The sequence below is a fragment of the Glutamicibacter sp. NPDC087661 genome (assembly GCF_044743275.1).
In the GTDB taxonomy this organism is placed as follows: domain Bacteria; phylum Actinomycetota; class Actinomycetes; order Actinomycetales; family Micrococcaceae; genus Glutamicibacter.
The window spans coordinates 113,616-167,423 of record NZ_JBIUWE010000007.1 but is presented as its reverse complement, the minus strand read 5'-3'; the positions used below and the strand labels follow the sequence as shown (position 1 = coordinate 167,423).

The following is a 53,808-nucleotide window of genomic DNA, read 5'->3' as shown; positions in this document are numbered from 1 at the left end:
TCCCGCCTACGGATTCAGCTAATGAGTCTAGAATTTTTTGCATATCCTAAGCATAAGTTAGACCCCTCACCAGTAGGGCAAGGGGTCTAAGGGTTACGCGGCTGTGCCCGGTAAGGCGGTTGGCCACGGGTCGTTAGTAGGCCATGAAACAGTTCCATATAACGTAACGCCTGCGGTGTTTGATAGAAGATCAATGCGCCCGTTGGAGTAAACCAGAAGTCTAGCTGACGTGCTTGCGGTACCGTAGAACGGGTTGAAATGCATGGAATTAGACGGCGGTCTAAACCCTAGCGGTGCGGCGTTGTATTTGATGTATTCAGTGCTAGAAGTGGTTCCGTAGACATTAAGAGTCACCGTGTTACCTGTCCTAGCAAGCGTCACGTTTCCACCTCCTGTGCCCCCATCCCAAAGTGCTGTGATGTTTCTGGATGTGAATGCCTTTTCGGTCTGGGCATCTGCAACCATCATCTGATACGGAGACAACACAACCAACTCGCCTGAATCGCGCTTGCTTACGATGTAGTCCAGTACCTCTAGGAACTGTGCTCGTGTGAGGTATCCGGCTGTGTCCAATAGGCTTGGGTGCATCATGAGCTGATTGCCGGTTCTGTTGGTGATCGCGTTATCGATTTCCAGCTTGATGCGTGCCACGGTCTGGGCTTCAATCGTGAAGTGTGCCATTCCTTGGCGAATTCTGCCGTCTAGTGGTCTGCGTGCTGTTCCAGAGAATGCACCTGTAGACACTGCGTGATTGGTCAGAATCAAGTCACCTGCAAGGGTGGAGTAGAACGCCTCTGGATTTGAGCCGCCACCGAAACCGCCTTGGCCGGTGCCACCTGTTCCCGGTACTGCATACCCCCAGATTTCCTTGTTGGGTAGAAGTGCCTGGAGTTCGGTCTTGCCTGTCACGATTTGGTCAGTCAGTCCGGAAACTGTGGACTGATCCTGATGCTGATTTGCTCCGTGGTTCCAAACCTCGCAACCTACCCATGAATCGACCATTGCGGCGGTTACCCCGGCATTCTCGCCAGCGTTGAAGTTCCTAGCGGAGAGTGCCAGCGAGTAGGGGATATTCCTTGCTTCTAAGCTGGGGCGCATTCGGTTATTGAATGCTGACAGGCCGTGGTCAAATCGTAGAGCGATTGCGCCACGTCCGTTGGTGTTCACGGTGCCTATTGCGTCGCGGAATTCTTGGACTCGCAACGTGTTCGCTACGCCAGCGACTCCGGATGAACCGACGGTCTCATTGTCCAGACGTTTCCAGCCAACCCAGTTGGTGTGGGTGGAGTTGCCCGTGTGGTTTTCGTAGATTCCGTTCGCTGAGCCTGAATAGCCGTAGTAGGTGATCGTGCTGTGTCCGAATGCTGTTCGAACCATTCTTACGATGAACGGGCCGTCTCCGATGCCGGTAGGCCTGTTGGTGATCGTTGCCGCTGTGGTGGTTAGTCGGCAATAGTGCCAGCCGGTAGGCAGAGTTAATAGGTCTGCGTTGGAGGCAATGGCCTTAGGCTCTACGGCTCCCTCTAAGAGGTTGCCGATCCATGTCGCGGTTTGTGTTGCGTTGGTGGTAATTGCGTTGTCGCCCTGTGAAATGAAGTCACTTCCAGCAGGGGTAGACATGCCCAGTTGGGCAGGAGTTTTAGCCATTATGCTTGGTTCCATTCTCGGGTTTCTGAATCCCACGGATGAACGGCTGAATCCCACGCCTTAGCAGGAACTGAGGTTCCGGTGTAGCCAATGGCTTGCGCGATAGGTACTAGTGAGAGTTCTAGACTCCATTCATCGGGGGTAATGTTTTCTCGGATGCCCTCGGCAAAGTGGATGCCTCCGAGGGCGGTTGCCCAGTCTCCAGATAGGAAAATTGGGTCTCCAGCTTCCAGCGCCAAGAGTTGGGCGGCTTGCTGTTTGTGGTAATCGCTGTTTGAACCGATCAGGTAGAGCAAATCGATCTTGATTTTCGGAATGCGAAATTCTCGGTTATTGCTCTCGTAGACCTGTGCGTAAGCTTCCCGGTACGGCTGATTGTCCGTATTGGTGACCTTGATATATGACCAGTCGCGTTCCACGGTCTCGCGTAGTTCACCGTTTGGATTGGTGGTTTCGGCGGTACGTGTAGACACGAGGTTGTTCTCGTTGGTGACCTTGAATTGGACTATTGCGCCCGGTCTTTCGTTGGGCTGTTCATAGTCAGCCGGTGAGATTGCTTCTGAGCGAATGAGCGGGATAGCTGAGCTAAGCCTGTTCATTGCCATGGTGTAGCGGTATTCATGACCCATGACTTGCGTTCTGCCGTCGCGGGTTTCACGCATGAGCACGCCAAGATCAGCGGCATATTTTCCGATTCCATCCTTGAATAGCTGGGGGCTGTCCGTGGTGGCAATGTTCGGCAAATTGCCGTGACTGGTCAGTGTGATTCCTCGTAGCGGTTCATCGGCATGTGCCAGACCTTGGATCACGGTGTGCAAATACTGACCGGCTGTTGGTGTGTAATGCACTGGGCTGTAATTCATCTGAGCGATCCAGCTCGCGGCACTGTAGGTTGTGCTGGAGCGCGTGCCACGGTCATTGATTGCCGTGGTGCCCACTCGGCCTGTGTATCGGGTTTCGATGTCCGCGCCTGTGGCACTGCCACCTAGATGCGTGGCCAGCAGACTTGCTGGGGATTCACGGAGTCCAAAGCGGATGTTATGGCCACTGACCTTGGCCAGACGTTGCCCGGTGAGGGTCAGTTCCATGACACTTGGATTGGATCCTGTTGCGCGTCCATCGGTGCCACGGAAAATGGAGACTGATTCAATCTCATCTTCATAGATTCCACCTGTCGGTTCTGAGTACATATAGAACTTGAGCTGGTCTGCAGTGATTGGTGCTAGCGTTCTGCGGAGTCTGCCCGGTGTGTAGTCGGTTAACGCCATTCCTTAGGCACCTCCTGTCAGTGCATCGTGTTCTGTTAGTAGTCGTTTGATTTCGCGTGCTGTGCCTACTCGGTCAGTGACTACGCCTGAGAATTCGATAGTCACGTTCGTGTTGTGGATTTCGGTTCTGTTGCTTCCACTGGTCAGTGCTCCGAGTGCGAAACCTCCACCAGTAACGCCTGTGCCAAAATCGCCAGCAGGTAACAGGCTCATGGTTCCGGTGAAGTCCGAGCCAGTCATGCCACCGCCAAAGACTGAAGACATCCAGCCGGGCATTTCGAATGAGAAGAGATCTCGTACCCAGCTAATGGCTCCCTGTACTGCGCCAGAGATGTTGTTAATCAGTCCGATCACGCCGTTAATCGCGCCCTCGGCTACGGAACGCATGAAGTTGAATCCGGATTCAAAGAGTGAACGCGCTCCAGAGATCACGCTGTCTACGGTGCTCTTGACAGTTTCGATAGTTGATCGAACTACGGCGATTGCGGCGGCTATCAGCGTTTGAACGGCGGTTGTGAATCCGACCCATGCACCACGGATACCGGCTACCATTCCGGTGAAGAATGAACTGACTTTCTGCCATGCGGCCACGATGAACGCGGTAGCTACGGCGATAGCGGTTTGCACGAATGAAGTCATTGCCGCCCAGATTGTCTGGAAGAACTGCGTCTGCGTAGCGAGATAGATAATTCCTGCTACCAGTGCCAGCACTGCAATGATGACTAGTGTCATCGGGTTAGCGGCCATGACTGCGTTAAACCCGGCTTGAATTGCTGTACTTGCTGTTAGCCCTGCTCGATAGGCTGTCATTGCTGTGGTGACTGCAAGCTGTGTTCCCTTGACGAGAATCATCACTGCGTTGTAAGCGGTCATGACTGCGCGGATAGCTGAGATTGCGGCCATGGCTCCTAGTACTGCTGAGGCCAGCGTCATGAATAGAGTGCTGTTCTGTCCGATCCAGATTGCCAGTTGCGAGACGATGCCCAGCACGACACTGATAATCGGTGCCAGTGAGCCAAAGAGACTGACAACTGAGCTGATGAGCGGAGTCAATCCTGAGAGGCCAGGGGCTAGACCAGAAACGACGGCGGCTGAAAGTTCGGCGGCTGTGGTCATCACTTGGGCGATGACTGGAGCCAGTGCTACGAATAGATCACCGAGTGGAGCTAGTACGGTTCCGAGGGTTCCCATTGCTGTATGTGCGCCCTCAAAGACGGTGGTTAGTGCGCCTTGGAATGGCTCGGCGTTCATCACATCGGCTACTCGTTGTAGACCTGATGCCAGTTCAGCGATGCCAGCGCCTCCAGCGGATTGTGCGGCGGTGCCGATTGCGGAGAGGATGCCACCTAAGCCCAGCAGAATGCCGCCTAGGTTTTGCAATGCTGTGATGCCTTGCTCAGTCCAGCGCTTCAGTGATCCATCTTCAGCGGCTTGCTGTGCCCATGCTCCAAAGCGTGTGGATAGGTCGGTGAATGCCTGCGCCAGTGGTGCCAGATATTCCAGCCCGGTTCCGCCAACTGCCTTGAGGCCGTCAACTAGTGGCTGTAGCCCTTGAGATGCGATGTCGATTGACTCGGCGGTCTTCTCGAAGAGGTTTTGTAGTGATGTGTTGCTAGCGGCTTTCTCGATGGAGGCGGCTAGTTCGCCTGTCCACTTGCCTAGGGAATCTCCGACCTTTGACAGTCCGGATTCCAATGCGGGAAGTGTGCTTGTGATAAGACTTCGTATTGGCTTTTCTGCTGATGCCCAGAACGCCGTAGATATTGAATCTTGGAGAGAACCAAACTTATTGGCCAGATCTCCTAGTACCTTGGGTGCGTCTTTCAGTGCGGCGACCATGGCCACAAGACCAACTGCGAACGCCCCAACTATTCCGGGTAAAGCGAGCGCCGCTCCCGCAACTGCACTGAGTGAAGCTGTGAGAGCGGCGACGTTAGAAGCTGATGCCGTCGCCATTGCGCCCAGAGTTGTTAGGGCTGTTGTGGTTGCGGCTATACGCGAAGTCTTACCTACGGCTTTATTGAACTTTGAAATCGTGCTCTCGGCTTGCTTCATTCCTGTTCTGAAGCGCTTGGAGTCCGAGACGATGCGAACGCTGAGGATCGCGGTTTTGTTCGCCATTAGGTGACCTTACTTTTTGTTGGATTGCTTGATTTCCTCTTGAAGCAAATGGAGATATCCGGCAAAGATGGGCGGCGGTAGGTCTGCCAAGTCTTGGAACGGAATGCCCGTTTTATACGACAGACCGATCACCGCCTGAGTCTCGTTAGTCAGATTCTGAAACTGGAAACTCGGCTTCTGCTTCGTCCTCTACCGGTTCGATAGCTTCGATCTTCTCCAGGAATTTATCGACCTCGATTCCCTGTACCTTGCCGGTACGGATCATGGCCGCGTAGGTGACGATGCCCATGAAGAGGAATTCTGATTCCTCGCGCTTTGGGAAGTTCTTGCGTGCGCGTAGTACGTCGTACTTCACTAGGTCGGAATAGTTGATGGAGATTTCCTGAGCCTCTGCGTCTGCGAGGGTTACTACTAATTTCATGGTCTGCGTGGAAGACATGTTTTAGATTCCTTTTACTTTTGATAGTTCTTTGTTGAGTTTTGACCAGTACAGGTTCACCCATGTGTGTTCGGTGAGCTGTGCGGCCTCGTTGATAAAGTGCGTTGCTTCGCGGTTATGCGCTGGCCAGCCGTAGTTGGCTACGCCGCCATAGGGGAGTCGTTTGCTACCTGCTCGGACTACGCCAGCGCGTGTAGTTGCGTAGGGTCTGATGGAGCGCTTGAGCTTGCCACTATCGACGGGAGCGAGTGGCTTGGATGCGTCTGCGACGATTCCAGCGGCTTCACGATTCAGTGCCTTGAGGTTTTTCATATTGCCCCCGGCTTGATTGAATGTTCGGCGTAGCCTCGCGCCCCCGGCGATGTAGAGCTGAGCCATGATTACGGAGTGATAGCGCTGATTGTTGGTTCGCCAACTAGGGAGAATTCAACTTCAGAGGTGCTAGTAGCTCCAGCCTCGCCACCGAGTGAAGCGGCTTCTACGTTCAGGGAGCCGTTGATCTGCTTGCCCTTGGAGTTGTTCGGGGTAAAGGTGAACGGCTGAACGGTGCCGCGATTTTCGAAGAGGTATTCCCATACGGAGGTGGTCTCTCCGAGGTCGGTTAGGAATGTCACCGAAAGTGTCCATGATTCCGTTCGGTCACCATTTACTGACTCGCCAGATAGAACGCGGATACTATCGCCTCGGTCAATTTCTGGGGCTAGCTCTACTTCGGTAACCTGAGATGCAAGCTGGATGATATCGGTTGAAGCGCCGATAGTTAGGGTGCCAGCTCCTAGGGTTTGTGCATTTACTGCCATGTTGTTAATCCTTTGAAACGTTAAGATTTAGGGTGATTGCCAGACCCGGTAACGGGATACTTCCGGCACTTCCGAGGGGAAACGAGATTGGTTCGGCCTCGGGGATTGGGAACGCTGTAGATAGCTGTTCCAAGAGATCTTGAAGATGATTCAGTGCGTCCAGCGAATTGTTGCCGGGAGCCAGCAGATAGACATCCACTTCTGCGGAGTAGTCCTCTGAGCCTGAAAGACGGTCAAAGCGTAGGACTCCAGGAACTAGAAGAGCACAGGGAGCCATAGCCTTTTCAGCGTCGATATAGCAGGGGATTCCTGCGGCCTCGATCTGCGTCTGAACCTCGGCCAGTGCGTCGCCGTATTTCATCCGATCACCGGCTTGAGGTGGTCTCCGAGATTCAGAGCACGGGAGATATCAGCATCGAAGCGTGACACGTAAACGGTGTCGTTACCAAGTGAAACAATCCCGTCTGGAGAGTTCTTACGGCGATAGAGCTTGTTAGCGAGAAGCAAGGCTCCGTAAGTGGTGTTCGGTTGCCAAGCGCCGAATTCATCTTTATCGACGCTTGGCAACTGATCCACATAGTGGTTTACGAAATCCACGACAAGGGTCAAATCCTCGTCATCGGTCAAGATTCTTAGATCAGCCCAGCTAATAACTTGGGCTGTCGTAAGCATGATTAGGCCGCTGGCTCTACTGGAGCTGGGGCTACTGCATCGGTTACGCCTGAGAACTTCAGGATTGAACCGGCATCGGTGATCTTGGTTGCGTTGAACTTGATCAGGGAGATGTCTACGCCACCGCGTGGAAGATCCACGGCCTTGTAACGGAATTCTTTTGACTCGCGGTAATCGATCGCGCGAACGTCACCGATAACAACGGTGCCAGCAGGTAGATCGACATCGGAGGCAATGACGATACCTGAAGCGGTAACGCGCTGGCCTGAAATGTCTACGGTGCTCTGACCTGATAACCAGTAAGGTGCGTCTGCGGTCTTGAGATTAACGATCTTGCTGTAAAGCTCTGGGGATAGAAGCACGAAATCCATGCGGCCACCAAGACCATTAAGGGTTTCTGCGGCCTTGCTGACTACGTCGATAACGTTGGTAGCTCCACCAGTCACGGCGGTAGCTCCAGCGACTACAGCGGCCTTTAGCTCATCCTCGGTCTGCTCGACGTAGGAATCTACAGCCTGTTCGTAGAGATCTGCGATTACATCGGCGTCACCGAATTCGATAAGCTCCATGCCGATGTCTACGGCGACGGCCTTAGCCTTGGAATTCCAATATTCGCGGGAAGTGGTGAACTTGCCTGTTGGTAGTTCTACCTTGTTACCAGCCCAGTCCGTGACCGCGAAAGTGCGATTCTTGCGGGTGCCAGTGAGCACTAGGGAAGTCAGGCTCTTTACGCCAACCTTGTTGACGAATGGGCGTTCAGTCTTTCGGTTCTCGAAAAGTTCGCCCACTTCCTGATCCTTGATGTAGACCTTGCCAGCGTCATCGGTTGCAAGCTGATCGGCTAGTGCGGCCTGTAGGGAAGTACCATTGCGCATTGCGTCAAAAGTTAGCTGTCCAAGTTCGGCCTTGTCTGAATGAGCGGCGGTTAGTGGTGCGCCCTGCTCTACTAGTGGAGTTTCGTTTTCCATTTGTTTTGAATCCTGTTCTGATGCGCCGAAATCCTCGGCAATAAGTTGTGCGTTTTCGAAAGCGGGTCTGACCACTAAGCCAGCTCCTGTAATGCGACCGGCGATAATCTGACCGGCCTTAATGATTGGCTCGTCAATCTCGATTGAGATTCCAGTGCGTAGACCCTCGCGAGCTTCTAGAAGTGCGTCGTTGCCTCGGGATGTTTCCGAGAGTCGGACTGTGGCAAAGATGCCGTTTTCGTCATCCGTGAGGGCGGTGAATTTGCCTACGGGTTTCTTGTAGTCGTGCTCTAGATTGAGCTGTAGCGATTCCAGATTTTCTGGGAAGTCCAAAGCGCCATGTGATGCCTTGACCTTGCCAAGATTGGTGAAACCGTCTTCTCCGTAGGGGAGTAGCTGATAGGTCAGTTCGCGGGAGTCCTGATCCTCGGAGGCCAGTAGTTGGCCGTAAAGATTAAGCTTGTTCATTTGGTGGTTCCTGTGGTTCTGGGAGCGGTTCTAGATGCTCCTTTTGGCGTGCCTCGTTGGGCGTGAGAACGCCAGCGTTGATAGCTGTTGCGTATGCCTGATATCGGGAGCCGGGTTCCTCCAGCAGGAGGCCTGAAGCGTCGAAGCGTGCGGACTGCCCGTTAGGTAGGAATAGGGAAAGATGCTCTTCTACGGCGACCTGATACGGTGCCACGGCATCCAGTAGTTCCGAGTTACGCGCTGAGCGGTTGATGTAGTTCATCGATGCGCCCGGTACTGAAACATCCAGTGCTGAGGCCGGTAGGCCAAAGATTCTGGCAACCTGTAGAGCGACCTGATTTCTGCCCTCGATCAAGAGCTGTTCCTGAATATGAGCGCCCATCTCTTCCACCTCAAGCGAACTATTGATGTAAGCGACTGAGCCACCGCGTTTGCGTCGTGCGGCATTCCAAGAGGCTAGAAGCTCCTGAACTTCAGCGGGGCCGAGTTCGCCCTTTTGATTCTTGAGAATCAGCGATGGAATCGGATTTAGTGACGCTTCGCGCGCGGCTCGTTCCAGATCCTGGGCTTCTCGTAAGACCTCGCGGCCATAGCTGAGAATGCCTGAGTGGTTCGCGTCGATCCTGATGAAGTCGGTAGGCTTCACCGGCTTATCGAACGCCTTGATCAGTTGGCCGTGTTCGTCGTGCTCCTGTGCATCCTTGGGGATGAATCGGGCATGAAGCGGATAGCCTCGCTTGTCGCGTTCAGTGATCAGCAGGTATGACCTGCCGTAGAAAATCAGATCGTCGATGACGGCTGATAGAAGAATGTAATTCGGTGTGCCCTGCGTTATCTGCTTGAGAAACGTAGGCTGTGTTTTGAGGGGAGTTCCCGATTTATCGGTTGCAATAAGTGGCTGTCTGGCAATGATGGATTTCAAAATTTGCGTAGCCTTGGCAACACTGGCTATCTGCATTGCGCTAGATCTCGTCAGCGGTGCGTTATCCGCTGAAGTGTTCGGATAAAGCGCTTCCCATGTGATTTGTTCCAGATGTGAACTGTCAGACCATGGGCTGAGATATTGCTCGGCAATTAGTGTGGAATCGTCATCCAGCGTTGCCAGTAAACCTGATTGTTTCGGCGCTCCCCATAGATTGAAAAATCCCATGAGTGCCTTTGAAGTTGTTTTAAATGGAGGTACCCTGCTGAGAGATACCCAGCAGGGCAAACCGTGTGATAACCATTTAGAAAGAGGAAAAACGTAAGAAAAGAACTTACATATCTATTATACCACAATCGAATGGACTAAATGCGATAGTCGTAGTGATTGCCTCGCGTGGAGTGCATTCTCCAGCTATCAGACTTTCCGTGATTGATATGACGATGCAAGCGCATTTCCGTAATGGCATTCGTGCGGTCTGAGAGCACGTAAATTCTTCTCACGTTGCACTTATCGCACATCCAGAGAATGGATTCATCGGAGACATCGATAGTGATTGTTGCGCGTTCCATGGTCATAGAATCACGCTCATTGGTTTGGCCTGAGGTCGGTTCTCGTGAAGTAGCTGAATGGCTGTCATTGCCGCCAAGACTTCAGGTTCCGAATTGTGGGAAAGTACCCAGCCCTCGCCCATGCGCCTGCTCACCCCGGTGCGAACTGCGCTCACCAGTGCGTCGTGCCCATTGTGCTGAAGCTTTCCATCCTCGATGTAGTTTTTCAGCAGGGTTGCGCCTGTCTTAGCCTGTTCCGGAGTCAACAGGTAGTGCTCTTCAGAGAATTCCGTGTCCAGTTCTTCCACCTCGCGGAGCATTGCCAAGTTCTCGGCGTATCTGTCAGCACCTAATGCAAGTGGCCTTGCATCGTTGATTTCTACCAGAGCTTCTGGGAGCCAGCTTGAGGGGTTGGATCCGTTGCGTAGTAGCTTGAGTGAGACCTTGCCCTGATCCCTCCATGCGGCTACTACTGCGCCCCTCTTTCTATCCATATTGACTTCCCAGCCAATGGCCACATCTCGGCGTTCTGGCTTGCTCTGCTGGGCTGTTGCTTTCTGGAATCGTTCCCAATCAAACAACGGGTTTTCGTTGGTCGTGATGACGTTTGCATATGCACGGATGAATTCGCCTGGACTACTTAGAGTTTCGCGTGCCTGTTGGATATCCGAGATTTTGATGAGTCCACCTTGCAGGCCGGGATGGAATCCAAACGATTCGTCATCGTTGGGGTCTAAGCCGTCTTCCATTGACCATTCGAAATAGGCCATAGAGGATTCAGGATCACTGACTGATTCCCTGCCCTTGGTCACCTGCCCATTCATCCAGATAGATTCCGAGGTGCCCATCGTGCTGAGCCAGAAGAACTGTCGGTCAATTACGGTAGACATTGCTGGAGTCAGTGCGCCAAGTAGAAGATCGCCCTGATCCTCGGTGAAGCTGAAAATCTCATCTGCGGCTACGTCGAAGACGTTATAGCCGTGGAGCGATTCCGGAGTTGGCGGGAACGCCTGATAACGGGAATTGTTCGGGAGTTCGATCCTTGGCGATTCAGCCGCTCTGCGGACTTTGGCCTTGCTTCCAAGTGGTGAAGCTAGAACCTTGTCGGCCAGATCGAAGATGCGTTCCTTGGCATCCTTGCCTGACTGTGCGGTGAGCCATGAGCGGCGCTGAGGTTTGCGGATGCATCGGGCTAACTGGATCAATCCGATGATGGTTGTCTTGCCAGCTCTGCGGGGAACGGTGAGACCTACGAACGGATAGCGATAAGCTCCGGTATCCGGATAATACTGAGTTGCGACTGAAACGAATAGTCGTTGCCATGGGAGAAGTTCGATTCTCAGAACCTTGGCGAGTGCTTCCACTGAAGCGAGTTCATTGGGAAGACTTGGATCTTGCTTTGTTGCGTATTTCGGTTGGGCACTTCCGAGAGTGCCCAGATCAAACATTCGCTATGGACTCCCAAACGTCTTGGGTGTCATCTTTTGCGACCGGGGTTTCTTCCGCTGGGGGAGTCGGCAAGGCTTTCAGGCACTCGCGTATTTCCTTGGAGAGAGCCGCTTGCTGTGTGCTCGTGGTGGCTAGCTGGTAATCCTTGGCCAATTGCTTGACCAGAGCGACGTAACCGGCGTGCCTGTCTTCTAGCAATTCCTGTTGCTTGAGGATGCGAAGAGTTTTGTTTATTCCTGTGAGTAGGGGATTAGATGCCATGTGATGCCTTTGATTAGTGCTTTATTCATACATCCATTATAGCATACTTTTGTACTAATTAAACGCTTGCCAGCTCGATATTCGCGCAAAAACCAGAGAGAAACGAATCATGGGGCGCGGGATGATCTGGGCTTCGGTTTGCTTTTAAATCACCCCACCTCGTCAACTAAGCGGCCAATCCGATGAACCAGTTCACCTGATCAGTGTTCAGCGATTGATATTCTTCGATGCTTCGATCTTGTCGCGAATAATTGCAAGCTCGATGACTTGACCTGAGATTGCTTAGCTCATTGCTTCCACCTTGAGCGCGTGGAATCACGTGATCGATTGAATAGTCTTCCAATCCAGCAATGCTCTTGCCACACAGATGACAGTGCATTCCCCATTGGGCAATGACCATAGGCCTAAGCCTCTTCGCTTGTGCTGTCGTCCAACTCATCCCCGGTCACCTCCCCGGCTAGGTAGGGGGTGGGGTCTACGCGACCCATGTAGCCGTTATCTAGGGCTAGGGGCACTTCTAGCACTCCCCAGTGGAGATGGTCACCTGAGACCGCCCCGGTAGCTCCAGAGAGTGCGATTATCTCCCTGCCTACCTCTTGGCCCTCTTCTACGTAGATCTTGCTGAGGTGTGCGTACTCGGTCAGTATTTGCCCCTCGTGTTCGATCAGCAAGCATAGGCCGGCACTTGCTCCCATGATCGGAGAGCCAACTCCATCGCCGGCAAACCTGACGATTCCTGGAGCTGATGACAGGATCGCCGTTCCCTCGATACATCCGTAGTCGATGCCATTGTGCGCCTGTAAATTGAATCGTTGGTAAACCCTCGGATTAGCTCCGTAAGGCTGTGTAATAGGCGCTCTGAGGTTATAGAGCGGCCACTGTAGTTTCTGCATGTGTTTCCATTCTTAGATAGCCCAAAGGGCTGAACGATTATTCGCCCAGCCCCTCGGAGTCTTGCTCTTGATCCTCTGGACAGTTGGTTTTATCCAGCCAGTTTTTCCACGCCCTGTAACCGAGATAGCCCAGTGCCAGAACAAGGATCATCCAAGGATCAAGAGTCTGGAGTAGTGGTAGATATTCCATGTTGATCCTTTCCTATCTATTATCTCATCGATGGGCATACTCCCAGTTTGGACGTTTGGACATTGGACGTTTTTTTCTGCCATAAGTTCACTAGTAATATAAAGTGCACTTAAAGTGTTGTGTAGATCACTAATTGAGTAGTATTTTTATAGTATAGTCTTTTTATATATATTTTTGTCCAAATGTCCAAAGTTGTATATTTATAGTATTTAGTAGTTGTAGATCCTTGTATTCTAGGGGTTTTTAGGGGTTAAAGGTCTGGGCAAAACCTTGGACTCTTCGGTTTGACTGGGCAAAATTTTATCCAAATCCGAGTAAGCAACGCTTTGGGATGTTATGGAGGGATAGAGCACCAGATGGATGAAATCTCGCTCAATCGAGTTTGGGCACTTTTTGACCAGTGAGTTTGTCCAGAATTGGCCAAAGCTGAGCACCTCGGATGAAGTGCCCAGCTCTGTGATTGCTAGCGTAGGGTCAGCCCAGTGAAGACCCAACTGCCAGATTTCGTGTACTCGTAACCCATGGAATGGATGCGGGAGTTGAATTCCTTGCGGAGTGGAAGATCTGCGGCCTTGTGCCCTTGGGCTTTCAGATCCTCTTGGAAGAGTTTGTAAAGCGCTCCAGCCTTGACACAGTTCGTTGGTTTTGCGTCGGTCTCTACTAGGCGCTTCTCGGCTTTCATGTCCTCGATGAACTGGAGCACTAGGTCATCTTCCAGACGCTCGGCCTCTAGCTCACGTTGCATGCTCTCCGGGCGGTCGATGCCCTGCTGATGCCTGAGGATGAACGCATTCACCAAACGGGCAATGATGCCGGGTGCCTGTTCGCGGAGCTTCTGGGGGAGCTGTCGATCCATGGTGTGCTCTGGGTCAAGCTCGCTGAACGTCTGCGGGAAGGTGACCTTGGCCAGACGCGTTGCCATGGCGGGATCTGACTTGTCCAGATTCAGCGGAACGTTGTTGGCAATGAAGATGGTTCCCTGCGGTGCGTAGGAACCTGACTCCTTGAATTTCTGTTCAGCCGTGAACTTGTCGATGGTGGAATAGCCCAGCAGGAAATCACTGTCCAGCTTGGAGCGTACCTCTGAGAACAGGGTGAAGCGGGAATAGCGCATATCGAAACGGGCGTTAGCCGTGGCCTTGGCGCTATGCCCTGCGGTAATCGCGGCGTGCTGAGGGGTCGCTGAGTACATGGGGAAGATATCGCCCATGACATCCAGAATGGTTGACTTGCCAGAACGCGGGGCACCTTGGAGCGAGATGATGCGTCTGGTGTCGCGTTCACCGAATAGTGCACAGCCCAGCGACTTTTCCAGATAGATGACTTCCTCGGTATCTGGGATCGACTCGTGAAGAAAGTTCACCCAGTCCGGGGCGGTGGCTTCTAGGTCTAGATCGAAGTCCACCATACGGGAGCACAGGCGAACATCGGAATGTTCCTTGAGCACTGCCTTGCCGGTATCGATGACCTGTTGAACGTCCAGCACGCCATTGCGGAATACCAAGTAATTCTTGTCATCCTCTAGAGCCTGGGCATTGTTCAGCGGGGCGATTCCCTGCAATAGCTCCAGTGCCGCTTTCAGCCCTGCTGAGGTCTGCATACGTAACACCAGCGGCTTACGCGGCTTAACGTGGATGTCCTGTATCTCTTTGATTGCTTTGGCGGCCTCGGCCTTAGGCTCGCCAGCGGCTCCACGGGTGCGGATGTCATTCTGTGCGCGAGTGCCAACGTAATCTAGGCCTCGGTGAATGGATTGGGCTAACTTGCCCAGTAGACGGATAATCACGTCTTTGTCAGCTACTGCCCAGATGTGGCCGTTGAACACGTGCCATTCTTTCGTGGTGCCGTTGTAGCTGATCGGTAGCTTCATGGCCGCTTGCTCGGCAAACTCGATTTCGGTTTGCGGGGTACGCTCTGCCCATTCCTGCGCGAAGCGGTTGAACGATGCGCTGTCATAGTCGGCCACGGTGTAGTAATCGGATACCTGACTTTGCTTGTCTGAGTTCCAGACGGTGCGGATTAAATCAGTATTGTGCTCTTTCATTAGGGGTTTTTCCTGTCTTAGTAATTTTCATATGGTTTGCTCTCCTAGCGCGGTTGGTTATCTTTCAGTGGTCTTGCATCCGGATCCGAGACGTGCTACTTTCAAAGGGGCTGAATGCCCTCACGTTCCGTTGCCCAAAATGAGACACGAGGACAGATTACGCTATATAGCCTTGTGCTGTCAACTTTTTGACTCGTAGCCTGTGCGCCACGTTTGCCACGGCAAGGCATCCAAGGCCGGTCAGAATGGTTACCACTGGGAACCTGCCTTGAATTCGAAGTAGATCACGTCGCCGGGGTAGCTATGCTCGCTGAGGGCAACCTCTTCGTGCGGCTCGATAGCGTAATGGATCCTGTAACCGGCTGTCACGAGGTCATCTAGGGTCAAGTCCACATCATCCAGCCAGCCGCTCAAGCCGCCTGCGGGGATGAAGTTCCAGCCCATGTAGACGGTCTCGCCGTCCTGCTCGTCGATGTAGCTGTGCTGGAAAGTCGTTACGGGGGAAGTGCTCTTGCTGATGATCTGGGTGATTTCTAGTGTGGGGTCGTTGGCCCAATCCTTTTGAACGTACATGTGTACTCCTAAATAGTTACTTGTCATAAGCTTTTTGCTTATAATCCATTATCCCATGGATTTGAGTAACACATGTTTTGGTGGTGTGTGCGCGTTAAATGCGAACCGGCCAAAATCCCTGTAAATTCAAGAGATTTTGACCGGGTGAACGGAGTGGGATGTTAGTAGTAAGTTATTTAAGGTGCCGTTCATCAGTGGCATCCATGAATGAATCGATTAGTGCATCATGAAGCTTTCGCCCTAACGCTGTGTGGTTGTACTTGAGGTTGGCCTCTTCGCTGAAGCGCTTGCCGCGTTCGCTTTTCGTAATCTCGATGCTCGTGAAGAGTGTCTGTAGAAGTTCCCGGCGCTTCTGGATCTCCAGCTCTTCCCACCCTGATAGGTCGATGGTTGTCGCATAATCCCATTTGCCTTTGCCAGTCCTATTGGTGGACTCGCGAAAGATGGTAGAGAACCGATTAGCGTCCAGCTCCAGCAACTCTGCGTCAATCGCTTCTAGTTCTGCGTCGTGGAGTTCTTCAGCCTTGGCAATGCGGGAGGCTTTCATTTTGCTGGCTAGCGCGTCATCTACCCATGCTTCGTGCTCGGCTATCAACTTATTGCGTTTCTTCTGGAGTGTGGTTCGTTGCTGGATCACGTTTTCAGACTCGGCCTTTAGCTCTGCGTGCTGGCTGAGCAGGGCTATCGTGTACCGACTTACGGCCTCTTCCATGGGTGGGGCTGTGACTGTTCCATGGCCGGTGGTTGGGCAACGATAGTATTTCTTCGAACCAGCTCCACCACGATAACCAACGTTCGCACCACGTCCACACGCAGAGCAGACGCAGATGTTCGTCAACAGGTGCGTAGTTACTCGGATTGGTGCCCTGCCTGATGAATCCTTGCGCTCACGTTGGATACGCTCCTGTATCGCGTCGAAAAGTTCTTCAGATAGCAGGGGAGTCCAGTCACTCAGTTTATACAGCGTGCCGTTGTATTCTTGGTAGCCCTTGAGCCTTGGCCGTCCGAAATATTGCTTGACGGTTCCCGCTGTCCATTCATTGCCGCCTTGCCCCTTGGCACTTCCCTCGCGTTTAGACAGTGGCGTTTTCAGTCCAGCATCATTCCAGACCTTTGAGACCTTAAAGAACGTCCATTCATTCGATGCTAGTTTCTCGGCGGCCTCGATTACGGCATCTGCTTCCGGCTGTACCCAATCACCTTTGAGGGTCTGACCGAATGGGCGAATGGAGCCTCGGTATTTTCCGTTGAATGCGTTTCGACGGCTTGCACGTCGGATTCGTTCAGCCTTTAGCTTTCCCTCGTGTATGGCTAGCGTCGAACGTAGACGTGCCATTAGTTCCTCGTCGGCTGTGTCAAAGGATATTTTCGTGCCCCCTGACGTTACGCCTTGGATACCTGAGAACATGACTCGTTCGAGGTCGCCGGTATCACGTTCTAATCGGTCTTGGTGCGCGACGATAACCAATTCAGGAGCATCTAACAACATTCGTTCAAATTGCGGACGCTCCACTTTCTTAGTGGCGGTAATGTCGTTATCAACGTAGATTTCGGATACCGATAGGCTCACCCTCTCTGCGTAGGCTTGGCAGTCTCTGACTTGCTGTTCTACGGACAGTCCACCCTCCCCGCTCTTTATCCTCTTGGCATCGTCTGAGATACGGGCATATATGGCCACGTTTCGGGGATTCTCTGTAGCGTCATTCATGAAACAAGCTTACCTAGAAATCATCTGCTGGGTCATGATTACACTCATGAGTATGCCCCGATTGCTACTGGTTACTGCCCCCGTGCGAACGGTCCACCATGATGCTAAGGCACACGGCAGCTTTGGGTACTAGGTCGAAAGCTTGGTCTCGGGCTGTTTCGTAGTCATCACCGATGACTGACACGGCGCCGGGTTCGCCGTCTTGCAGGTAGTTCACTTTCACTTCCACAACGCGAATTCTATCGGGCTTCTTGTTGGTAGACGGTCCATGGGTCTGCCCGGTATTTGATTCTCTCGTCCTCTGTCTGGTGCCAGCCGTGGTCGTCTTCGGTTGAGAGCCAAATACTGTCTGACCGTCGGATGCGGACGGCAGCAGCAGTGGGCACCCACATGACTTCTAGTTGTCCGGTGGTTACGTAGTCGAGAATTTTGATCGGATACTCAATGAACACTTCCCCTGGGATCCAGCCGATAACCCGCGCATGGTACTTCCCTAGGTCTGGACAGGTAACTTGCACGTACGGTCTGCGCCTTGGTTCGTACCGGCTCATACGCTCGAAACGCGGATCCCGTTCAGTCATAACCTAATTGTGCCTTAACGCAGAAATCCGCCCCACCCTCGCTATGAGGATGGGGCGGTTCTGTCTATTCGTCCAGGGTCACGGTGCCTTCGACATTGCCTGCGGGTGGTTCGTCGGTCTTGGTGCCTGCTGCCAGCCACGGCAGGAAGCGCTGGAAGAACGCCTCCACACCGGGCAGAGCCAGTATGCGGGTGATCGCCGCAGCGATACCCAGTGCCAGCGCAGCGGCTCCGGTGGCAGCCTCTGGACTGCCCATCGTGGCCGCGGTGTAGATCGAGGGGGCCATGGCCGCGAGAGCGACGATGACCGCGAGGATCGTGCGGACGGTAGCTCGCCAGGGGTGCTGGGACTGGGTGGTGACGGCTGCATGCTTAGCCATGGTGTCTCCTAGTTGTTGTCGTTGAGCCATCGCTGGATGGCCTTGCCGGTTTCCTTCAACGGCTTACCGTCGAGGCGCCACTTGCGGGCGTCGTAGTAGACCTTGCCGCGGTGTCCCAGGTCGTCGGCCAGCATGCGCTGGAACTCGACCCAGAACCAGTAGCCGGCCTTGCCGTCCTTCTTGAGCGGGGTGCCCTTCTTGGCACCACGGGCGGCGAACGGGGTCTTGAGGTAGTAGCCGTTGCGCTGCATGAGCGTCATGGTGTCGGTGATGGTCAGCTTCTCGAACTTGCCATCCCACTGCTTGTTGAGACCGTTCACGACGTTCTCCAGAAGGATCTGCAGCGCGCCGACCTCCCAGGACAGGAAGTTGCCGTTGCTCTTCAGATCGGCGTAGTTGTCCGGGAAGTTCGTGGAACCGTTCGGAACGTTGGTCGGCGACTGGTCCTCGACCTTCGGACGCGAAGCCACAGGCACCGTCTCACCGGTGACCTTGCCGCCCAGTTCGTTCTCCCACAAGGCCACGGTGTCCTCGACGCTGCGGTTAGCAGCCGTCCAGGAGAACTCAACATGCAGGTGATCGGTGTGCGGGTTCACGCCCGTGTACTTGTACCAGCCGGTGTACTTGTAGCCACCGGAGAAGATCTTGCGGTTGAAGATGATGCACTGGATGCCCAGTTCCTTGGAGTTCAGACGCAGCTGCTCGGCCAGCTCCTGGAACACCTCGATCTTGTCGAACCAGCGCAGACCAAGGTCGAAAGCACGACCTTCGCCGTGCAGCGAGGTCGTGCGCTTAGAACCGCGCACTGGCCGACAGTTGTAAATGCCTGAGTTTCGGCCGCCCTGCTCCTTGTACTTGGCCAGGAACCAGGACATGGCGCCCTTCGCACCGGTGGTCGGGCCCTGGGTGCAGGTTTTGGCGCCTGCGTAGCCTCGGTAGATCGCCATGCTTACTTGCCTCCTAGCGGCTTGATGCCCTCGGCCGGCGCCACGTAGTCCGGGTGGTCCGGGTCAGTGATCTCCTCGGGGTTCGGGTCCTCGTAGTTGTCCTGGTCGATGGCTTCCATCGGGTTACGGTCCGACATGATGCGTTCCTTTCGGGCATAGAAAAACCCAGACACCGTTCGTGTCTGGGTGAGTACGAGAGAGTCGCGTATTCTGGCTCTGGATTCGAATAATGTGGTGAGATTGTTCCTATGAATCAAATAGTTGCTTTGTGCCCCGACCACGGAACATTCCCTAGTCGGCTAGTTGGCGGCACCATAAACGGACTCACTCTAAGTGGGAATATCGAATCCTGTCCAATTTGCGGAAAGCCATCGAAAACCATCGAAGGTACTTTCAATGTCGGCCCGGATTACATTCAGGTTTTACAAGCTCCGACCTGGACGAAAGACGTTCTAGCTGGACTACGTGACGCCGTCAAGAACACAAAAGCACAGGCGGAACTGGCCGCAACTAACGATCAACTATTTGAAGCAATTGAGCAGTTGACTGATAAAGTAGGGAAAATTGATTCAACGCTGGCAAGCTTTATTCAGGAACAATCCAGAATCACGGCGGATCTCACCGATCAACTCGGCAAATCAGACCGTCGCGGTCGGATCCTGAACCTACTTTCGTTTCTTGTAGCTCTATTGACTTGGGCTGTTCCAGCGTCAGATGTTGCCGATTTCACGAGAACTAGTATTCAACCAATTATCGAGCAACTTGCTGAACGTTACTTAAAGTAATCCCCTACTGCGTGAGTATCACTTTTCTGGCGCGTATTTCGATTTCAACTTTCCTATATCGGCAATGAGTCGTTCCTGGGCTTTGTCGGAATCCTTAGCGATGACGATATGTTCATCGAGCTTCTCGGTCGTCTCAGCGAGCTTGTATGCGGTTTCATTCCCTCGTTCTTCAATGCGTTTCACTGCGTCCTTGATCGAACCCCCATGGTTTGGTGTCACCTCATGGTGGATTCGCTCAGTCTTCTCTTCCAAGGTGAGAATGCGGGCCGAAACGCCAGGTTCGGCATGTTGCACGATCTGGCCAGAGCGGTCTTTCTTCTCAGCTTTCCCGTTCCATTGGTCGAGGAACGCCGCAAACTCTTTCAGTCTTGAGTAGATAACCCTTACTGGCTTCCAGAAAAACGCGATCAACAGGATCACGACCGCTGTATAACCGAGCCACCCATTCGGCCCACCCAGGAACTCTGGAATCACCGGCATGCACACCCCCTCGGCGGGTTGCGGGACGGCTGAAAAACATGAGTCGGCATGGAGCCTCCTAAAGGTTTCGGGTATGACAAAGGCCCTCACCCGCGAAGGTGAAGGCCTTTATGCATTCTGAATTTATCGAAGTTGGTTTTCAGCTTGCTCCCACAGATATCCCATCCTATAGGACAGTGGAGCATGCATCTTTTCGCGGTCTTCATAGTAGAACGTTCCCGGAACGAGTGTGAATTCTCCAAAGACCGGACCATTCAAGGTGTCGTACATGTCCACGCGAACGAATGGAGACGGAACAGCCACAGATATTCGCTTGGCGATATTCAGCATGCTTTTCCAGTTATCCGGGCGTGGCTCCACAATTCGTTCAATGATCTTGGTGTTGACTTCGATTAGTCGATCTTCAGGGTCAACGATTGGTTCGAAATTTCCGTCGAAGAATGCATGTTTGTTCTTTTTGGGATCGCGAATCGTTCTGTGGATTAGACCTATCTCACCCTGGAAAGTAAAGAATTTATAATCGTCCGGAACGGGATTCCCTTGAGGGTCAACAATTCTCTCTTCGACTATCCACTCGTGCTTGGCCCTTGGAGTCTTCTCAGATAGCTCGGTCTGCTCAGCAACAATTTGCTCGGCTGTGAGATCTCGGTGTCGAAGATGATCGTGATAACCCTCCTCTTTTCGTTCCAGGACCATAACGCCGAATGACGATGAAGAGAACGTTGGCTTCAGTACGAACGTGTCAGGAAGTTCGTCTAGACGAATGTCATCAGCCGAGGTATACGTAGCAAGTAGTTTTGGAACTGGGCCTCCAATGCGTTCTACGAACTCTCGGCCTTTGATTTTGTCGTGTAGGTACGAGGGCACTCCTCGTTCTTGCCCAGCGCCACGTTCTCGTATCCTCGTTAGATAATCCACTCATGCTCCCTTTTCATCGTCTTATAGTTAGATGTTAGCAAGTTGAAAATGAGTGACAGGATTTTTACGGTGAGCACCAACAGTTTTAGTGATCTTTCGGATGATGAATTGTTCGATGTAGGTATGCGTCGCTGCACATGCGGAGCCGCCGTTTATCCAAACGGCGACCCCGACCAGAAGCATTGCTCTGAGGACATTCGCTCCTAGGTTGAAAACTCCTGGTAAGCGTTCGGCCGCAATTGATGGATGTAGTCCCCGCTGAATCGATGAATGGTTCCGGCGGGGACTACTTCGTTAGTTGCCCACAGCTTTTGGTAGTGCTTGAGGATCTGCCCGCCTGCCCTGTGCTCCAACCACGCCCGTGTCCCTTCCGGATTCTTCCCCGGCTGGCCCCGGCGAGTTGTTTCAGCCGGGTTGTTGTAGCGGAACGCAGCTACGCTATCCGGTGAAGCCGACGAGAGGAACGCCCATGACGTGCCCCAGTCCGATTCGGGAAGGTTGGTATTAGTTCCCTCCTGCGCAACTGTGTTTGGGTACGAGTTTCCAATCGGGGAAATAACTGTGTCGAAAACTGCTGAATTGACCGGATTCATCAATACGTACGTGTTCGTTACTTGGATATCGAAGTTCACGCGAATCTTGCCTTCGATCGTCATCCGTCCAGAGGGGTGGATCGTGGTTGTAGTCCAAATATCCAACAGGTTCACGCTGGGCTCGTCAGGGTTTCTGCCGTAGACATGCTGGACGATGCTCACTGGCCCCGTTGCGTCGTATGGCTGGCCGACCTGCAACCAACTGATGTTCAGTTCCCGGTTGCCGTCGTAGAACCTTGGGGCTTCAGCGTTGAAAGCCGTTTGAGCGGTATGGTACGGGACCCAACGAGCGGTCTGCTCTGTGGCAGCCCGCTTGATCCACCACGCAAATTCGCGGTTCGACTCTATACCCTGCTTCGTTCCTTGTACCCAACCACCAGAAATGTCCGGGTACTGAATGAGCGCGTATTGGCCTGGATACTGGTCGGTTCCGGGCGTGCGTGCCAGCCAACCTCGCGCTGTGCCGCCGATCGGAGGATTCGCCGGGTCCGCACCAATGAACTCCGCGGTTAGCAGCTGGCTGCCCGCAGACACCTCCGGTGAGGATACCAACTGGCCATTAGTTTCACGCGAAGCTGAAGCTGAGTATGTGGAGAACTCTGTGACTTGCCCTCCGATACTGTAGCGCCAGATCCCGCCACGGTTGTCCTTATATGGATGCACTCTGATCTCTGCGCCCTTGAACGGAACGTTTACGAGCACCGACCATTTTGCGCCGACCTGTGTCGTGTACCCATACTGTTCACTTGTTGCGACGAACGTCCCAGTAGTGGTGAGGGCGCTGTAAGTCACTTCTTTAGCTGGAAGCTTTCCGGCGTAGACGTCGCCGACTATGCGGTAGTCGTCGCGCCCGGACGTTGCGGTATTTCCCTCCATCAGGTGAGCTGTGAAGTCACCATTCGGGGAATGAGACACAATCTGAAGCGATTCGCCGGAATCAGTTTTCAGTATTTGGACGCCATTCATGGGCGACTTCGAATCAAGCAAACCAACGTAGTCAGCCTGTCGCTGATGTCGGATTTCCAGTGGAGCGGGCATCCGATATTCTTCGTCCACAGGTACGAGACGGTCGGCCATTGTTTATCCTCCTATGAGGTAGAACCCTTCCGGGTCTTTGACGAGTTTGTTTTGCTTCAAAGCGATAGCTGTCGCTTGCGGGCCTGATACGGGTTTGTTCGCATCGGTGGTGTTGTCCACGTTGCCCAATCCAACAAGGGCGCCCGTGATGGTGTCCCAAACAGTGCCATTCCCTGTCGAATCCTTGCGAAGCACCTGACCAGCTGCACCGCCGGCAGGTACTCCCGGACCAGCAGGACCAGCCGGGCCCGGTGCGCCCCCGCCGCTCGCAACGAGGATGGAAGCGCCGAGCATATGCTGACCGTAGGTATTCAGGTGGGTGCCATCGCCCGAGTCGAAATCAACGCGCATCAAGCCATTCGCATCAGATACCACCGAGACACGGTCATGGCTGACGAGGGTATTCGCCGGCAGCGTTTTCAGCCAGGCGTTGAACTCTTCACGCACCGCCTTGATAGCTGCCGTTTCGGATCTACGCGGGAACACGTCAGCGGATTCAAAAGCATCGCCAAGGTACTTGCGCACCCACACAGCGAACGCCTCGAACCGTGACTTCATAACGCTCAGCGAGTTTCCGCCATAAACGTCATTCGAGCCAGGGTTTCCAATAACCTTGTCAGCGCGGGCGATGGTGGAGAACTTGCCACGGATGTAGTTGTTCGCTCCCACCCACGAATCCAGCGTGGTGCCGGACTGCCCGATCAACGCGGGGATCGCCCCATGTGCTTCTGCGTGCCGCCATCCCCACACGTCACGCAAAGGGTAGTCGGTGTTCAACCCGGTTTCGGAAGACGACCCTGGATAGACGTAGAAAGGAACGTCGGTGGAGGCTTCCAGCTTCAAATACACATCCAGCGGGGTGTACTGCGACCACTGGTTGGAAACGCTCATCGACTGCACACCAGCCGGGTTTGTTCCCAAATACGAACCGCCAATACCCATATGGTTCGGTGTTCCGCCCGGGGTCGTGTACGCGTACGAGAGCAGATACTCAACGTTGGCTTCCAACTGGAAATGAATATCCGTGATCAAGTACCGCTCAGACGTAGCACCGGCACTGTATCGCACAGGAGTGCCAAGCTTCGTCGGTGTTTCCGCGAAATTCTGCGTGTACCCTCCGTTGCCGTCCGAAGCGCGCTTCGCAATGAACACGTCAACGAAATCCAAGGCTCCGTAGTTCGCGGAGTTGCGGTCGTTGAAGTTCTTGAAGGCCAGTTCCCACGAGTCAATCGTGGAGAACACCTTGATCGGCAATCGCACGTGACGGGTCGGCTCCGTGTCCTGGGTGGCCGGAGAGCCAGGCATGGACAGCTGGTGCAGGACAGTGCGAGTGACCTTGTCGATACGCTTCCAGTCAGTGCGGTTGCTGGAGCTAGTGGAAATGATCTTCTCGAAGGTGCGCCGTGGAGCCTGGTATTCAGTCCACGTGACCTTCGAACCGCCACTGGCCATTGGTTCGATCTGCGCGAACGCAGGCCCGTCAGCACCCAACGGACGATTGATCACTGCTTGGGCAGCATCCGAAGTGATGAACCGGTAGATTCCTACTAGAGAGGTGCCGAGCCATTCGGCAACGTTCAACGTAGGCAGGTCCGAGGTTGGTCGGAAGCTGATGTCACCGGGCCGCCCCTGGATTCCCTGAATCCCTCGCGGACCCCTGTTGTTTCCAACAACAATGTATGCCAAGTCGGGTCACCACCATCTCGTAATAATGTCGCCCAGAGTGAGCGAGGAAATTGGTCCGGTTTCCCGGTCTGGGTCGGCTGGATCAAGGTAATTCCAGATGTAGCCGCGTGCAGGTGGCGGAGTGAGTCCGACCCACCAGATCCAGGGGTTAGCCCCGCCCCCGCCGATGCCGTTCAGATTCGCCAATTCCGACAGCGTGCCGCCGCCGGAGGGGACCCTGATCTGAAATTCCAGATAGGCAATCAAGTTGCCCTTGTCGTCCAGCCATTCGACGCGTACGTTGTACCAGGCGTCAGCGAGCATCGACACTGTTGGTTCAAGGTTCGTGGAGAATTTCCCGTCCGAAGTTGGAGTCACCTTTTTTGGCTTGTCCGGTCGTATGCCTCCACCGTTGGCCATGATGTTCGGACGGTTTAGGTTGAATATAACCACGGCGTTATAGGCCGCCATGGATTGCCCGCCTAGGTCAAGTACGTCACCGCTCACTATCGCCATGTCGTCCCCCTTTGGGTATGAGAAAACCCACCGTGCTATGCGGTGGGTTGGTTTGAGATATTGAGTAGTGCCTGCGTTTTCCACAGCTCGAACTGCGACGCGTCAAGAGCTTCCTGGTACTTCGGAATTACTGATTCAGCGACCAGCACCTGCTGTCGAAGCGACCTTTTCTCTAACCGAAGTGCGGCTACTTCTTGCTGTAGCTCTTCGATCCACTCAAGAAGTTCTGATTCCGTATCGTCATGCTGAGGCATGCTGTGGCTCCTTATGGGGTCCATGTTGAGCGGTACACCTGACCGCCCGAAGTGATGTGAAGGTTCGGTGGGTTCGACGTTAACGGGAGATTCGGAGCGTAGAACCCCACGCCTTGGAAGCGGGCAATCCCGGCAACTTCCATCTGACCGGTTAGCCACGTTTTGGCAGCGTCCAGATCGATCGCTCCGGCGCGGGCTTTGACCAGAGTTGTCCCGAAGGTGAGCTGAGCTTTCGACCCGTCCAAGGTGGTTTTTGCTGCGCCCTTGTAGTCCAGTTCGGCTCGGGTGGAGTCCAGAGATACCGACGATGAGGAAGAAGACGACAATGAAATCTGATCAGCGGCACCTGAAACCATGTTTCCGCCCGGAGCCTGAATCATGTAGATGCTGTTCGGGTCAATGACCACGTCCCCGAACGTTGCTTTGCCGTTCGGTTCGATCTTCGTCACGCCGGCTTTGAATATTCCGCCGGCGGTAATCTCTAAGTCAGCTTCAACGGTAGTCGCACCACGTAAACGGGTTTCTGCCGTCACATCCAGAGTCTCGGTAATATCAACCGACCCGTTGAAGTGGGTAGGCCCGTTGAACGTTGATTCACCATTCTGCTCGAACGTGCCAGACATGGTTGTTGGCCCGGTGAAATCGTTGTCGCCGGAGAAGTTGTTATCTCCGGACAGATTATTGGTGCCGTCCATGTTGTTCGTGCCGGAACCGTTGAACGTCCCCGTAACATCGAGCAGTCCAGTAACCCGCTGCATTCCAGCGACACCGAGGAACCCGTCGATGTTGACGTTCGAATCCTCGGCCCAGTGCGTGTTACCGCGTTCAACCGTTGTGGACGATAAGTCGGTCTTGGTGCCGTAGTTCCGTTCCTTACGCCGCTGCCGGGTGACGTCCTCGCCGGTGAGGTCAACGACTCTCACTGCTAACCTCCCTTGGGCTGGAACTCGATCGTCACGAAGTCACTGTCAATATCTCCGGAGTACTTGAGCACTCGCCATTCACGCCAACCGTCCGTGAAGTACGGGTCACCGCTGATGTACCAGCGGACGATCGTGCCCGGTCGCAGTTCCCACAGATTCCCGAGGATGGGCGAGTCAAGCTTCAGTTCGAAACCTGCCTGCCGAACAGCACTGTTTGTCGCGACTAGCGCGGACGCCGCTTGGTCGTAGAGTTCGGACCCCTTCTTGATGTTCTTGAACTGCTCCACCCGCTCTAGTGCCGGGTAGTCTGCGATGTTTGCCGATTGCGACTCGCGCACCAGCATTCCAGGGCTCTTCGCGGTCTTCTTGCCGGATCCTTCACCGACCGCGAACATCTGGGTTGCCACGTCGCGGGCACTGGTCTTGATCCACAACTCTTGCGCCGGGGTCTCCGGGGCCGAGAAGTTCACCTCGATAGTGTTCAGCGAGAGGTCGCCGGTGCGCAGGGTGAAGCGGATGCCACCGGCGCCGTCCCATTCGGGCCGGAAATCAATATCAGGCCCATCGGAGAGGTCCATGATTTCTTCCATGGCGCTTAGCGCGGTGTCCATGTTGTACCCGTTATAGGTACGGGAACGGCCACCTGTGTAGTCGTCCTCGTAAACCATCGGCACACCACGGCCGGACCCGACTACGGCTAGCTGGATGATCCGCTTCACGATGGTGTCGTATTCGAGCCCGGAGTACGTTTTCTCCCAGTTCACGATGTTCTCGTCACGAATCTCACTGATGAGGCGCGCATCCCAGAGCGACCAGATATCCTCATGGTCGATCGTGAGCATCTGAGTGTTGCGTTTGTAGTGCGCTTCCCAGATGATTCCCGCGTAAACGACAACGTTGTCGTAGTCCACGACGATGGCACGCTGCCCAGGATAGGAATCGTTGAGCCCTGCGACCGCTGCCACGTCAGGATCGGACAAGACCAACGACGTTGAACCGCCAGCACTATGGTTGAACGTCCGCTCCCACGACGTGGACTGAACTTTCAGTTCAACCCGGGCAGCCCACGTCTTCGAAGAAACACTCCATACACGGTAACCCGCCATTAGATCCGCCCATCAAGACGAGCACGAATCGCCGCAACGTAGGCACCTAAGTGAGTTTTCGAGCGAGCCCCAGGGATCCAGCCGCCCCAATCCGCTACCACATAGCCCTGGAAGGACTCCAACTCAATCTTGTGGTATTCGATAGACCGGAGCCAAGCAACAGAAATACTCATGATCCCTCCTAGATGTAAGTGTCGGAATAGCGGACGGTGATCGACCCGTAAGATCCGGTGCCGGTGCTGATCGACATGTTCTGAGCCATACCAGGGTTGACGGGCGCAAAGTTCGCTGTGCTTAGCCCGCCGCGGACAACCGAACCCCCGACCCGGAGGATGCCCGTCCTGAAATCAATCTCATGCGGGCTAGATGAAGCAATTGCACGCGTAACCACAACCTGCCTGCCATTCAGCGTGAGGGTGTACCCGCTGGACGAAGACGCTGAAACCGTCACCACAGGCCATGCAGGAACCGTCCCACGATGAAACAAAGAAGCCGCATCAACGGTGTTTCCCGGAACCGCATACGACTCGCCATACTTGAACGGGTCGATCGCCTCCAACGGGATCTGGAAGTTTAGATACGTGTCGGTCTCGAAGCTAGTCTTCACAGAATCGCGAGGATCGACCATTGCCCATTGCGTCGGCCCGTGGCCTTGCACCAAGAACTTAGTATTGCCGCGGTGCCCTAACGCGGTGAGAATCCCTGCCGTCTGGTGCAGGTAGTCGTGGTTCTTCGATATGATCCGGCCTTCGTAGGTGATCAGACGATTGCCGTACTCGATCGGAGTGCGGAAGCTGCCGTCGCCGTTCGTTCGGTCGGCACGCTGCCGGCGGGGTGGCGGGCTGTCCCACCACCCCTCGATCGATCCCAGACGCTTCCACACCCCGTCGCGTGTGATCCCGGTCAGCGGATAACCGTCGAGTGTCACTAGCTCGTTATCCAATGCGCATCCCCACCTTCGCCAGCTTGTGGCTGATCGCGTCAGTTACTTCACGAGCAACACGGTTAGCATCGGTCGCCCCCGTGATTTGGACGGTGATCGGCGGCAGGCTGGATCCGGATGAGATGACCGGGGTCGCAGTGGACTGCATAACCGAAGCCGTAGGAATACCCACCGATACGCCTCCGATCTCGCCGCCCGTCGCGTGACCAGGGATGGACCCAGCATTCAGCGCTGCACGGAACTTGTAGACGCTGTCGTGCCCACCCATGAGCTGGACTTCCTTGGCGGTGAGCATGTGCTCGCCGTTGGAAGCCATGATCGGCACATCATCCGAAGTTCCGGATCCAGGGCCGAAGATCGCACCGCCGGTAGCCTTCGTCTGGCCACCACCGCCTCCACGACCGGTGGAAACATGCGTCTCCGAGTAGATGGATTTCTCATGCGTGGTGATCCAGACGTTGGCCGTCTTCCCATCCACTGCATCAACCGCGGCCTTGGTTTCCTCAGCGGTCTTCTTCGCCGCCTCGGACATCCAAGACTCGACCTTGACGTCCTCGGGGATGCCCATGATCTCGCGCGCCATCGCGTCGGCCTTGTCGCCAGTGATTCCGAACTGGCCGGCAGCTACGATCAACGACTCATAAGTCGAAGACATTGCCGCCTGCAGTTCTTCCTCGGTGGCGCCGCCGGCGGCGAGCGCTCTGACGTATCCTTCGCCGCTTTCGGCGAGGGCATCGAGGGCGGCTTGGTTGGCGCGTCCTTTCTCGGTGTGCGCGTCCAGTGACTTGCCGTTGGTTTCGATGGAGGCGCCGATTTCGTCGATCGCTGCCTGGTATTCGCGGAAGGCTGCGCGTTCGTCGCGGGTGATGACTCCTGCTTGGAAGAGGATGTCGAGGAATGCTTCCATGTCATCGACTACACCTTCGGCTGAGACTCCGACTTCTTCTAGTGCGCCGGTGAGTTCCGCGCTGCCGTCTGCGGCTCCCTGGGTCTCGGCTGAGGCCCGGTTGAGTGCATCCGAGTATGCAGGGAAGAGATAGGCTGCTTGCTCCGCGGAGACGCCGGCATCTTTCAAGCGGTCCTGGACTTGGCCGAATACTTCGGCTGCGTCTTCGGCGTTGCCCGATGAGACGAGGCTGGCCAGCTCTGCGTCGATTCCTCCGAAGGTTTCTTCGGCGATTTGCTTGCCGCCACGGATGCCGGTCAGCGAGTTGACGACGTCTTGGCCCCAGCGGTTGAATTTCTGGCCGGGGTCGTCGGCGAATAGGTAGTCGATGGCCGAGTTGATGCCGTCAATTTCGCCGGTGATGCCTTCGCCGTTGCGGTTCTTGAATACGCTGTCCAGTGCTACGCCTGCACCTGGCGCTTCGTTGACGATGCGCTGGATGCTGTCTGCGACGTGTCCGGTGCCTTCAATCAGGTCGCCGGTGTAGGAGAGCTCCGCGAGCTTCGCGATGCCGACACCTGCGGCCATGATGGTTCCGGCCGCGCCTGCAGCCCGCGCCGCACCGCGCATCCCTCTGGATACGCCATCGAGCGCCCGGCCTGCACGCGTGCCGTCGGGAGCCAGATCCCGCAGTGCTGCACGGGTGTCGCGGATCCGAGGGATGAACGTGATCAGGGCTCCACCGGCGAGCGCTGCGCCGCCGGCGATGCCGGTGAGGATGCCGCCGGTTGCGAGTACTGGTTGGGGGAGGTTGCCGATGATGTCGATGAAGCCTTCGGCTGTTTGGACGAGGCCTCGGAGGGTGTCGTTGGCTGCGGAGCCGGATTGGAGGAAGACGGTGTCGAAGGATCCGCCGAGTTTTTCGAGGTCGCCTGCGAGGTTGTTTTGCATGGCGGCTGCGGTTTCTGCGGCGTATCCTGCGTCGTTGACTGCGTCTTCCCAGTTCTGGATGCCTTCGGCGCCTTGTTCGTAGAGGACGTTGGCTGCGCGGACTGCGTCGGATCCGAAGATGGTCTTGAGGGTTGCTTGGCGTTGTTCGTCGGACATGTCCTTGAGCGCGTTTTGGAGGATGCCTGCGTATTCGGACATGCCTACGAAGGTGCCCTGGGCGTCGTAGGCGCTGATGCCGAGTTCGTCCATGAGGTCTGCGGCCTGCTTGGAGTTCGGCGTCAGGGACTGCAGCATGGTTTTGAAGCTGGTGCCCGAGTCGGATCCGGTTAGCCCGGCGGCGGCGAAGGCGGTGAGCGCTCCGGTGGTTTCCTCGATGGTGAGGCCCACGCCGTTGGCGACGAGCCCGGATTGGTTCAGGGCCATGCCGAGGTCTTCGACGCCGCCCTGGGCTTTGCCGGCGCCTGCTGCGAGCAGGTCGGCGACGTGGGGGACTTCTTCGCCTGCGAGGTTGAACTGAATCATCGCGGAGGCGGCGATTTCGGCGGCTTTGGCCACTTCGATGTTGTCGGTTGCTGCCAGGGACAGTGCACCGGTCAGCCCGCCGTTGATGATGGCTTGGGTGTCTACGCCTGCCTTGGCGAGTTCCTTGATGCCTCCGGCTGCTTCGGAGGCGCTGAAGGCGGTGTCTGCGCCTGCACCCACTGCTGCTTCGCGGAGCAGGTTCATGTTGCCGGCGGTCTCGTGCGTGGCTGCCTGGACCTCGGACATGGACTTGTCGAAGTCGGCGTAGGTGGTGAGCATCTTGCCGAAGGCGAGGGTGAGCGCGCCACCGGCGATCGTGACGGCAGGTGCGAGGGTCTTGTAGGCCTCGGCCTGCTTGTCCACGGCCGCTTTGGTGGCGGCAGCTGCATCCTGCGCTTCGACGTTGGCCAGGTACACGGCATCGGAGAACGCATCGACGCCGTGCGCCGCGGCCTGGGATGAAGAAACGATCTTCCCGTTGGCGTTCACCAGCTGGCCGTTGGCGTTGTAGAGCAGGCCTGCGGCCTTGGCTGCCTTCTGGTCAGCGTCGGCAACGAGCTTGATCTTCTTCGCCGCTTCTTCGGAGAAGCGCGAGTTCTCCTGGATCGCCTTGTTGGCGTTCTGGGTGGACTGGGTCAGTTCTTCGGTGGACTTCTTCGCGTCCTTGAACCCGTTGATGAAGTTCGACACCACGGCTTCAAGCCTGGCGACTACTCGGCGTTCGGCCATGTGCCCTCCTTCGGGTTATCCCGGCAGGTCGCGGATTGGCTTATCCGCTGGCCTGTCGTAGCTGGTGTAGACCCGTTCGCCGGGGTCGGGCTTGTACTGCTCTTTGCCGATTCCCTGGGTGGAACGCTCACGGGCCGCGCAGGACTGGCAGACCTTCTTGTGTGCCGTGTACCAGCCGTCGTTGTCCGGGTGGTGGGCCAGCTCGGTGGGCTGGCCACAGGAGCACAGGCCGTCCTCGTAGATGGTGAGGACCAAGGACAGGAGGTAGTCCTTGTCCGTCCAGTCGCCGCGCTGGCTGGTGAACCAGTGCATGGGCGGCTTCTGGACGGCTCGGGCTGTGCGCAGGACGTTGACTACTGGCCGGAGTCTTGGCTGGTACCAGAGGCATCGGGCAAAAAATCTGCGTCCGGGGCTGGCGCTTCGGACTGCACCTGCTGACGCTTGGTAAGGAGCTTGGAGAGCTGGGCCGCTCCGAGTTTCGCTTCCAAGGTGGCGATCAGCGGGATCGTCATCTTGATGTCGCGCTTCTCCAAGGTCGGGGACTCCAACGCGACGATGGACTCAGCCAGCAGCGCACGGTTCAATGCAACGCGCTGCGCCAACTGGTCTTCACGCGATGCGTCATCGGAGAGCGGGTGATGATCGACCAGTTCCTTGATCTTGGACTGGGGGAGTGCGCGCAGGTAGAAAGTGACCTCGGACCGGGCGAAGGCCTTCATCAGCTCTTCGCGTTCCTTCTTCAGCCGGTTTAGCAGCGGGGATCCGCCGCTGACTTCTTCGTAGTGGATGGCCTCGGTCTCGACGCGGATCTGGCGGGCCAGGTGATTGATCTTCGCGACCAGGTCGCCGCGCTTGAACACGGTCTCCGAATCCTCGGGAAGACGTGCATCATCCATCCAGGCTTCGAAGTCAAATTCAGCAGGATTCAGTTCAGTCATGGTGGGCTCCATTTCAGGTGTGCGGGCTCTTATGGGTATGGGAAAGCCCGGCGACGCAGGAGCCCATCCACGTCACCGGGCTAGTAAAAGGGGGTGCCGACTAAACGCCTGCAGGCACCAGCACTTCGCTGACCATGTTCTGGCCCAGGAACTCCACACGGCGCTTGATGTTGCCATCGTTGCCCGGGCGGGTCGGCGAGTCGGTCTTCAGTTCGCCACCGAGGAAGATTTCATCTCCCGCGGCCCAGTCCTCGGTCGAGTCCTTGTCGGTCTCGCGAAGGTAGATCCACACGGTGGTGTCCTTGACGATCACTGCCTGGTAGGCCGCGTCGAGCTCTGCGATGTCTGCGCCAGCCCCGGTTGCCAACCATTCGCGTACGAAGGTCAGCGCGGTCTCGTAGTTCGAAGCACCCAACGCCTGGGCGTTGCCCTTCTGGCACGACACCTTCTCGTTGAAACGATCCGATGCGGTCGGCGACCAAGTAATGTCCGACTCAAGCACCACGCACGAGAAGTCGATGCCAGCATTCAGCTCGGTTGCAGTAGGGATCGGACCCGCTGGCTTGGTAAGCAGCATCGCCCATTTCTTCTTGCCATCAGCGGAAGTCTTCACTTGGCATCCTCCTCAGCGTCGCTGACCTGCTTGGCCTTCGCCTTCACGCCGGTGTTACGAATGGATGACACTTCGACGAAGCCGAGTGCCGGATTGGTCAGGTAGTGCTCCGGAACTAGCCGGATGTCCCCGCCCCCTTTGGGTCGGGCTTCCACAAAGCCAGGCTTAGCCATGGTGATGTGTCCTTTCGGTCAGACCCGAGAGCCCATGAACGGGTATTCGTCCACGAGGTACACGGGGTTAGTGGTTTCCACGGAGACCCGGTTATCCGGTTCAGCCGTGAGTACTTCGACTTGGCGAAGACGAGAGAACTGCCAGCCGGCAACCACCGGACGCTGACGGTTCAAGGACGTGCGTGAAGTGCGGGCCAACTCGTTCAGACCCTCCAGCGACAAAGCCACGACCGTGCAACGCAATGTGAACGCCGTCTGGTCCGGAATGTCGTCGCTGGAACGGTCGCCGCGTTCACCCGAGGTCTCCTCGCCCCACCCTCCGTGCAGCACCACGTAGGGGAAGTCGGAGAGCTTCGGAGGGCTGGACAACTTCGCTTCGTGGATATGCACCCGCGTGCCAGGAGGGAACATCGCCTCGATGCCACGGAACACTTCAAGACTCATATCAGCCCCTCCAAGACATCCAGCAGGTACTTCTCGAAGTTCGGTGCTTCATCGGAGAGCGCTTCGGATGGATCGCGGACTGTTCCGCCACCGCCGAGAGAGCCGCCGAAGTAGGCGAAGCCTGCCAGACCGGCCGTGTTGGCTCGGGATTTGTTGGGTCCGATCTCCGCGGCGAAATTGGTTTGCCCAAATGCGTCGGAGCTGACTTCCTCGAAGTCGACTGACCGGGCTGCATGGCGGAACGAGGATGAGGCACGCAAGTCGGCCTGCATGGCGTTCTTGACGTTGAGCGCGCCTTTCCTGACCACGCCGCGAACCTTCGGGATGATGCCGTCAGGTACGAGTCCTAGGTCTTGGGATAGCAGGCGCAGCTGGGAATCATCGAGACTCACACGCTCACCGCCCTCCATCGCTCTGCCGTACGGTGAGTTCCTTCAGCCAGCTCAATGAGCTTGGCCTTGGTCCCCGGCCGTGGCAGGTCCAGCCGGGAGCTGGTGATCTCCACGAGGTCTCCATGCATTGCGCCGGAGCCGATAGGGAGTTTCACCAGCGCGTTGGTGACGGTGAATTCCGTGTTGGCCAGAACGAATTCAGCTGGTTGGGTGGAGTCCACTTCATAGCCGCACTTACCGGTGTAGATGGTGTCGTACGTGGCTACCTCGTGCCGCAGCGCAGGGTCGTAGGTGTTGCCGGTAGGACGCTTGACGATGCACTCGGCGATCATCAGCATCTTGGCTCGTTCACGTCCTCGGCGTGCTGCGTAGATTGCTCTGCGTTGCATGCTCACAGGCTGCCCACCACCTTGGCGCCGTAGTTACCGAACCTCTTTGCGAGGCGGTCCCTGGTGCTTTTCGGAAGTGACATTTCAGTGATCGCGTCAACGGTGTCGCCGGTGGCGTAGCCCTCGGCATAGTCGTCAATCTTGATCGAAGACAAGCGGCCGTTGTTCAGTGCGAATCCGTCCGCAGCGTTGTCAGCGGCGTTGAGCAGACCGGAGATGACCATTCGGCAGACCAAGTCCTTGATGTCTGCCGGCAGATTCGGCAGGCCGTGGGTGTATTCCACAGTGACAGTCTCCGCGCCGTCCTCTGCCCAGCCGGAAGGCCGGTAGATGCCGCCGTTGGCTTTTTTCCAGTCGGCTACCGGCTGGCCGGTAACAGTGACCGTGTGGATCTCTGTTACCGGCAAGCCTGGCAGCCGCAGGATGCGAGCACGGCCGGCAAGAAGCTCGACCGTGCTGCGCTTCTGGATGATGGGTGAGCCTGCCGCGTCGACCACTTCGGCCGAAGCCGATTCGATCAGCACGGTCACGATGGGATCAGTCAGCACCACCTCTGGGGGAAGGGGGTACTGTTCCAAGTCCGCTGTGGTGATCAAAGCCAACAGGCTCACCTCCTACTCGTTGTCGGAGTCCGAAGCGTCCGAGGTACCCGCAGGGACGGTGTTCTCGGACTTTTCTTCTTCCTTGGATTTGCTGCCTTCTTCAGACTTGCCCTGGAGTTCGGCTTTTTCCGATTCCTGCTTGAGCAGGGCGCGGATTTCGGTCTGCTTCAGGCCGGCCAGATCGTCCTCGGTCTTGCCCTGGGCGATTGCGTATTCCACCCAGTCCTCACGAGAGGCGTTCCCGCGCGGTTCTTCAACCTCACCGGTGGCAACAGCAGAAGAAACTACGGCTGTGGTTTCCTCGGCTGGCTTCTTGCCGAAGCGTTCCGCAACGATGCTAGCCACGTCCTTGGCACTTAGACCGTCATCGATTTCCACCAGGGTGCCGTTGCGGACAAGGCCAGCGGAAGTCAGCGGCGCCAGATTCAAGACGACGCCGGAGCGTCCAACGAATGGAGCCATGGCTAGGCCGCCGTCCAGTGGAAAACGGCGTTCGGGCGGATGACCTTGCCGCCGTAAACGTGCAGGCCGCGCAGGCGGTCAGCGAACTTGTTCTGAGCGCGCATCGCCTCGGTCTTCTCGATCTGCGAGGCGTATGCCAGGGCGGAGCGATGCCAGGCCACGATCTGCGGCTTGGTGGTCTCCGGCAAGTTCTCCGAAGAGTACGAGTCGAAGGTCAGCAGCTTGCCGTAGGATGCGTTGCGCAGGCCTGCGGTCGTAGCGGACTCGTTCGCCTTCATCAGCTTGGAATCGTTCTCGTCCAGAAGGGCGGCGAATTCTGCATTGGCCACGAACACGCGCTGGTCAGCAGGGATGGACGACTTCATCATGGCCTTCTTCAGGTCCCGGATGACGTTCCAAGCGGTGGCTCCATCAGTTGCAGGTGCACCAGCAGTCACAGCGGTTCCTTCGGCAATCAGGAGCGAAGACAAGAACTTGTCCGTGTCCTCGGCCAAGCCATCTGCGGCCGACTTGGTGTAAGCCGACATGAGATTCGGCTTGGCCTGGGCTGCATCGATGTCATCGACGTAGAAGTCGAAGGACTTCTCCTGGTCGATCAGCAGATCAATTCCGGTATCGGTGACTTCGTCGGCGGTGGTCGTACGACCGGCTGCCTTGTAGTCCTTGATCGCGATCGGCTCGATGCCGGTGATATTGACGGTGTTACCGCCCTTGGCTTCGCCTTCGTACTCGCGGTTAGCGAGACCGGCGAAGATGGTTGCTTCCTGGAACTGAGTCAGAATTTTTGCCGACCACAGCGCAGGAATTGCGTTGGTGATTGCCATTGCAATCTCCTTCCTTAAGAGGTTTTGACCCGGCCTTCGTCATAAGCCTTGGCAATTTCTGCCGGGCTCATGCCTTCCAAGTCTTTTGCGGTGAGTTTCTTCGCCACCTTGCGTTTGCCGCGAGCTGAGTCGAATTTAGGACCGGCGCCGCTTTGCACGGCCAAGTACGGTTCCTTTTCCAGAAGCTCGTCAATCGCCTGGGCGATATCGTCTTCGTCTACGTTGCCGTCCTCGTCTACCTCGAAATCAGATAGATCGAGCAGACGGACAGCTAATGCCGGGTTCTGCAGCTTGCCTGCAGCAGCCGACTTGATCTCCGAACGCACAATGCGTTCGTTGGCTTTGTTGAGGATCGCCGCCTCGCGCTGTTCCCGCTGGCGCTGTTCTTCCACCTGCTCCTCGGACTTGCCCGCGGAGTTCTTGAGACGCTCCAGCTCGGCTTTGGCCTCGCTTTCAGCCTTCTTGGAAGCCTTGACCCGGTCCTTCATAGCTCGAAGGGCGTTCTTGCCCTTGTCGCCGAGGGCATCAGCCCCGTCCGGGTCCTCCTCGTCTTTGTCCGATTCTTCGTCAGATCCGGAATTGTCCTGATCCTCTTCTTCCTCGTCCTCGTCCGAATCGCCATCTTCGTCTTCCTCGCCGTTGGCCAGCATCACTGCGTTGCCAAACTGCTGGAAGTGGAAGGCCAGCAGTGCCTCGACCCCACCTGGTGCAGTGAGATCGATACCGTGAACGGTCTTAGGCATGGGAAATTTCCTTTCAGTCGGTCACATTGCGCGACGCGGCGGTCCACGACCCCGTTGCAGGGTCGAGTGAGTAGCTCGGCTTCCGGCCACCGAGGTAGCCGACACCGGGCCCACGGACAACACCTTCTGGGTTTTGCCCCAGACCAGTGATGTATCCGTAGTCCTCAAGCATCCGGAGCGACTGCTCACGGTTGCCGTTGGAACGTTTGTAAATTTCTTCAGGCATCAGACGCTCACGTATCGCTACGCCGTAGCGTTCCTTGCCCTGACGGTTCCTGGTCTCTTGCAAAGAGCCCCAGTACCCGCGCCGGGTAGTGCCGTAATAGGTCGCGAGCGCCCCGCCCTCGGTCGTGTAGGTCTCCGACTGGGCATTGACCACTTGGAAGATATCCGCGCCGTCACGGATCGCCTGAGCGTCCGTTGGCTTGAAGTACTTGTCCTGGTCTTCCGGACTCAACGAGTTGAAGTATCGATACGGATCAGTGGTCATTTCACCGGCGAGCGCTTCACTGACCGGGATATGCCTGCAGTCGCATCCGAGGTGGCGCCGGAATGCTTCTTGAGCTCGGTAGGTTCGGCCGGCCAGGATTGCGCAGCGCGAGCACGATGGCGGGTTGAGCATGCGGACGTAGTGCATGCGTACCGGCGGGGTTGCCATGGCCACGCCCTCGGCTTGTCTGGATGCATCGGCGATCTGCATTTGCGAGCGCAAGAGCAGGTTGTCCAGGCCTATGCCCATGGATCGGTCCACAGTGTATCCGTGCCCGATGGCCCGGAGGGTCTTGTAGGCCGGAGATGCGATCGAGTCTTCCAAGCCGATCGGCCGGCGCAGCTGGTCGCCTAAGGGGTAGGCGATTCCGGCGAACCCAGCAGCGAGTACCTGATGCTCTGGTGCGGGTGCATCTTGGGCTTCCAAGACTGCCGCCGAGTACTCGATGGAGTCCTCTGCGACGGCCTGCTGGGCTTGGGCCACAATGAGTGTTGCTGAGCCCAGTTGCGCTTGCCATGAGTCCAAGATGTTGTTTCGGTCGACAGCCACCCACAGACGCGTGAGGTCTCGCAAGGCTCGTGTTTGAACCTGCTTGCCGTAGGCGTAGTGGGTGGCTGCTGCCTCGATGATGGTCTGAGCCATTTAGAAGCCCCCTTGACGCATCCTGTCTTCTGCTGCCAAGAACGGATCCATCTGGAGTTCCTTCTGGCGCATGGCCATCACCCTTGCAACCTGGACCGGGTCGGTGAGGAGCTTCTCGTAGACGTACTCGGTCGGGAACCCAGCAGCCTTGTACTTGGTTCCGACGTCTGCCATCTGCGATTCGGACCGGTACTGGATGTTGTCCCAGATAATCGTTCCCGCACGGAGAGATTCGATTCGATCATTGGTGGCACCGCGTGCTGCAGCCATGAGCCGAAAGGTCTTCTTCACGCCCTTGGAAGCATAGAGAATGCGTTCCTTGACTTTGGAGACCAGGCCGGCTTCAGCGATGTTCAACGATTCGGCCGCGGTGTTGATCATCTTCGCCACCAGATAATGCGGTGGTGTGCGGGTCTGGGCTGCAATGTGCTCGACCAGCTGCGAGATGACCTTGGAGAAGGCTTCGAGGTTCGCAGCGGTCCATTCTTCAATGCGAGCATCCTGGCCCGGAAGGAAGATGATCTTCTCCTTGAGAAGCTCGTCCAGTTCGACATCCTGGTAGCCGGCCACCTGGCCGTCCTTGTCCAAGATTGGCACTTGGGGAACGTCCGCGTTCACGGCGACTCGGGCAGGCATGGAAGCCTGATCGAGTGCGTTCATCAAGTAAGCCCAGACGAGGTTGACCGCGTCCTGCAGGGCGGCGACACCGGCGATATCAGACATCGGGTTATCGTCCAGCAAGGTTTTGTTGCGTATCTCGGTCAGAGGCATCTCGCCGAGGTGGTGCTCAGCTGGCTGGTGCTCATCGTCGCGAGGTTCCCAGCCGCCAGTGGGGGAGATCCGCTCGGTGTTCTCGTACCGCTGCTTGCCGTTCTCCCGCTTCATCTTCACGAAGTGGGTCTGCGTGTAGTAGGTAGCGAAGTCGTACTTATCGTCCTGCCACATGACCAGCCCGTCGCGGTCGATGCCAGTGACAGGATCAGTGTTGACGATGGCTGACTGCGGATGCTCCCAGGTGACGCTGGGTGCCTTGTCCGGAGAGTCTGCCGGGTGCACGAGCGAGAAGGCCCGGCCGCCGGCCATTTGCATGGTGAACGCCTCGGAACTGCCTAGATCCGAGTTGGATCCGAGCCAGTCGCGCTGCAGCTGTTCGTCGATCTTCAAGTCTTCACCGTGTGCACGGAACCCGAGGACCTGCATGCGCTCCGCAGCTGCGTCGACCACCGGCATGCACCAGTTGTCGCCGAATCCAGCGAACTGCTTCTTGAAGTACTCGTCGAACTTCTTCGATGCCCAGCGCAAGGTTTCGCCCTCGCCCTGGTAGCGGTTCACGTACTTCTCGATGGTCGGTCCGCGGTGCTCCAGCTCCCGTGCCAGTTCGTCTACACGACGGGCCACTGAATCCTGGTCAAAAACGTCAACCGTCATTGTGCCCTCCTTCGTGTACTAGAGCCTGTTGCCACCAGATTGCGCTTTTCTTCCAGCGAGGTACGGACAATTCCGTCCAAGCCGGTCACAGCTGCCTGGAACCCGTCGATACGAGCGGTCGAGGTGCGCCGGTTCGGTTTCACTGGGCGTATGTTGTCAGCGTCATCGGTTTTGACTTCCACGCGGGACGCCATCCAACGCATGACGGGGTTATCGTCGTGGCGCATCTCCTTGGCCTTCCACATGCGCTCCATCTCCTTGGAAGCAGGAGACAAGCCATAGAAGGTCTGAGCGACCGGCACAATATCGATTCCTGAGAGCTCCGAGTCAAGTTCCTGCACCAGCTGGCCAGCGAACATGCGGTCATAGGAGACGCGCTGCATGTCGAAGTGCTTGCAATCGCCAATCACCGCCGACTTCACAGCGCTGTAGTCGATCACGTCGCCTTCGGACGCAGTCACATAACCGCGATCCACCCAGTCACGTAGCGGAATCAACAGTTGCTTCTCCAAGTCATCGATTCGTTCCTCCGGCACCCAGAAGCGGGTGAACAGATCGAACTTCATACCCGGCCGGTTCGACTGCGACCAGACCGTCCAAGCAGTGAAGTCACTCGTTGCAGACAAGTCCAAGCCGCCCCAGGCGCGCCGGCCCCGCAGGGGAGTGCGCTTAGCGCCGCCCAGCTCGTCCCAGCGTTTCAAATCCACCCAGCGGGCAGAACCCGGCGAGCGCAGGTTCAAAGCGAGCTGCAGGAAGGTCTTGAGCGCAGCCGGGGAGCCTTGGGCCTTGGTTGCTTGGTCTCGCATGTACGCGAGGGTGGGCGATTTTCCTAGGCCAGGGTTGGCTTTGTACCAGGTTTTCTCGGCGTATGGATCGTCTTTTTCTTCGGCGGCCCAGATGACTCCGTAGAAACGCGGATCCTTGATGATGCCGTTGGAGATGTTGAGGGTGTACGTGTGCTTTTCGTCGTACGGTGTACCGTCTTCGGCTTCGTCGGCGGTGGTGATGAACAGGATCAGTGGTTGGTCTCGTGCACCGGTGCCGGTTTCGATTGCTTCGATCAGCTTGCCCTGGTTGCGCAGGGTGTGGATCTCGTCAATGGAAGCGCCGGAGACGTTGAGTCCGTGGGCGGTCTCCGCGACCTTGGACAGCACGCGCAGAATTCCCAGTGTGCGAGGAACGCGGACTACGTCAGTCAATGGCTCGATACGCTTACGCGCAGCCGGTGAGGACATGAGCATGGCTTTAGAGTCGTCGAATACGCGGCGTGCCTGATCTTTGGAACCGGCCGCGTTGTAAACCTCGGCGCCGGCCTCACCGTCCGCCAGGAGCAGGATGCCGGAGAACCCCGCGGCGAAGGTCGATTTTCCGTTCTTACGCGGTATCTCTACCCACACCGAGCGGATCACACGGACAACTCGGTCAATCTCTTCGTCGTGGTAAACCCATCCGAAGACCGGAGCGAGCACCCAGACGACCTGCCACGAGTCCAGACCTTCGCCCAGACGCATGCGCACGCCTGCCCAGCGACCTTTCGTGTGCCGGAAGGAGCCTAGCGCCATCAGCGCCTTGCGCGCCCGTCCTACGTCGAACCACGCGCCCGGTTGCTGGTCGGCCTGATTAGCTACGGTGAGCGGTTCGCGCTTGAGCGCCTCGATGATCTGGTCATGTTCTACCCCCAGCTCGATCAGCGCCTCATAGGGAACCGGCAGCCGGTCGAAGTCGTACTCGAGCATGTCCCACCTCCATCTCTAGAGGTGCAATCACCCTCCCCAACGTCTAATCGAACGGATCGTCGTCCACGGAGGTGTCTTCGCGACCAGGCAAGCCGGTTCGAGCTGCAGGCGACAGCCCAAGCTCACGGACGTAGTTCTTGAGCTGAGTCCGGTACTGGCCGGCAATCGTAGTGTGCGGGTTCTTCCCCGGCCCGCGCTGGCCCATGGTGATCAAGCCTTCACGCGACAGCTCGTGCTCGGTCCATTCGAGGCGAGCCACACAGATGCACATGTCCACAACCAGTGAGAAGTCCACCGCAGCGAGACCGACGCTCTTCTCAAGCACCGGCACCACTCGATCCCACTCCTCTTTCGCACGTCTCTTCACGAAGCGAGTGCCGTTGATGGCCTGCCTCTTGAGTTGATACGAGACCAACTGCTTCTCATATCGGTAGACGCGCTGCTGGAAGTGCTCAATGGACTCTCCGTCTTCACGCTCCGGCTCTTTCGGCTTCTTCGGAGCCTGAGCTTCTGGAAGTTCGCGAGACCAATCCGGCTCGATGAAGTCGGCCGGCGGCAACACCACCGATTCCGGCTCCGGACGGTGCCCCGGATTGCCCTCGCGCACCACGGCGAGCGCCGGTTTTGGCATCGGACCAGGCATAACGGCGACACCCCCTGATCAAAAAGCTCTAACCTGCGGGACTACGAGTTCGCCTGCCCGGCGGCTAATTTGAAAGCCCGGGAGGGGGTCACCCCCACCCCCTTTGAGGGGCATCGATCGGCATGAAGTCAAGGCATTCGAGGCGTGTCACTGCTTCGCGTTCCATCCTCCGGGCTGATGTTCGGCGGTTTCAGTCTTGTGGCAAGGCGAGCACAAACCCCGACCGTATTTGGGATCGTCAGGGTTCAAGCCCTGCGAAATCAATCCCTTTCGGGAGGTGGGGTAGTGGTCGGCATCTTTAGATGGTCTCTTCATGCACAAGACGCATATCGGATCACGAGCGAGAACTTCTTCACGGAACCGGCGGTGGCCACGGCCTGTGTACCCGCGCCATCTAGACGAGCCCCGGTGTTCTTCGGCTGCCTTCTCATGCTCGTCGCATCGACCACGACTACCGAAGGCTTGGACCAGCTCGGTGCAACCAGGCTGAGTGCATGGCTTCTTCGGTGCGCTTGGCATAGTTGCTCACAGCCCGAACTCTTCAGGCCGGGCTACCAACGGAACGGAAAGGAACTCTTTCTCATACCGTTCATCACCGATAACCCGGAGCTTAGTGCGGTAGTCGATCTTGAAGATCACGTAGGTAATCCAAGAACCATGGATCTCAGCAACTGACTCATGCGGCACAAGCGCTGGATCTATGCCGTTAGCCATGATCCACGCCTGAAGTTGCGAGCCCCGTTGGTTTGAGTGTTGCCCGAGGTAGATGTGATTCATGCTCATGGCCTCCTTCGTCTAGGTACGACGAAGCCCCGAACCACTGTTGTGATTCGGGGCTATCGCTTGAGCCAGTAAGGCCATTCAATCAGTAAATTTACGCCACTAAGTCAAGTCCGTCAAACCCGACCCAGACGGGGAGGCCGAGCACCTCGACGCTGAGGTCGAGACGCCTTCAACATCTTCGACCAGGTGTCCCATTGCACCGCGTGATGGGCATCAGCTGCACACCTGACAGTCTTCACACCATCGGACCTCTCGGCAATGAACAGCTGGCCTTTGCACCCGGGGCGCTTGCAGTACTGATCCGGCAGCTTGGCCGTAGTCTCGACACCGTACGTCTTGGCCGCGATCTGGTCAGCTGCCTCGGCAACCCACCAATACGCCAGGCGGGTGAAGCCCTTGTCAGTTGCTCCTGCGATCTTCACCATCTGCCAGCGGGCCAGCCACTCGGCCAGGCTCGGCGTGGTCTGATCAGCCGGCAACATGAGACCAGGATGATCATCGATTAGCCTGAGCGCCACTGACCAGATGTTGTCGCGCACGATCATCAACGCATCCGATACTGAAACGTTCAACGGCAACGGTGCTTCAGTGCGCTGGGCGTGACGCTCACTGTCACCACCTCGCGACGGATGCAAAGCGTCCTGGGCTTCATCCCAACGATCAGCCACCAGGTGAAGATCAGCACGCATCCGGTCATCACAAGTAGGGCAGAGATTCAGGTCAGCCGACGCAGCAGGGGGAACCTTGTCCTGCTCCGCTACCAGATGAACCACGCACACCCCAGCACCTTCACGCGCGATCGACTGGCAACCCCAGCAACCGCACTCCGCAGTGTTCTTATGCTCTGACAACTGTCGCACCTCCTCGCAACACCCGAAGAATCCGGCCAGACACCCAATCCGATGGACGCCACACCTCAGCAACCTGACCACCCAAGCGAAGATCATTCAGCCACGACTCCTGCGCTGGACCCACCCGGCCGTCCGGGGCCTTCAACTCGGCAAACATCAACATCTTCGTCCGACCATGGATCAACACCAGATCAGGGAATCCCGGATTCGAACGCCGAGAATCATGGGTGTGGTACTGCTGCGTGTAACCCAACGACTTCGCAAGGTTCTGCACATGCGACTGGAACTCTGATTCACTCCACAAGAGGACAGGGTTCTTGAACAGCTTCTGGTTGTACTTCATTAGCTCTTCCTCCTACGAGGTCTTCTACGTCTTGAACGGGGCTGAGTATTGTTCGAAGGCTTAGCGGTAGGAGGGGAATCAGCAGGTGAGTGATCGCGCCACCCAGCCCTACCAGACCCTTCCCGTCCCGACCCGTCCCGACCCGTCCCGACAGATCCAGATCCGACACCCTCAGGTTTCTTGATGATCAACTGATTATTTTTTGATTCGGAGTTGATCGGTGACTGCGCGGGGGACGAGCCGGTGGTATCCGTTGCTTCGTCGCCGGCCGGAGTCTCACCCTGGCGGGGAGTCTCTACGGCTTCGCGTTCAAGTGCTGCGATCATTTCCGAGTATTCGATGTCGTGGAGCTCGGTGGCCATGTCCGAAGTGGACAGGCGTTCTTTCCGGGCCGGGTTATCCGTTGCCTCGGAGCGCTCAACCTTGCTGGCTGCCGTCGCATTCTTGCCGGTGGTGGTGGACGAGCCGGTGGTATCCGTTGCTTCGTCGCTTGCCGTTACCTCGGTGGAGGCCGGACCATTCACTGGGGTCGATGCAGGAGCTGGCTTAGGAGCGTGGAGCTCTACACGTTCAGTCGAGACTTTGACCAGGATTCCCGCCTTGTCGCGCAGCCATGCGGCCGCGGCGGCGGTGAAGTACGGGATTCTTGGTGCCGGTCTGAGTTCTTTATCCCAGAAGTCACCTTCCTTTCTCGTTGAATTGCAATCCAGGCAGGCCACCACGAGCCGGTCAATGGGCGTGGGGTCGCTGGTGTCCAGATCGGTCGGGTCAAGGTGATCGATGGTGTGGGCCTTGATCGATTTGCGGTCATTGCCAAAGGTGACAATGCGGCCACACCAGCGGCACTCGGCGCCATCGCGCTTGATGATGGCGCCCTTCTTGGCCATGTCGTAGGTATCCGCGCGACGGTTCTTCTCGCGGTCCTTATCCGACTTGAGGATCATGTGGAAGAGGTCTTCCTCTTCCACCAGCTTGAGGACCCGACGCTTCTTGCCGTTCTCCTCAATCTCCTTCTCCTCGAAGATCCCGCAATACAGCGTGGTCTTCAGCAGCTCGGCGTACCGGCTCAGGCCGGCCAGCATCCTGGCTGTGCCGACCTCTACGATGTAGTCCTTATCGAATGCAGCCGATTGCGTGGCGCACCGATTCACCCACCCGTAGACCTCGTTCAGTAGGCGATCATCGACCCAGTTCACTTCCAGAACACGCAAAATCAGTGGATGATTCGCCGATACGTCCGACTGCTTCAACCACGACATTGGCGTTCCTGTTCATGTTCTTAGGCTTCGGCAGCTTCCGGGCTTGCGCCCTGGCTACGGCGAGCGCTTCTTTGGGGTGTTTGGTGTCTGCGAGGGCGTTGCCGCGTTGGAGGGTGATCCAGCGGCGGGAGTGCGGGTTTCGGCAGACGTAGATTTTTTCCGAGTCGTCGGTGAGCGCTCTGATTAGCATCATTGGTGGGCCTCGATTCTTATTACTTGTTCGGGGTCGCTTCGGTGCTTGATTTGGACGCCGTTCCAGGTGAGTTCCACGACGGTGGCGTGGAGTTGGTGGGTGATGTAGGTGATGCGCCCGTAGAGTCGTGGTTCTCCCGGGATGTTGATGCAGGCGTGGAGCCCTAAGTGGTCGAGGTTGTTGAGCCGGCCGGTATGGATTTCATCCATGTCCCGGAGCGGGTCGAGTCGTGGGACTGGGCCATCGTTCCTGGGGCGTTTAGGGGTTGCTGGTTCAGTCACTTTTCCTCCTGAGACTGGTTAGCGCGGGCACGGAGCCATGCGGTGATTGGCTGGGCTACGCGCAACCGGTCTTGCAGGCTGCCCTGGATCAGTTCGTTCCATGCCTTGTATTGAAAAGCGTTGGCTACCTCGTTGAGCGCTTCTGTTTTTGCTTCGGCGCGGACGGTTTCAAGCCAGCGGTTGAACTGGGCAGCGCGACCCGGAATAGGGTTTCCGTCAGTGTCGCTTGTATAGAACGTTCGTATGGTCGCAGTGTCCGGCGTGAATTCCCCGCCGTGGTAGGTGGATTCATGCTTGCCATTAGCGCCCATGGGAATCATCTCCTATGTTTTTGATTAGTAATTCCTGTGCCCCGACCTGTATTGTTTTCCCTTGTGCATCTCAGTCCTGATGCTGAACGAAGTCACTCGATCCCAACAGGAGGAAGTTATGGGTTTCATTGGTTGGATTGTTTTAGGCCTTATTGCTGGCGCGATCGCTAAGGCGATCAAGCCTGGTGAGCAGGGTGGCGGCTGGCTCGCTACCCTGGTGCTTGGTGTTGTTGGCGCTATTGTTGGCGGGTGGATTGGATCCGCGATCTTCGGAGTCGGAGTAAACGAATTCTGGGATCTGTCTACATGGTTGCTGGCCATCGGCGGCTCGCTGATCGTCCTCGTTATCTGGGGACTGATCACACGCAAGAAGGCGTAGTTTGCGCGACAGAACGGGGTCTTACCTTTCGGGGTGAGGCCCCGTTCGCCATGCCTGGGCATCGTTCACCTCCGGTCCGTCAGTAACGGCATGGATCGAGTAGAAGCGCCACCAGGCTGTCCTGCCGTCGTTTGCCGCGTCGTCCTCTTCTTCAGCTGTCCGGCACATGCTCTGGTGTAGCCCTGTCATGGATTCAATGGCTGATTCGATACTCGTGTGGAGTTCACCGTCCCAGTCAATCGCGTTGGTTTTCTTGTCGACGATGATGTACCCGCGAACTTCCGGCTGGGCGACGGCGAGGACAGCGCGTGCGTTGCCCCGGTAGTGTTCCATGCTGGTTTCGGTGAGGTCTTCCCAGTTCGGCGGTTCTGGGCATTCAATGCTCGGCGTGTGGTACTTCCTTTCACGCATGAACAACGCTTTCGCGCCAGCTTCGAGAGCGTCCGGGTTTAGCGGGGGCTGGTCAGGCATTGGGGATCTCCTTGGATTTCGTCTCTTGGCTCGGGTGCTTTCCAGCCCTGCTCGATCATGACCGGGAGGATCAGCTTCAGTGCTTCTGCTATGTCCACCTTGTGCTGATACCGGTTGAACGCTCCGGCGCCGGCCCAGCTAGGCATCGGCAGCTCGCTATTCTGGATCCTGGTCTGCTCGTAGGAGACGATGGCCACCTGCTCGACCAGGTCCTCCGTGATGTGGGACTTCGGGGCGATCATGACTGAACCTCTGGCTTCTTCATCTGGCCGGTGATGGTGATCTTGTCCGATGGCATGAGGACGTGATGCTGGCCGTCCAGCATGACTCCGACGTACTTCATCTTCTTGCCGCCTACGACGTCGTAGGATCCGTGGGTGATGGACTCCAACGTGCCCTTCGTTGGCGCAAACTCGACCGTCTTGTCCAGATCGGTGTTGTTCAAGCGCCGGGCTTCAATGACGGTGCTCATGCCGTCAGCTCCTTCGCCAGCTTTTTGACTTCGTCCGGCTGGAACCCGAACCAGTCGTGAGAATCCTTGGTTTCCATATCCATGACTAGGACGTAGGGCATCGTTGCCGCGACGCCCTTCTTCTGTGCGATCAGTTTCAACTCGTCGATGGACTGCTTATCTGACTCGTTGACGACGATCTCCTGGTAAGGGATGCCGGCGGTGTCCAGTGCACGCTTGGTGTTGGTGCACTGGTTGCACGTTCCTGGCTTCGTGTACAAGGTGACGAGCTTGCTCACGCTGTTGCTCCTTCCAGACCCTTGAGCGAGTCCGTGGCTCTTCTCAGCTGGCTGATCAGTCGCGTCACGGCTATGGCGCCTTCTGGCGTGAGCTTCAGCGTGTGCATCACTTCTCCGCGGAACCGGGGCGCGTCGTGGGCGAGGACTGCGTGGAAGTAATTCTTCTTATCCGCCATGGCGCTGTACCGATAGATCGGCTTCTTGCGCTGCTCCGACTCCGACCAGCGCGAGGACTCCTGCTTGTAGATCCATTTCCGGTCCAAGAGGATTGCGCGCAGCACGCCCTCGCCTACCTTCAAATCCGATGCCAGCGTTCGGAAGGTGATCAGATCCTCGTCGGCCACGAACGTATCGACGTAATCCGCTTTCGGCTCCAGCTGCGCGATGTGCTGGTCCTTCGCCGCGATCATCGCCTGCGCTTCTATCACCGCCATGGCCAGCAGCTCGGCACCGGACGGCTTGACCAACGTTGCCTGCACCTCCGCGGCGCGGGTCTGTATCGCGAAGTACGATTGCGCGGCCGCGACTTCCGGCTTATTCGGGTCCCCGTTCATGGCGACCAGGTACGCTGCGAAACGCGACAAGTGCCAATCTGACTGCGGCATCTTCCCGGCAGCGGCAACTTTATGGGATGCCATAAAGTTGGACTCCACGTCCACCATTTGATTAGCCGCGGAACTCATCGCCCGGTTCAGCGGTGTGGCGAAGTTCTGCCACGTGCTGTATCCCATGAGCGGCATCAGGTCGCGGGCTGACCAGTACTCATTTCCTTGGTCATCGTTGCGCTTGATCTGGTCGAACGGCGTCCGGGCTCCGTTTTGCTGTGCTGCGTAGGTGAAGAGGTCGTTCACTAGGTCCTCCTTACAAGGTCTTTGGTTTGTTAATTTCTTGACAAGGTTTCAGCTGACTGCCGCGAAGAGCGAGGGCAATTCCTTGGCCCAGTGCTCTTTGATGCCGTCGTAGTTGTCTTTGTCCTGGTCTTCGAGTTCCACGCGGTCGGCGCGGAGCATGCCGATGAAGTAGTGACCGCAGAGGACAAGCAGTGATCCGAAGCCGTTGGTAAGCGCACAGACCGTGAGCGGTTCGCCGTAGGTGGTCTGTGCTGCCCGGAACGCTGTGATGCGTTTCAGGTCAAACCTGGTGGGCGGGAGCATTGCGCGGTTGCGCTGGGCTGCGCGTCCGAGGCTGGCCCAGATGCGGGTCAAGTCCTTGTTTGTTTGGACTGGTGTGGTGACGGTGAGCTGGTCGCCGCCGAAGAGCTGGCCGAGGCGTCGCACCTTGATGGTGGATACGGTGATGTCTTCTTCTCCGGGCTGCTGCTCGGTGGTGAAGGTGACGATCACTTCCAGTTGGACGTTCCAGTCTTCTTTGCCTGGTGCGAACATGTCGATGATGGTGCCGGCGGTTTCCGGTGTCATGGAGAACTGGCCGAGTTCTACGTAGAAGCTCTCTTCCTCGATGGGTACGCGTGCGACTCCGACGGTCAGGCCGTTGGTGGCGGTGACGAGCAGTTCGCGGTTTGGGCGAATCGTGCAGTCGATGCTCCGGCCGACCAGATCGTCCTTGTCGTTGGAGACGTGCGTCTTGGTGGATGCCAAGGCGGATCGGAAGGTGTGGAGGTCTACTGTGAATTGCAGCATTCGTGGTTCCTACTTCCTGAGTCTTCTTCGTTCGTCGGGTGTCTTTCCGCCACGGATGCCGTACCTGGTATCTGATTGGACTGCGTCGATGAGGCAGTCGAATCGGACTTTGCATCCTCCGCAGAGGTTCTTGCCTTCGATGGCCGCTACGCGGGATTCGCTGGCCGGGTGCCAGGGATCGCCCTTCTTCTTGAAATCCCAGTTCTTGCAGAGCGCTTCGGCTCGCCAGTCCCGGTCGTCGGCGGCCATGTCCGGGGCTTGGCGGGTAATGCTCGCCATGCTTCTGGTGGCCACGGCTACTCGTTCTCCCCGTCGCAGTCGATGCACAGTCCCTGCCACTCGGAGTCGGCCACGACTTCCTGGTTGCAGCCGCCACAGGTCGCGGTGACCTCGTCAGGGAGCGGGACCAGATCCAGATCGCGATTGCGGCCAGTCAGATTCATGGCCGAGTACTCCATGGCCAGCTTCTCGTCGAGGTCGAGTTCATAGCCGAGATGCTCAGTAAGGAACTTGTAGTAGGCGTGACCGTTCTTCCAGCGAGCGCCGTAGTTGCCGTTTTCAAACCCTGAGCGTTCGAAGCCAGACAGCTTGCCCAGCGATTCTTCAGTGCCGACGTAACCAGCGAAGGCCAGCATCATGCCCAAATAAGCCATGGACTGACGCACCAGGTGCTTGTGCACTTCAGCGTTCCAGCGGTCCAGGAGTTCGGAAGAGCTGGTGATTCCGTCCAGCTCGGGGGCTTTGATGCCTACGACCTCGCCCATAATGGTTCGGCCTTCATCCGAGTAGAGGATCTGCTCCATGATCTTCTTGGCGATGGTTTCCTTCGCCAGCTGCTCCGACGGCTTCACGGTCTCGAAAGCATTCTTGATGAACGCGATTCGGGAGCGCTGCACGATCTTGAGCATGCTCTTGAGCTTGTTCTGGGTTTCCTTGTCGTGCTTCTCCTGCTCGGTCAGCTCGGGCTTGACCTTCTTCTCCTTGACGTACCAGGTAGGTTCAGGATCGCGATAGCTGAAGTAGTAGCGGTGGCCGGCCGCCTTGTGTTCTTCGTCGGTCATTTCGTCTTCGACCTTCGACCACGAGGCGTCGTACTGAATGTTGAAGTCTCCAACTTTGGCGTCCAGCTCTTTCAGCTCCGCCTCGCGTTGCGACTTCTTGATTGACATTTCAGTCTCCGTAATGACGCGCTCAACGGTCTCCACGCTGGCACCGTTAGGCATATCCTCGATGCGCTCCACGGCGCGTTCGTACAGGTTGGGGATATCGGACTTCTCTTCCAGCTCCTGCAAGCGCTGTACCGCGTCCAAGCTCAGTCGGCCGGCGGAGTAGGCCTTGGATACGCCATCGTTCTTCAGGGCGACCTTGGCGCGAGCCTGGACTTCCTTGCGGGACATCTTGAACTTTTTGCCCACGGTCGTGATATCCAAGCCCAGATCCAGCAGGCCCTGGATGCCCTTGGATACCTCGGCCTCGGATAACGGTCGGTGGTTGCGGCCGGTGGTCAGCATCGTCTCGATGTCAGCGCGTGGGCCACGATCGGCCTTCGGCACTGGAAGTACCACGCAAGGAACCTCCGTCAGGCCGGCCTGAGCGGCAGCTGCACGTCGGCGGTTACCGTCCTGCACCACGAAGTCGCCCTCGCGGTCCGGATGCGGGTACACCAACAGCGGGTTGAGCAGCCCCAACTCCTTGATCTCGCCGGACAGCTGGGTCAGATCGCCCAAATCCTCACGGATGTTATCGGGGTGCTGATGCACTGCGGAAAGGGCAAGAACTTCAAGTCTGCCGTTGAATTTAGCCAAGAAAATACACCTCTAGTGCGTAAGAAAGATTTGGAAAGAAAGAGTTATGCGGCGCGGAAAGCGCGAAGGTCAGATGCCACCCAGTCGCCAACAGCAAGGACAACCCAGCCAAACGCGGCAATAGCGCACAAGCCACTGAAACCGGAAGGCAACTGCACGGTCAGCATGCAGAGCAACAGCAGCAGACAAATGGCCGGCATATGGATCCAGAACATGCGGCGAACCGCGAAACGAAGAATGTCTGCAGGACTCATGGCGATCATCCTTCGAACAAGGACTGGGCCGGCACAGGGGGAGGAGCGAGGACTGCGGAGAAGTCCGCGATCTCCATCCCGTTCACGTGCAAGTGGCCCACGCCGTTGTCGCCGTCCGCGATGGTTCCGACCTCGACGTAGACGCTGCAGCCGCGGTACTTGTTCTTCGCCCAAGCACTCACCGTTGCCTTAGCAGCCTTGGCACGATCAGACTTGGGTGATTCCAGCCAGGACGTGTGCAGCGTGGCAGATGGCCGGCCGGAACCCTTCGGATTGATCACCACGCGGCCCTCGACCCGGCTCACAGCACTATGCCTTTTCGGGTGAAGACCTCGTCGAGTTTCTTGGTTACCTGTACGGCGACTGACTTCGGCGTGGCCACCACCGAGCCGCCGATGGATACGCGAAGGCCATGCCCGCTGGGCTGGACCATCATATTTTCAGGCGAGCGCATGGACGGATGGTCTGAGCGCTGTACCATCTCTGCCACCTGCTGGCCACGGAACTTATCGACCTGGTCCCGCAGCTCGTCGAGAGCGTCGTCAAGGCGGTCAATGTTCACTAGCGTGTGGTCGATGGCCCCGTTGATGTTGCCGGTGGAGTCGAAGCCTGGCCACTGCTTCAAAGCAAGCAGCAAGTGAACGGTGGCTTCTTTCGCACGGTCGTACGCCTCTTGGCGGGTAACCAGATTCTGTGCTTCGGCCAGACGTGCTGGGGAAACTGACTGGTGATTCTTCCGGAACCAAAACTTAGACATCGGTCTCTCCTCTTCTTGCTTTGCACTTGCCGCACTGGCACGGTCCGTCTTCGTTGGGTGAGAAACCAAGGGCGAACTCGCCCAGGCCTTCCACCGAAGCCAGCTTGCGGCCCATCTCGTTCGCTACACGGTTCGCCACCTTCGCGGACTCCACCCGAGTGCGGTTCAACGCCGCTTCGGACTCGCGCAACTCAGCGGTCTTCTGGTTGTTCTTCGCCCCGGTCAGGAAGAAAAACATTCCCGAGCCGAGCGTGCCAATCGCGGTCAGGCCAACGCCGGAACCGATGACGGTGAAAATCAGATCGTTCACGCCGCCACCACCTGGACGATGGACTCGGCGCGCCAGCTGGCCAGCACAGCTCCTGCCTCACGGATGCACTGCTCCCGCGATGGCCGAGCCTCGACCTGCGTGCTATCAACAGTGTTCGATACACTGGACATTGAAATCACTCCTTACTTACCGTTTGAATGTTTGGTTTCATCGCCCTCAGCAGTTGCACCTGCTGGGGGCATTACCTTTTCCTGGCCGGTCCAGATCCGGTAGGACTGGTCATAGACACCCCAGGCGTCATGCATCACAGCCGACTTCTGCGCGGCCAGTTCCTTCGCCTTCTTATAGACGGCAAGCACGGTCGCATCGGCGGTTCCGGTATCCAGGATCTGTTCTGCAACGTCTACTGCAGCAGAGCCGACGAGCTCGTTAGCTTCAATGGCATCGTTCCGGGCAGTGCGGTAGAGCATCGCGGCCTGGTCGTAGTTGTCGCTGTACCGACTCACGACTGACCTGCCTGGTGCGCCTCGAAGGTGAGCCGCACACAATTGGCGAGTGGCCTTGATTCCGGGTGATCAGTCTCGTGGTCGGCCGGAACCGGGTGTAGCTGCTCGCAGACGAACAGATCACGCTCGAACTCGAAGTGCGTCGCGTACGCCTCGGAGCTGGACAACAGCGAATCCAAGTTCGCGTGAACCTGGGCTCGCATGTCGTCACGCTCTAGCGCATCGCGTACCTCGGTGATGCTGTTCGAGGTGTTGCCGACAGAGTGGCTCTTGACAGCGGCCGTGCTGGCAACCCGGCTCGCGTCTGCCTGAGCGGGTACACAACCGGCGAGCGCGAGGGCTGCGACGGCGAGGGGTGTGAGGTTCTTTTTCATGCCGCACGTACCTTTCCTGACTTATTTTCCGGTTGGCCACTCTTTTCTTCCACTTTGGTCAAAAAAAGATCGTCTACAGCCACGCCTAGGAATTTCGCAATTCGCAACGCTGGTTCTGGCTGCAAAGTGTCAACCTCGCCATTGCAGAGGCGGTTCATGTAGCTATGAGACTTCCACCCCGCAATGCTGGCGAGTTCGCGACGAGACACCTCCTGAATCTCCATGATGGTCAGGAGCTTCTTCCTGTCCTTGAGTTTCATCCAGATATCTCCTAGCTGGATCGGGAACTTTACGACCTTCACTGTACTAGCCTTTCTTCCAAGTGTCCAGATAATCATTACATTAACTGCCCGCTAGTGTCCACTCTTTTTCTACGGATTTACCTAGAACTGCGTGGATTCAGGCATTCTTCGCAATTTATAGCTAGAGTTCTTAGTGTCCACGACATGCTTACAAGAAGTGTCCGCACTGTTTGCGCGTGTCCATGCGATCCGGAAAGACTATGGCTGTGAACGAATTACACCCACTCGGCCGCCTCATCCAGGCAGCGCAAGACCGTGAAGGTTGGTCAACCCGCGACATGGAGAGGGTGGCTGAGCGAAACGGCCACTCGATGAAGCACTCGAATTTTTCTCGGCTGAAGATTGAACCTGTAGTTGCAATCAAAGCCAGCCAGATTCAAGTCCTAGCTTCAGTGCTTGGTGTCTCAGAGCAGGCGGTCGCTTATGCGGCCGTGGCCAGCATGGGAGTCCAAATGGACGCCCAGGATGCATCTTTGGAAAATTCGCTTCGCTATTCAACGGATCTAAGCGTCCGGGACCAGCGATTAGTT

At 56.8% G+C, this 53,808-nt stretch carries 72 protein-coding genes (2 of these 72 running past the window's edge); 3 read left to right on the top strand and 69 right to left on the bottom strand.

Annotated elements, in window-relative coordinates:
• The 22 genes from ACIOTN_RS17330 to ACIOTN_RS17225 all read right to left on the bottom strand — a co-directional run.
• Positions 1-43, bottom strand: the beginning of a protein-coding gene (locus ACIOTN_RS17330) for a hypothetical protein (RefSeq protein WP_402735828.1). The gene continues 722 nt to the left of window position 1, outside the view; only the first 43 of its 765 coding nucleotides appear in the window; its start codon is at positions 41-43; the stop codon falls past the left edge of the window.
• A 50-nt stretch (positions 44-93) separates the two neighbouring features.
• The gene (locus tag ACIOTN_RS17325; RefSeq protein ID WP_402735827.1) at positions 94-1,647 is read right to left on the bottom strand and encodes a hypothetical protein; all 1,554 of its coding nucleotides are present in this window, start codon (positions 1,645-1,647) and stop codon (positions 94-96) included.
• Positions 1,647-2,915 (bottom strand): hypothetical protein, encoded by a 1,269-nt coding sequence (locus ACIOTN_RS17320; RefSeq protein WP_402735826.1) that lies wholly within the window; start codon positions 2,913-2,915, stop codon positions 1,647-1,649. Before ACIOTN_RS17320 ends, ACIOTN_RS17325 begins: the two co-directional genes overlap by 1 nt.
• Positions 2,916-2,918: 3 nt before the next feature.
• Positions 2,919-5,036, bottom strand: coding sequence for a hypothetical protein (locus ACIOTN_RS17315; protein WP_402735825.1), 2,118 nt, complete (start codon positions 5,034-5,036; stop codon positions 2,919-2,921).
• Positions 5,037-5,181: 145 nt separating this feature from the next.
• The gene (locus ACIOTN_RS17310; RefSeq protein ID WP_402735824.1) at positions 5,182-5,475 is read right to left on the bottom strand and encodes a hypothetical protein; all 294 of its coding nucleotides are present in this window, start codon (positions 5,473-5,475) and stop codon (positions 5,182-5,184) included.
• Positions 5,476-5,478: 3 nt separating this feature from the next.
• Positions 5,479-5,853, bottom strand: coding sequence for a hypothetical protein (locus ACIOTN_RS17305; RefSeq protein ID WP_402735823.1), 375 nt, complete (start codon positions 5,851-5,853; stop codon positions 5,479-5,481).
• 2 nt (positions 5,854-5,855) lie between these two features.
• Positions 5,856-6,089 carry a hypothetical protein gene (locus tag ACIOTN_RS17300; RefSeq protein WP_402735822.1) on the bottom strand — a complete coding sequence of 78 codons (234 nt, stop codon included), beginning with the start codon at positions 6,087-6,089 and terminating at the stop codon, positions 5,856-5,858.
• A gap of 190 nt (positions 6,090-6,279) precedes the next feature.
• On the bottom strand, positions 6,280-6,636 hold the full coding sequence (locus tag ACIOTN_RS17295) for a hypothetical protein (protein WP_402735821.1): 357 nt from the start codon (positions 6,634-6,636) through the stop codon (positions 6,280-6,282).
• The gene (locus ACIOTN_RS17290; protein ID WP_402735820.1) at positions 6,633-6,902 is read right to left on the bottom strand and encodes a hypothetical protein; all 270 of its coding nucleotides are present in this window, start codon (positions 6,900-6,902) and stop codon (positions 6,633-6,635) included. The genes ACIOTN_RS17295 and ACIOTN_RS17290 overlap by 4 nt, the downstream gene beginning before the upstream one ends.
• A gap of 47 nt (positions 6,903-6,949) precedes the next feature.
• The gene (locus tag ACIOTN_RS17285) at positions 6,950-8,383 is read right to left on the bottom strand and encodes a hypothetical protein (protein ID WP_402735819.1); all 1,434 of its coding nucleotides are present in this window, start codon (positions 8,381-8,383) and stop codon (positions 6,950-6,952) included.
• Positions 8,370-9,533 carry a phage portal protein gene (locus ACIOTN_RS17280; RefSeq protein WP_402735818.1) on the bottom strand — a complete coding sequence of 388 codons (1,164 nt, stop codon included), beginning with the start codon at positions 9,531-9,533 and terminating at the stop codon, positions 8,370-8,372. Before ACIOTN_RS17280 ends, ACIOTN_RS17285 begins: the two co-directional genes overlap by 14 nt.
• A 346-nt stretch (positions 9,534-9,879) precedes the next feature.
• Positions 9,880-11,304, bottom strand: coding sequence for a hypothetical protein (locus ACIOTN_RS17275; protein ID WP_402735817.1), 1,425 nt, complete (start codon positions 11,302-11,304; stop codon positions 9,880-9,882).
• Positions 11,297-11,566: a hypothetical protein gene (locus ACIOTN_RS17270; RefSeq protein WP_402735816.1), complete on the bottom strand. Its 270-nt coding sequence runs from the start codon at positions 11,564-11,566 to the stop codon at positions 11,297-11,299. Before ACIOTN_RS17270 ends, ACIOTN_RS17275 begins: the two co-directional genes overlap by 8 nt.
• Positions 11,567-11,732: 166 nt before the next feature.
• Entirely contained in the window at positions 11,733-11,945 is a 213-nt protein-coding gene (locus ACIOTN_RS17265; protein WP_402735834.1) for an HNH endonuclease, read from the bottom strand.
• Positions 11,946-11,970: 25 nt separating this feature from the next.
• Positions 11,971-12,459, bottom strand: a complete 489-nt coding sequence (locus ACIOTN_RS17260) for a M23 family metallopeptidase (protein ID WP_402735815.1) — start codon at positions 12,457-12,459, stop codon at positions 11,971-11,973.
• A gap of 37 nt (positions 12,460-12,496) precedes the next feature.
• Complete coding sequence (locus ACIOTN_RS17255) at positions 12,497-12,649, bottom strand: hypothetical protein (protein ID WP_402735814.1); 153 nt, start codon at positions 12,647-12,649, stop codon at positions 12,497-12,499.
• Between the two features lie 463 nt (positions 12,650-13,112).
• Positions 13,113-14,693, bottom strand: coding sequence for a hypothetical protein (locus ACIOTN_RS17250; RefSeq protein WP_402735813.1), 1,581 nt, complete (start codon positions 14,691-14,693; stop codon positions 13,113-13,115).
• 249 nt (positions 14,694-14,942) lie between these two features.
• Complete coding sequence (locus ACIOTN_RS17245; RefSeq protein WP_402735812.1) at positions 14,943-15,266, bottom strand: hypothetical protein; 324 nt, start codon at positions 15,264-15,266, stop codon at positions 14,943-14,945.
• Positions 15,267-15,438: 172 nt separating this feature from the next.
• Positions 15,439-16,974, bottom strand: coding sequence for a recombinase family protein (locus ACIOTN_RS17240; protein WP_402735811.1), 1,536 nt, complete (start codon positions 16,972-16,974; stop codon positions 15,439-15,441).
• Positions 16,975-17,619: 645 nt separating this feature from the next.
• Positions 17,620-17,934: a hypothetical protein gene (locus ACIOTN_RS17235; protein ID WP_402735810.1), complete on the bottom strand. Its 315-nt coding sequence runs from the start codon at positions 17,932-17,934 to the stop codon at positions 17,620-17,622.
• A gap of 8 nt (positions 17,935-17,942) precedes the next feature.
• A complete protein-coding gene (locus ACIOTN_RS17230) occupies positions 17,943-18,881 on the bottom strand; it encodes a hypothetical protein (RefSeq protein WP_402735809.1) in 939 nt (312 codons plus the stop codon).
• Positions 18,882-18,883: 2 nt separating this feature from the next.
• Positions 18,884-19,018, bottom strand: a complete 135-nt coding sequence (locus tag ACIOTN_RS17225; RefSeq protein WP_402735808.1) for a hypothetical protein — start codon at positions 19,016-19,018, stop codon at positions 18,884-18,886.
• 111 nt (positions 19,019-19,129) lie between these two features.
• Here ACIOTN_RS17225 and ACIOTN_RS17220 point away from each other — a divergent pair, with 111 nt between their 5' ends.
• A complete protein-coding gene (locus ACIOTN_RS17220; protein ID WP_402735807.1) occupies positions 19,130-19,666 on the top strand; it encodes a hypothetical protein in 537 nt (178 codons plus the stop codon).
• 18 nt (positions 19,667-19,684) lie between these two features.
• On the opposite strand, the gene ACIOTN_RS17215 is transcribed toward ACIOTN_RS17220, so the two are convergent.
• The 31 genes from ACIOTN_RS17215 to ACIOTN_RS17065 form a co-directional block, all read right to left on the bottom strand.
• Complete coding sequence (locus ACIOTN_RS17215) at positions 19,685-20,146, bottom strand: hypothetical protein (RefSeq protein ID WP_402735806.1); 462 nt, start codon at positions 20,144-20,146, stop codon at positions 19,685-19,687.
• 123 nt (positions 20,147-20,269) lie between these two features.
• Positions 20,270-21,013 carry an ATP-grasp fold amidoligase family protein gene (locus ACIOTN_RS17210; protein WP_402735805.1) on the bottom strand — a complete coding sequence of 248 codons (744 nt, stop codon included), beginning with the start codon at positions 21,011-21,013 and terminating at the stop codon, positions 20,270-20,272.
• Between the two features lie 254 nt (positions 21,014-21,267).
• The gene (locus ACIOTN_RS17205; protein ID WP_402735804.1) at positions 21,268-22,734 is read right to left on the bottom strand and encodes a hypothetical protein; all 1,467 of its coding nucleotides are present in this window, start codon (positions 22,732-22,734) and stop codon (positions 21,268-21,270) included.
• A gap of 3 nt (positions 22,735-22,737) precedes the next feature.
• Positions 22,738-24,315: a hypothetical protein gene (locus ACIOTN_RS17200; protein WP_402735803.1), complete on the bottom strand. Its 1,578-nt coding sequence runs from the start codon at positions 24,313-24,315 to the stop codon at positions 22,738-22,740.
• Positions 24,316-24,426: 111 nt separating this feature from the next.
• Positions 24,427-24,915 carry a hypothetical protein gene (locus ACIOTN_RS17195; RefSeq protein WP_402735802.1) on the bottom strand — a complete coding sequence of 163 codons (489 nt, stop codon included), beginning with the start codon at positions 24,913-24,915 and terminating at the stop codon, positions 24,427-24,429.
• Positions 24,916-24,950: 35 nt separating this feature from the next.
• The gene (locus tag ACIOTN_RS17190) at positions 24,951-25,169 is read right to left on the bottom strand and encodes a hypothetical protein (protein WP_402735801.1); all 219 of its coding nucleotides are present in this window, start codon (positions 25,167-25,169) and stop codon (positions 24,951-24,953) included.
• Positions 25,170-25,180: 11 nt separating this feature from the next.
• Entirely contained in the window at positions 25,181-26,092 is a 912-nt protein-coding gene (locus ACIOTN_RS17185; RefSeq protein ID WP_402735800.1) for a hypothetical protein, read from the bottom strand.
• A gap of 2 nt (positions 26,093-26,094) precedes the next feature.
• On the bottom strand, positions 26,095-27,072 hold the full coding sequence (locus ACIOTN_RS17180) for a hypothetical protein (RefSeq protein ID WP_402735799.1): 978 nt from the start codon (positions 27,070-27,072) through the stop codon (positions 26,095-26,097).
• Between the two features lie 125 nt (positions 27,073-27,197).
• Positions 27,198-27,371 carry a hypothetical protein gene (locus tag ACIOTN_RS17175; RefSeq protein WP_402735798.1) on the bottom strand — a complete coding sequence of 58 codons (174 nt, stop codon included), beginning with the start codon at positions 27,369-27,371 and terminating at the stop codon, positions 27,198-27,200.
• A gap of 8 nt (positions 27,372-27,379) precedes the next feature.
• Positions 27,380-28,141 (bottom strand): hypothetical protein, encoded by a 762-nt coding sequence (locus ACIOTN_RS17170; protein ID WP_402735797.1) that lies wholly within the window; start codon positions 28,139-28,141, stop codon positions 27,380-27,382.
• Positions 28,134-31,229, bottom strand: a complete 3,096-nt coding sequence (locus tag ACIOTN_RS17165; RefSeq protein ID WP_402735796.1) for a phage tail tape measure protein — start codon at positions 31,227-31,229, stop codon at positions 28,134-28,136. Before ACIOTN_RS17165 ends, ACIOTN_RS17170 begins: the two co-directional genes overlap by 8 nt.
• A 15-nt stretch (positions 31,230-31,244) precedes the next feature.
• Positions 31,245-31,541, bottom strand: a complete 297-nt coding sequence (locus tag ACIOTN_RS17160; RefSeq protein ID WP_402471085.1) for a hypothetical protein — start codon at positions 31,539-31,541, stop codon at positions 31,245-31,247.
• 41 nt (positions 31,542-31,582) lie between these two features.
• Positions 31,583-32,167 (bottom strand): hypothetical protein, encoded by a 585-nt coding sequence (locus tag ACIOTN_RS17155; RefSeq protein ID WP_402735795.1) that lies wholly within the window; start codon positions 32,165-32,167, stop codon positions 31,583-31,585.
• Positions 32,168-32,267: 100 nt separating this feature from the next.
• The gene (locus tag ACIOTN_RS17150) at positions 32,268-32,780 is read right to left on the bottom strand and encodes a hypothetical protein (RefSeq protein ID WP_402735794.1); all 513 of its coding nucleotides are present in this window, start codon (positions 32,778-32,780) and stop codon (positions 32,268-32,270) included.
• Complete coding sequence (locus tag ACIOTN_RS17145) at positions 32,777-32,953, bottom strand: hypothetical protein (protein WP_402735793.1); 177 nt, start codon at positions 32,951-32,953, stop codon at positions 32,777-32,779. Before ACIOTN_RS17145 ends, ACIOTN_RS17150 begins: the two co-directional genes overlap by 4 nt.
• Positions 32,954-32,971: 18 nt before the next feature.
• The gene (locus ACIOTN_RS17140; RefSeq protein WP_402735792.1) at positions 32,972-33,397 is read right to left on the bottom strand and encodes a hypothetical protein; all 426 of its coding nucleotides are present in this window, start codon (positions 33,395-33,397) and stop codon (positions 32,972-32,974) included.
• On the bottom strand, positions 33,394-33,789 hold the full coding sequence (locus tag ACIOTN_RS17135; protein ID WP_402735791.1) for a hypothetical protein: 396 nt from the start codon (positions 33,787-33,789) through the stop codon (positions 33,394-33,396). The genes ACIOTN_RS17140 and ACIOTN_RS17135 overlap by 4 nt, the downstream gene beginning before the upstream one ends.
• Positions 33,786-34,178: a DUF6093 family protein gene (locus tag ACIOTN_RS17130; protein ID WP_402735790.1), complete on the bottom strand. Its 393-nt coding sequence runs from the start codon at positions 34,176-34,178 to the stop codon at positions 33,786-33,788. The genes ACIOTN_RS17135 and ACIOTN_RS17130 overlap by 4 nt, the downstream gene beginning before the upstream one ends.
• Before the next feature lie 2 nt (positions 34,179-34,180).
• A complete protein-coding gene (locus tag ACIOTN_RS17125; RefSeq protein ID WP_402735789.1) occupies positions 34,181-34,780 on the bottom strand; it encodes a hypothetical protein in 600 nt (199 codons plus the stop codon).
• Between the two features lie 12 nt (positions 34,781-34,792).
• Complete coding sequence (locus ACIOTN_RS17120; RefSeq protein WP_402735788.1) at positions 34,793-35,242, bottom strand: hypothetical protein; 450 nt, start codon at positions 35,240-35,242, stop codon at positions 34,793-34,795.
• Between the two features lie 2 nt (positions 35,243-35,244).
• Entirely contained in the window at positions 35,245-36,066 is an 822-nt protein-coding gene (locus ACIOTN_RS17115) for a P22 phage major capsid protein family protein (protein WP_402735787.1), read from the bottom strand.
• A 14-nt stretch (positions 36,067-36,080) separates the two neighbouring features.
• Positions 36,081-36,809 carry a hypothetical protein gene (locus ACIOTN_RS17110; RefSeq protein WP_402735786.1) on the bottom strand — a complete coding sequence of 243 codons (729 nt, stop codon included), beginning with the start codon at positions 36,807-36,809 and terminating at the stop codon, positions 36,081-36,083.
• Between the two features lie 13 nt (positions 36,810-36,822).
• The gene (locus ACIOTN_RS17105; RefSeq protein WP_402735785.1) at positions 36,823-37,941 is read right to left on the bottom strand and encodes a hypothetical protein; all 1,119 of its coding nucleotides are present in this window, start codon (positions 37,939-37,941) and stop codon (positions 36,823-36,825) included.
• Entirely contained in the window at positions 37,942-39,369 is a 1,428-nt protein-coding gene (locus ACIOTN_RS17100) for a phage portal protein (RefSeq protein WP_402735784.1), read from the bottom strand.
• Positions 39,366-41,105, bottom strand: coding sequence for a terminase large subunit (locus tag ACIOTN_RS17095; RefSeq protein ID WP_402735783.1), 1,740 nt, complete (start codon positions 41,103-41,105; stop codon positions 39,366-39,368). The genes ACIOTN_RS17100 and ACIOTN_RS17095 overlap by 4 nt, the downstream gene beginning before the upstream one ends.
• Before the next feature lie 43 nt (positions 41,106-41,148).
• The gene (locus ACIOTN_RS17090; protein WP_402735782.1) at positions 41,149-41,736 is read right to left on the bottom strand and encodes a P27 family phage terminase small subunit; all 588 of its coding nucleotides are present in this window, start codon (positions 41,734-41,736) and stop codon (positions 41,149-41,151) included.
• A 537-nt stretch (positions 41,737-42,273) separates the two neighbouring features.
• The gene (locus ACIOTN_RS17085) at positions 42,274-42,531 is read right to left on the bottom strand and encodes a hypothetical protein (RefSeq protein WP_402735781.1); all 258 of its coding nucleotides are present in this window, start codon (positions 42,529-42,531) and stop codon (positions 42,274-42,276) included.
• A 113-nt stretch (positions 42,532-42,644) separates the two neighbouring features.
• On the bottom strand, positions 42,645-43,382 hold the full coding sequence (locus ACIOTN_RS17080; protein ID WP_402735780.1) for a hypothetical protein: 738 nt from the start codon (positions 43,380-43,382) through the stop codon (positions 42,645-42,647).
• Entirely contained in the window at positions 43,369-43,725 is a 357-nt protein-coding gene (locus ACIOTN_RS17075) for a VRR-NUC domain-containing protein (protein WP_402735779.1), read from the bottom strand. The genes ACIOTN_RS17080 and ACIOTN_RS17075 overlap by 14 nt, the downstream gene beginning before the upstream one ends.
• Positions 43,725-44,984 (bottom strand): HNH endonuclease, encoded by a 1,260-nt coding sequence (locus ACIOTN_RS17070; protein WP_402735778.1) that lies wholly within the window; start codon positions 44,982-44,984, stop codon positions 43,725-43,727. The genes ACIOTN_RS17075 and ACIOTN_RS17070 overlap by 1 nt, the downstream gene beginning before the upstream one ends.
• Before the next feature lie 470 nt (positions 44,985-45,454).
• The gene (locus ACIOTN_RS17065; protein WP_402735777.1) at positions 45,455-45,769 is read right to left on the bottom strand and encodes a hypothetical protein; all 315 of its coding nucleotides are present in this window, start codon (positions 45,767-45,769) and stop codon (positions 45,455-45,457) included.
• A gap of 118 nt (positions 45,770-45,887) precedes the next feature.
• On the opposite strand from ACIOTN_RS17065, the gene ACIOTN_RS17060 reads away from it, so the two are divergent.
• Positions 45,888-46,148 carry a GlsB/YeaQ/YmgE family stress response membrane protein gene (locus tag ACIOTN_RS17060; RefSeq protein ID WP_105661338.1) on the top strand — a complete coding sequence of 87 codons (261 nt, stop codon included), beginning with the start codon at positions 45,888-45,890 and terminating at the stop codon, positions 46,146-46,148.
• A 21-nt stretch (positions 46,149-46,169) separates the two neighbouring features.
• On the opposite strand, the gene ACIOTN_RS17055 is transcribed toward ACIOTN_RS17060, so the two are convergent.
• The 16 genes from ACIOTN_RS17055 to ACIOTN_RS16980 are packed head-to-tail and all read right to left on the bottom strand — an operon-like array spanning position 46,170 to position 53,236.
• Positions 46,170-46,619, bottom strand: coding sequence for a hypothetical protein (locus tag ACIOTN_RS17055; RefSeq protein WP_402735776.1), 450 nt, complete (start codon positions 46,617-46,619; stop codon positions 46,170-46,172).
• On the bottom strand, positions 46,598-46,861 hold the full coding sequence (locus ACIOTN_RS17050; protein WP_402735775.1) for a hypothetical protein: 264 nt from the start codon (positions 46,859-46,861) through the stop codon (positions 46,598-46,600). The genes ACIOTN_RS17055 and ACIOTN_RS17050 overlap by 22 nt, the downstream gene beginning before the upstream one ends.
• A complete protein-coding gene (locus ACIOTN_RS17045; protein WP_402735774.1) occupies positions 46,858-47,091 on the bottom strand; it encodes a hypothetical protein in 234 nt (77 codons plus the stop codon). The genes ACIOTN_RS17050 and ACIOTN_RS17045 overlap by 4 nt, the downstream gene beginning before the upstream one ends.
• Entirely contained in the window at positions 47,088-47,369 is a 282-nt protein-coding gene (locus ACIOTN_RS17040; RefSeq protein WP_402735773.1) for a glutaredoxin family protein, read from the bottom strand. Before ACIOTN_RS17040 ends, ACIOTN_RS17045 begins: the two co-directional genes overlap by 4 nt.
• Entirely contained in the window at positions 47,366-48,220 is an 855-nt protein-coding gene (locus ACIOTN_RS17035) for a phage antirepressor KilAC domain-containing protein (RefSeq protein WP_402735772.1), read from the bottom strand. Before ACIOTN_RS17035 ends, ACIOTN_RS17040 begins: the two co-directional genes overlap by 4 nt.
• 48 nt (positions 48,221-48,268) lie before the next feature.
• Positions 48,269-49,009: a hypothetical protein gene (locus tag ACIOTN_RS17030; protein WP_402735771.1), complete on the bottom strand. Its 741-nt coding sequence runs from the start codon at positions 49,007-49,009 to the stop codon at positions 48,269-48,271.
• A gap of 9 nt (positions 49,010-49,018) precedes the next feature.
• On the bottom strand, positions 49,019-49,303 hold the full coding sequence (locus ACIOTN_RS17025) for a WhiB family transcriptional regulator (RefSeq protein ID WP_402735770.1): 285 nt from the start codon (positions 49,301-49,303) through the stop codon (positions 49,019-49,021).
• Between the two features lie 2 nt (positions 49,304-49,305).
• A complete protein-coding gene (locus ACIOTN_RS17020; RefSeq protein WP_402735769.1) occupies positions 49,306-50,814 on the bottom strand; it encodes a ParB/RepB/Spo0J family partition protein in 1,509 nt (502 codons plus the stop codon).
• 44 nt (positions 50,815-50,858) lie between these two features.
• A complete protein-coding gene (locus ACIOTN_RS17015; protein ID WP_402735768.1) occupies positions 50,859-51,068 on the bottom strand; it encodes a hypothetical protein in 210 nt (69 codons plus the stop codon).
• Between the two features lie 5 nt (positions 51,069-51,073).
• Positions 51,074-51,373 (bottom strand): hypothetical protein, encoded by a 300-nt coding sequence (locus ACIOTN_RS17010; RefSeq protein WP_402735767.1) that lies wholly within the window; start codon positions 51,371-51,373, stop codon positions 51,074-51,076.
• Positions 51,370-51,825, bottom strand: coding sequence for a hypothetical protein (locus ACIOTN_RS17005; protein ID WP_402735766.1), 456 nt, complete (start codon positions 51,823-51,825; stop codon positions 51,370-51,372). The genes ACIOTN_RS17010 and ACIOTN_RS17005 overlap by 4 nt, the downstream gene beginning before the upstream one ends.
• Positions 51,818-52,135 carry a hypothetical protein gene (locus tag ACIOTN_RS17000; protein WP_402735765.1) on the bottom strand — a complete coding sequence of 106 codons (318 nt, stop codon included), beginning with the start codon at positions 52,133-52,135 and terminating at the stop codon, positions 51,818-51,820. The genes ACIOTN_RS17005 and ACIOTN_RS17000 overlap by 8 nt, the downstream gene beginning before the upstream one ends.
• Positions 52,132-52,266 (bottom strand): hypothetical protein, encoded by a 135-nt coding sequence (locus ACIOTN_RS16995; RefSeq protein WP_402735764.1) that lies wholly within the window; start codon positions 52,264-52,266, stop codon positions 52,132-52,134. Before ACIOTN_RS16995 ends, ACIOTN_RS17000 begins: the two co-directional genes overlap by 4 nt.
• 12 nt (positions 52,267-52,278) lie before the next feature.
• A complete protein-coding gene (locus tag ACIOTN_RS16990) occupies positions 52,279-52,602 on the bottom strand; it encodes a hypothetical protein (RefSeq protein WP_402735763.1) in 324 nt (107 codons plus the stop codon).
• A complete protein-coding gene (locus tag ACIOTN_RS16985) occupies positions 52,599-52,976 on the bottom strand; it encodes a hypothetical protein (protein ID WP_402735762.1) in 378 nt (125 codons plus the stop codon). The genes ACIOTN_RS16990 and ACIOTN_RS16985 overlap by 4 nt, the downstream gene beginning before the upstream one ends.
• A complete protein-coding gene (locus ACIOTN_RS16980) occupies positions 52,973-53,236 on the bottom strand; it encodes a helix-turn-helix domain-containing protein (RefSeq protein ID WP_402735761.1) in 264 nt (87 codons plus the stop codon). Before ACIOTN_RS16980 ends, ACIOTN_RS16985 begins: the two co-directional genes overlap by 4 nt.
• Before the next feature lie 242 nt (positions 53,237-53,478).
• Between ACIOTN_RS16980 and ACIOTN_RS16975 the strand changes: the two genes are divergently transcribed.
• Positions 53,479-53,808, top strand: the 5' portion of a protein-coding gene (locus ACIOTN_RS16975) for a hypothetical protein (protein ID WP_402735760.1). The gene runs 309 nt beyond the window's last position; 330 of the gene's 639 nt are visible here — the first part of the coding sequence; the start codon lies at positions 53,479-53,481; its stop codon lies off the right edge, out of view.

Coding starts and splice junctions, on each gene's coding strand:
- ACIOTN_RS17235 (WP_402735810.1), bottom strand. CDS start 17,934: ATGGCTAAGCATGCAGCCGTCACCACCCAGTCCCAGCACCCCTGGCGA.
- ACIOTN_RS17160 (WP_402471085.1), bottom strand. CDS start 31,541: ATGCACTGGTTCACCAGCCAGCGCGGCGACTGGACGGACAAGGACTAC.
- ACIOTN_RS17220 (WP_402735807.1), top strand. CDS start 19,130: ATGAATCAAATAGTTGCTTTGTGCCCCGACCACGGAACATTCCCTAGT.
- ACIOTN_RS17295 (WP_402735821.1), bottom strand. CDS start 6,636: ATGAAATACGGCGACGCACTGGCCGAGGTTCAGACGCAGATCGAGGCC.
- ACIOTN_RS17310 (WP_402735824.1), bottom strand. CDS start 5,475: ATGTCTTCCACGCAGACCATGAAATTAGTAGTAACCCTCGCAGACGCA.
- ACIOTN_RS17145 (WP_402735793.1), bottom strand. CDS start 32,953: ATGGCTAAGCCTGGCTTTGTGGAAGCCCGACCCAAAGGGGGCGGGGAC.
- ACIOTN_RS17105 (WP_402735785.1), bottom strand. CDS start 37,941: ATGGCTCAGACCATCATCGAGGCAGCAGCCACCCACTACGCCTACGGC.
- ACIOTN_RS17015 (WP_402735768.1), bottom strand. CDS start 51,068: ATGAGTCCTGCAGACATTCTTCGTTTCGCGGTTCGCCGCATGTTCTGG.
- ACIOTN_RS17320 (WP_402735826.1), bottom strand. CDS start 2,915: ATGGCGTTAACCGACTACACACCGGGCAGACTCCGCAGAACGCTAGCA.
- ACIOTN_RS17240 (WP_402735811.1), bottom strand. CDS start 16,974: ATGAATGACGCTACAGAGAATCCCCGAAACGTGGCCATATATGCCCGT.
- ACIOTN_RS17195 (WP_402735802.1), bottom strand. CDS start 24,915: ATGGCGATAGTGAGCGGTGACGTACTTGACCTAGGCGGGCAATCCATG.
- ACIOTN_RS17190 (WP_402735801.1), bottom strand. CDS start 25,169: ATGCCTCAGCATGACGATACGGAATCAGAACTTCTTGAGTGGATCGAA.
- ACIOTN_RS17205 (WP_402735804.1), bottom strand. CDS start 22,734: ATGGCCGACCGTCTCGTACCTGTGGACGAAGAATATCGGATGCCCGCT.
- ACIOTN_RS17215 (WP_402735806.1), bottom strand. CDS start 20,146: ATGCCGGTGATTCCAGAGTTCCTGGGTGGGCCGAATGGGTGGCTCGGT.
- ACIOTN_RS17155 (WP_402735795.1), bottom strand. CDS start 32,167: ATGACTGAACTGAATCCTGCTGAATTTGACTTCGAAGCCTGGATGGAT.
- ACIOTN_RS17110 (WP_402735786.1), bottom strand. CDS start 36,809: ATGCCTAAGACCGTTCACGGTATCGATCTCACTGCACCAGGTGGGGTC.
- ACIOTN_RS17255 (WP_402735814.1), bottom strand. CDS start 12,649: ATGGAATATCTACCACTACTCCAGACTCTTGATCCTTGGATGATCCTT.
- ACIOTN_RS17030 (WP_402735771.1), bottom strand. CDS start 49,009: ATGCTGCAATTCACAGTAGACCTCCACACCTTCCGATCCGCCTTGGCA.
- ACIOTN_RS17250 (WP_402735813.1), bottom strand. CDS start 14,693: ATGAAAGAGCACAATACTGATTTAATCCGCACCGTCTGGAACTCAGAC.
- ACIOTN_RS16995 (WP_402735764.1), bottom strand. CDS start 52,266: ATGTCCAGTGTATCGAACACTGTTGATAGCACGCAGGTCGAGGCTCGG.
- ACIOTN_RS17050 (WP_402735775.1), bottom strand. CDS start 46,861: ATGATCGCCCCGAAGTCCCACATCACGGAGGACCTGGTCGAGCAGGTG.
- ACIOTN_RS17225 (WP_402735808.1), bottom strand. CDS start 19,018: ATGTCGGACCGTAACCCGATGGAAGCCATCGACCAGGACAACTACGAG.
- ACIOTN_RS17115 (WP_402735787.1), bottom strand. CDS start 36,066: ATGGCAATCACCAACGCAATTCCTGCGCTGTGGTCGGCAAAAATTCTG.
- ACIOTN_RS17045 (WP_402735774.1), bottom strand. CDS start 47,091: ATGAGCACCGTCATTGAAGCCCGGCGCTTGAACAACACCGATCTGGAC.
- ACIOTN_RS17095 (WP_402735783.1), bottom strand. CDS start 41,105: ATGCTCGAGTACGACTTCGACCGGCTGCCGGTTCCCTATGAGGCGCTG.
- ACIOTN_RS17270 (WP_402735816.1), bottom strand. CDS start 11,566: ATGGCATCTAATCCCCTACTCACAGGAATAAACAAAACTCTTCGCATC.
- ACIOTN_RS17245 (WP_402735812.1), bottom strand. CDS start 15,266: ATGTACGTTCAAAAGGATTGGGCCAACGACCCCACACTAGAAATCACC.
- ACIOTN_RS17275 (WP_402735817.1), bottom strand. CDS start 11,304: ATGTTTGATCTGGGCACTCTCGGAAGTGCCCAACCGAAATACGCAACA.
- ACIOTN_RS17055 (WP_402735776.1), bottom strand. CDS start 46,619: ATGCCTGACCAGCCCCCGCTAAACCCGGACGCTCTCGAAGCTGGCGCG.
- ACIOTN_RS17265 (WP_402735834.1), bottom strand. CDS start 11,945: ATGCACTGTCATCTGTGTGGCAAGAGCATTGCTGGATTGGAAGACTAT.
- ACIOTN_RS17085 (WP_402735781.1), bottom strand. CDS start 42,531: ATGAGCATGAATCACATCTACCTCGGGCAACACTCAAACCAACGGGGC.
- ACIOTN_RS17060 (WP_105661338.1), top strand. CDS start 45,888: ATGGGTTTCATTGGTTGGATTGTTTTAGGCCTTATTGCTGGCGCGATC.
- ACIOTN_RS17305 (WP_402735823.1), bottom strand. CDS start 5,853: ATGGCTCAGCTCTACATCGCCGGGGGCGCGAGGCTACGCCGAACATTC.
- ACIOTN_RS17075 (WP_402735779.1), bottom strand. CDS start 43,725: ATGAAGTACAACCAGAAGCTGTTCAAGAACCCTGTCCTCTTGTGGAGT.
- ACIOTN_RS17260 (WP_402735815.1), bottom strand. CDS start 12,459: ATGCAGAAACTACAGTGGCCGCTCTATAACCTCAGAGCGCCTATTACA.
- ACIOTN_RS17005 (WP_402735766.1), bottom strand. CDS start 51,825: ATGTCTAAGTTTTGGTTCCGGAAGAATCACCAGTCAGTTTCCCCAGCA.
- ACIOTN_RS16985 (WP_402735762.1), bottom strand. CDS start 52,976: ATGAAAAAGAACCTCACACCCCTCGCCGTCGCAGCCCTCGCGCTCGCC.
- ACIOTN_RS17230 (WP_402735809.1), bottom strand. CDS start 18,881: ATGGCGATCTACCGAGGCTACGCAGGCGCCAAAACCTGCACCCAGGGC.
- ACIOTN_RS17120 (WP_402735788.1), bottom strand. CDS start 35,242: ATGGCTCCATTCGTTGGACGCTCCGGCGTCGTCTTGAATCTGGCGCCG.
- ACIOTN_RS16980 (WP_402735761.1), bottom strand. CDS start 53,236: ATGAAACTCAAGGACAGGAAGAAGCTCCTGACCATCATGGAGATTCAG.
- ACIOTN_RS17100 (WP_402735784.1), bottom strand. CDS start 39,369: ATGACGGTTGACGTTTTTGACCAGGATTCAGTGGCCCGTCGTGTAGAC.
- ACIOTN_RS17325 (WP_402735827.1), bottom strand. CDS start 1,647: ATGGCTAAAACTCCTGCCCAACTGGGCATGTCTACCCCTGCTGGAAGT.
- ACIOTN_RS17285 (WP_402735819.1), bottom strand. CDS start 8,383: ATGAACAAGCTTAATCTTTACGGCCAACTACTGGCCTCCGAGGATCAG.
- ACIOTN_RS17280 (WP_402735818.1), bottom strand. CDS start 9,533: ATGGGATTTTTCAATCTATGGGGAGCGCCGAAACAATCAGGTTTACTG.
- ACIOTN_RS17130 (WP_402735790.1), bottom strand. CDS start 34,178: ATGCAACGCAGAGCAATCTACGCAGCACGCCGAGGACGTGAACGAGCC.
- ACIOTN_RS17165 (WP_402735796.1), bottom strand. CDS start 31,229: ATGGCCGAACGCCGAGTAGTCGCCAGGCTTGAAGCCGTGGTGTCGAAC.
- ACIOTN_RS17175 (WP_402735798.1), bottom strand. CDS start 27,371: ATGAGTATTTCTGTTGCTTGGCTCCGGTCTATCGAATACCACAAGATT.
- ACIOTN_RS17065 (WP_402735777.1), bottom strand. CDS start 45,769: ATGGGCGCTAATGGCAAGCATGAATCCACCTACCACGGCGGGGAATTC.
- ACIOTN_RS17140 (WP_402735792.1), bottom strand. CDS start 33,397: ATGAGTCTTGAAGTGTTCCGTGGCATCGAGGCGATGTTCCCTCCTGGC.
- ACIOTN_RS17315 (WP_402735825.1), bottom strand. CDS start 5,036: ATGGCGAACAAAACCGCGATCCTCAGCGTTCGCATCGTCTCGGACTCC.
- ACIOTN_RS17090 (WP_402735782.1), bottom strand. CDS start 41,736: ATGCCAAAACCGGCGCTCGCCGTGGTGCGCGAGGGCAATCCGGGGCAC.
- ACIOTN_RS17070 (WP_402735778.1), bottom strand. CDS start 44,984: ATGTCGTGGTTGAAGCAGTCGGACGTATCGGCGAATCATCCACTGATT.